The organism is Chloroflexota bacterium (genome assembly GCA_016875875.1).
In the GTDB taxonomy this organism is placed as follows: domain Bacteria; phylum Chloroflexota; class Dehalococcoidia; order GIF9; family UBA5629; genus 9FT-COMBO-48-23.
Window position 1 is genome coordinate 57672 of the sequence record VGOP01000008.1, and the last position, 57671, is coordinate 115342.

The 57671-nt window shown below is 48.6% G+C and carries 58 protein-coding genes (2 of these 58 cut by a window edge); 20 read left to right on the forward strand and 38 right to left on the reverse strand.

Annotated features, from left to right (window positions below; genetic code table 11):
- The 5 genes from FJ023_07035 to greA all read right to left on the reverse strand — a co-directional run.
- A protein-coding gene (locus tag FJ023_07035) for a redoxin domain-containing protein (protein ID MBM4447087.1) crosses the window boundary here: on the reverse strand, positions 1-993 show its 5' portion. It extends 654 nt beyond the left edge of the window; only the first 993 of its 1647 coding nucleotides appear in the window; it begins with the start codon at positions 991-993; its stop codon lies beyond the left edge, outside the window.
- A 181-nt stretch (positions 994-1174) separates the two neighbouring features.
- The gene (locus FJ023_07040) at positions 1175-1426 is read right to left on the reverse strand and encodes a hypothetical protein (GenBank protein MBM4447088.1); all 252 of its coding nucleotides are present in this window, start codon (positions 1424-1426) and stop codon (positions 1175-1177) included.
- Positions 1427-1530: 104 nt separating this feature from the next.
- Positions 1531-2796 (reverse strand): serine--tRNA ligase, encoded by a 1266-nt coding sequence (gene serS, locus FJ023_07045; protein ID MBM4447089.1) that lies wholly within the window; start codon positions 2794-2796, stop codon positions 1531-1533.
- A 6-nt stretch (positions 2797-2802) separates the two neighbouring features.
- A complete protein-coding gene (gene lysS, locus FJ023_07050) occupies positions 2803-4320 on the reverse strand; it encodes a lysine--tRNA ligase (GenBank protein MBM4447090.1) in 1518 nt (505 codons plus the stop codon).
- A gap of 49 nt (positions 4321-4369) precedes the next feature.
- On the reverse strand, positions 4370-4837 hold the full coding sequence (gene greA, locus FJ023_07055; protein ID MBM4447091.1) for a transcription elongation factor GreA: 468 nt from the start codon (positions 4835-4837) through the stop codon (positions 4370-4372).
- Positions 4838-4998: 161 nt separating this feature from the next.
- Here greA and FJ023_07060 point away from each other — a divergent pair, with 161 nt between their 5' ends.
- Entirely contained in the window at positions 4999-6057 is a 1059-nt protein-coding gene (locus FJ023_07060) for a phosphotransacetylase family protein (protein MBM4447092.1), read from the forward strand.
- Here FJ023_07060 and FJ023_07065 read toward each other — a convergent pair.
- The gene (locus FJ023_07065) at positions 6020-6292 is read right to left on the reverse strand and encodes a DUF2007 domain-containing protein (protein MBM4447093.1); all 273 of its coding nucleotides are present in this window, start codon (positions 6290-6292) and stop codon (positions 6020-6022) included. The two genes, FJ023_07060 and FJ023_07065, sit on opposite strands and share 38 nt — an antisense overlap.
- A 233-nt stretch (positions 6293-6525) precedes the next feature.
- Entirely contained in the window at positions 6526-7227 is a 702-nt protein-coding gene (locus FJ023_07070) for a hypothetical protein (GenBank protein MBM4447094.1), read from the reverse strand.
- Between the two features lie 211 nt (positions 7228-7438).
- On the opposite strand from FJ023_07070, the gene speD reads away from it, so the two are divergent.
- Both speD and speE read left to right on the forward strand, forming a co-directional pair.
- Positions 7439-7816 (forward strand): adenosylmethionine decarboxylase, encoded by a 378-nt coding sequence (gene speD, locus FJ023_07075; protein ID MBM4447095.1) that lies wholly within the window; start codon positions 7439-7441, stop codon positions 7814-7816.
- The gene (gene speE, locus FJ023_07080; protein MBM4447096.1) at positions 7813-8739 is read left to right on the forward strand and encodes a polyamine aminopropyltransferase; all 927 of its coding nucleotides are present in this window, start codon (positions 7813-7815) and stop codon (positions 8737-8739) included. The genes speD and speE overlap by 4 nt, the downstream gene beginning before the upstream one ends.
- A 26-nt stretch (positions 8740-8765) precedes the next feature.
- On the opposite strand, the gene FJ023_07085 is transcribed toward speE, so the two are convergent.
- The 5 genes from FJ023_07085 to FJ023_07105 all read right to left on the reverse strand — a co-directional run bounded on the left by FJ023_07085 (position 8766) and on the right by FJ023_07105 (position 13833).
- Positions 8766-9347, reverse strand: coding sequence for a GNAT family N-acetyltransferase (locus FJ023_07085; protein MBM4447097.1), 582 nt, complete (start codon positions 9345-9347; stop codon positions 8766-8768).
- Positions 9293-10225 (reverse strand): HEAT repeat domain-containing protein, encoded by a 933-nt coding sequence (locus FJ023_07090; GenBank protein MBM4447098.1) that lies wholly within the window; start codon positions 10223-10225, stop codon positions 9293-9295. Before FJ023_07090 ends, FJ023_07085 begins: the two co-directional genes overlap by 55 nt.
- Entirely contained in the window at positions 10226-11065 is an 840-nt protein-coding gene (locus FJ023_07095; protein ID MBM4447099.1) for a hypothetical protein, read from the reverse strand.
- Between the two features lie 104 nt (positions 11066-11169).
- The gene (locus FJ023_07100; GenBank protein MBM4447100.1) at positions 11170-12474 is read right to left on the reverse strand and encodes a TldD/PmbA family protein; all 1305 of its coding nucleotides are present in this window, start codon (positions 12472-12474) and stop codon (positions 11170-11172) included.
- The gene (locus FJ023_07105; protein MBM4447101.1) at positions 12475-13833 is read right to left on the reverse strand and encodes a TldD/PmbA family protein; all 1359 of its coding nucleotides are present in this window, start codon (positions 13831-13833) and stop codon (positions 12475-12477) included. It lies immediately after the preceding gene.
- Between the two features lie 237 nt (positions 13834-14070).
- Here FJ023_07105 and FJ023_07110 point away from each other — a divergent pair, with 237 nt between their 5' ends.
- Positions 14071-15411 carry a metallophosphoesterase gene (locus tag FJ023_07110; GenBank protein MBM4447102.1) on the forward strand — a complete coding sequence of 447 codons (1341 nt, stop codon included), beginning with the start codon at positions 14071-14073 and terminating at the stop codon, positions 15409-15411.
- A 549-nt stretch (positions 15412-15960) separates the two neighbouring features.
- Here FJ023_07110 and FJ023_07115 read toward each other — a convergent pair.
- The 5 genes from FJ023_07115 to FJ023_07135 all read right to left on the reverse strand — a co-directional run bounded on the left by FJ023_07115 (position 15961) and on the right by FJ023_07135 (position 18357).
- Entirely contained in the window at positions 15961-16161 is a 201-nt protein-coding gene (locus FJ023_07115) for a hypothetical protein (protein MBM4447103.1), read from the reverse strand.
- 72 nt (positions 16162-16233) lie between these two features.
- Positions 16234-17358, reverse strand: a complete 1125-nt coding sequence (locus FJ023_07120; GenBank protein MBM4447104.1) for an ATP-binding protein — start codon at positions 17356-17358, stop codon at positions 16234-16236.
- Positions 17337-17615, reverse strand: coding sequence for a hypothetical protein (locus FJ023_07125; GenBank protein MBM4447105.1), 279 nt, complete (start codon positions 17613-17615; stop codon positions 17337-17339). The genes FJ023_07120 and FJ023_07125 overlap by 22 nt, the downstream gene beginning before the upstream one ends.
- A 274-nt stretch (positions 17616-17889) precedes the next feature.
- Entirely contained in the window at positions 17890-18093 is a 204-nt protein-coding gene (locus FJ023_07130) for a hypothetical protein (GenBank protein MBM4447106.1), read from the reverse strand.
- 57 nt (positions 18094-18150) lie between these two features.
- Complete coding sequence (locus tag FJ023_07135) at positions 18151-18357, reverse strand: hypothetical protein (GenBank protein MBM4447107.1); 207 nt, start codon at positions 18355-18357, stop codon at positions 18151-18153.
- A gap of 162 nt (positions 18358-18519) precedes the next feature.
- Here FJ023_07135 and FJ023_07140 point away from each other — a divergent pair, with 162 nt between their 5' ends.
- The 7 genes from FJ023_07140 (at position 18520) to ispH (ending at position 26334) form a co-directional block, all read left to right on the forward strand.
- Positions 18520-19248 carry an FHA domain-containing protein gene (locus FJ023_07140; GenBank protein ID MBM4447108.1) on the forward strand — a complete coding sequence of 243 codons (729 nt, stop codon included), beginning with the start codon at positions 18520-18522 and terminating at the stop codon, positions 19246-19248.
- A gap of 87 nt (positions 19249-19335) precedes the next feature.
- The gene (locus tag FJ023_07145) at positions 19336-21675 is read left to right on the forward strand and encodes a tetratricopeptide repeat protein (protein MBM4447109.1); all 2340 of its coding nucleotides are present in this window, start codon (positions 19336-19338) and stop codon (positions 21673-21675) included.
- 400 nt (positions 21676-22075) lie between these two features.
- A complete protein-coding gene (locus FJ023_07150) occupies positions 22076-22513 on the forward strand; it encodes a transcriptional repressor (GenBank protein ID MBM4447110.1) in 438 nt (145 codons plus the stop codon).
- Between the two features lie 36 nt (positions 22514-22549).
- The gene (locus tag FJ023_07155; protein ID MBM4447111.1) at positions 22550-22801 is read left to right on the forward strand and encodes a ferrous iron transport protein A; all 252 of its coding nucleotides are present in this window, start codon (positions 22550-22552) and stop codon (positions 22799-22801) included.
- Positions 22802-22819: 18 nt separating this feature from the next.
- Positions 22820-24526 (forward strand): ferrous iron transporter B, encoded by a 1707-nt coding sequence (locus FJ023_07160; GenBank protein ID MBM4447112.1) that lies wholly within the window; start codon positions 22820-22822, stop codon positions 24524-24526.
- Positions 24527-24670: 144 nt separating this feature from the next.
- Positions 24671-25450 carry a 1-acyl-sn-glycerol-3-phosphate acyltransferase gene (locus tag FJ023_07165; protein MBM4447113.1) on the forward strand — a complete coding sequence of 260 codons (780 nt, stop codon included), beginning with the start codon at positions 24671-24673 and terminating at the stop codon, positions 25448-25450.
- A gap of 23 nt (positions 25451-25473) precedes the next feature.
- Entirely contained in the window at positions 25474-26334 is an 861-nt protein-coding gene (gene ispH, locus FJ023_07170; GenBank protein MBM4447114.1) for a 4-hydroxy-3-methylbut-2-enyl diphosphate reductase, read from the forward strand.
- A gap of 4 nt (positions 26335-26338) precedes the next feature.
- Here the strand turns inward: ispH and FJ023_07175 are convergent, their stop codons facing one another.
- The 3 genes from FJ023_07175 to FJ023_07185 are packed head-to-tail and all read right to left on the reverse strand — an operon-like array spanning position 26339 to position 28184.
- A complete protein-coding gene (locus FJ023_07175; GenBank protein MBM4447115.1) occupies positions 26339-26680 on the reverse strand; it encodes a histidine triad nucleotide-binding protein in 342 nt (113 codons plus the stop codon).
- Between the two features lie 15 nt (positions 26681-26695).
- Entirely contained in the window at positions 26696-26941 is a 246-nt protein-coding gene (locus tag FJ023_07180) for an Lrp/AsnC family transcriptional regulator (GenBank protein ID MBM4447116.1), read from the reverse strand.
- Positions 26942-26966: 25 nt separating this feature from the next.
- Entirely contained in the window at positions 26967-28184 is a 1218-nt protein-coding gene (locus FJ023_07185; GenBank protein ID MBM4447117.1) for a CoA transferase, read from the reverse strand.
- Positions 28185-28452: 268 nt separating this feature from the next.
- On the opposite strand from FJ023_07185, the gene FJ023_07190 reads away from it, so the two are divergent.
- From FJ023_07190 to FJ023_07200, 3 genes are read left to right on the forward strand one after another with little or no spacing between them, the layout of a single operon-like run.
- Entirely contained in the window at positions 28453-29454 is a 1002-nt protein-coding gene (locus FJ023_07190; GenBank protein ID MBM4447118.1) for a DUF128 domain-containing protein, read from the forward strand.
- A complete protein-coding gene (gene hisF, locus FJ023_07195) occupies positions 29451-30224 on the forward strand; it encodes an imidazole glycerol phosphate synthase subunit HisF (protein MBM4447119.1) in 774 nt (257 codons plus the stop codon). Before FJ023_07190 ends, hisF begins: the two co-directional genes overlap by 4 nt.
- 35 nt (positions 30225-30259) lie before the next feature.
- A complete protein-coding gene (locus FJ023_07200; protein MBM4447120.1) occupies positions 30260-31852 on the forward strand; it encodes an FMN-binding glutamate synthase family protein in 1593 nt (530 codons plus the stop codon).
- A gap of 207 nt (positions 31853-32059) precedes the next feature.
- Here FJ023_07200 and FJ023_07205 read toward each other — a convergent pair whose 3' ends face one another.
- Positions 32060-32347, reverse strand: coding sequence for an antibiotic biosynthesis monooxygenase (locus tag FJ023_07205; GenBank protein ID MBM4447121.1), 288 nt, complete (start codon positions 32345-32347; stop codon positions 32060-32062).
- 402 nt (positions 32348-32749) lie between these two features.
- On the opposite strand from FJ023_07205, the gene FJ023_07210 reads away from it, so the two are divergent.
- From FJ023_07210 to FJ023_07225, 4 genes are all read left to right on the forward strand, one after another.
- Complete coding sequence (locus FJ023_07210) at positions 32750-33343, forward strand: DUF1214 domain-containing protein (GenBank protein ID MBM4447122.1); 594 nt, start codon at positions 32750-32752, stop codon at positions 33341-33343.
- On the forward strand, positions 33343-34347 hold the full coding sequence (locus tag FJ023_07215) for a DUF1254 domain-containing protein (protein MBM4447123.1): 1005 nt from the start codon (positions 33343-33345) through the stop codon (positions 34345-34347). Before FJ023_07210 ends, FJ023_07215 begins: the two co-directional genes overlap by 1 nt.
- Before the next feature lie 148 nt (positions 34348-34495).
- Complete coding sequence (locus FJ023_07220; protein ID MBM4447124.1) at positions 34496-36511, forward strand: carboxylesterase family protein; 2016 nt, start codon at positions 34496-34498, stop codon at positions 36509-36511.
- Positions 36512-36889: 378 nt separating this feature from the next.
- Positions 36890-38308 (forward strand): MFS transporter, encoded by a 1419-nt coding sequence (locus FJ023_07225; GenBank protein MBM4447125.1) that lies wholly within the window; start codon positions 36890-36892, stop codon positions 38306-38308.
- A gap of 203 nt (positions 38309-38511) precedes the next feature.
- Here the strand turns inward: FJ023_07225 and FJ023_07230 are convergent, their stop codons facing one another.
- The 15 genes from FJ023_07230 to cobA form a co-directional block, all read right to left on the reverse strand.
- A complete protein-coding gene (locus FJ023_07230) occupies positions 38512-39816 on the reverse strand; it encodes a beta-lactamase family protein (protein MBM4447126.1) in 1305 nt (434 codons plus the stop codon).
- 171 nt (positions 39817-39987) lie between these two features.
- Entirely contained in the window at positions 39988-40995 is a 1008-nt protein-coding gene (locus tag FJ023_07235) for a nitrogen fixation protein NifH (GenBank protein ID MBM4447127.1), read from the reverse strand.
- An 18-nt stretch (positions 40996-41013) separates the two neighbouring features.
- On the reverse strand, positions 41014-41661 hold the full coding sequence (locus tag FJ023_07240) for a class I SAM-dependent methyltransferase (protein ID MBM4447128.1): 648 nt from the start codon (positions 41659-41661) through the stop codon (positions 41014-41016).
- Positions 41648-42127, reverse strand: coding sequence for a hypothetical protein (locus FJ023_07245; GenBank protein ID MBM4447129.1), 480 nt, complete (start codon positions 42125-42127; stop codon positions 41648-41650). The genes FJ023_07240 and FJ023_07245 overlap by 14 nt, the downstream gene beginning before the upstream one ends.
- 90 nt (positions 42128-42217) lie before the next feature.
- Positions 42218-42727, reverse strand: coding sequence for an N-acetyltransferase (locus FJ023_07250; GenBank protein MBM4447130.1), 510 nt, complete (start codon positions 42725-42727; stop codon positions 42218-42220).
- Positions 42728-42800: 73 nt separating this feature from the next.
- Positions 42801-44615, reverse strand: coding sequence for a DUF2207 domain-containing protein (locus FJ023_07255; protein MBM4447131.1), 1815 nt, complete (start codon positions 44613-44615; stop codon positions 42801-42803).
- A gap of 16 nt (positions 44616-44631) precedes the next feature.
- Complete coding sequence (locus FJ023_07260) at positions 44632-45807, reverse strand: acyl-CoA dehydrogenase (GenBank protein ID MBM4447132.1); 1176 nt, start codon at positions 45805-45807, stop codon at positions 44632-44634.
- 2 nt (positions 45808-45809) lie between these two features.
- Positions 45810-46496 (reverse strand): 3-oxoacid CoA-transferase subunit B, encoded by a 687-nt coding sequence (locus FJ023_07265; GenBank protein ID MBM4447133.1) that lies wholly within the window; start codon positions 46494-46496, stop codon positions 45810-45812.
- Complete coding sequence (locus tag FJ023_07270; protein MBM4447134.1) at positions 46493-47230, reverse strand: 3-oxoacid CoA-transferase subunit A; 738 nt, start codon at positions 47228-47230, stop codon at positions 46493-46495. The genes FJ023_07265 and FJ023_07270 overlap by 4 nt, the downstream gene beginning before the upstream one ends.
- Before the next feature lie 12 nt (positions 47231-47242).
- Entirely contained in the window at positions 47243-47704 is a 462-nt protein-coding gene (locus FJ023_07275) for a Zn-ribbon domain-containing OB-fold protein (GenBank protein MBM4447135.1), read from the reverse strand.
- A gap of 122 nt (positions 47705-47826) precedes the next feature.
- Complete coding sequence (locus tag FJ023_07280) at positions 47827-48462, reverse strand: hypothetical protein (protein MBM4447136.1); 636 nt, start codon at positions 48460-48462, stop codon at positions 47827-47829.
- Positions 48463-49500: 1038 nt separating this feature from the next.
- Positions 49501-50655 (reverse strand): thiolase family protein, encoded by a 1155-nt coding sequence (locus tag FJ023_07285; GenBank protein MBM4447137.1) that lies wholly within the window; start codon positions 50653-50655, stop codon positions 49501-49503.
- 221 nt (positions 50656-50876) lie between these two features.
- Positions 50877-52175, reverse strand: coding sequence for a glutamate-1-semialdehyde-2,1-aminomutase (gene hemL / locus FJ023_07290; GenBank protein ID MBM4447138.1), 1299 nt, complete (start codon positions 52173-52175; stop codon positions 50877-50879).
- Between the two features lie 244 nt (positions 52176-52419).
- Positions 52420-53391: a porphobilinogen synthase gene (gene hemB, locus FJ023_07295; protein ID MBM4447139.1), complete on the reverse strand. Its 972-nt coding sequence runs from the start codon at positions 53389-53391 to the stop codon at positions 52420-52422.
- The gene (gene cobA / locus FJ023_07300; GenBank protein ID MBM4447140.1) at positions 53388-54917 is read right to left on the reverse strand and encodes a uroporphyrinogen-III C-methyltransferase; all 1530 of its coding nucleotides are present in this window, start codon (positions 54915-54917) and stop codon (positions 53388-53390) included. The genes hemB and cobA overlap by 4 nt, the downstream gene beginning before the upstream one ends.
- Before the next feature lie 189 nt (positions 54918-55106).
- Here cobA and FJ023_07305 point away from each other — a divergent pair, with 189 nt between their 5' ends.
- Positions 55107-56324, forward strand: coding sequence for an MFS transporter (locus FJ023_07305; GenBank protein MBM4447141.1), 1218 nt, complete (start codon positions 55107-55109; stop codon positions 56322-56324).
- Positions 56324-56854 carry an epoxyqueuosine reductase QueH gene (locus FJ023_07310; GenBank protein MBM4447142.1) on the forward strand — a complete coding sequence of 177 codons (531 nt, stop codon included), beginning with the start codon at positions 56324-56326 and terminating at the stop codon, positions 56852-56854. Before FJ023_07305 ends, FJ023_07310 begins: the two co-directional genes overlap by 1 nt.
- A 51-nt stretch (positions 56855-56905) precedes the next feature.
- On the opposite strand, the gene FJ023_07315 is transcribed toward FJ023_07310, so the two are convergent.
- Together FJ023_07315 and FJ023_07320 are read right to left on the reverse strand one after the other, a co-directional pair.
- Positions 56906-57112 carry a hypothetical protein gene (locus FJ023_07315; GenBank protein ID MBM4447143.1) on the reverse strand — a complete coding sequence of 69 codons (207 nt, stop codon included), beginning with the start codon at positions 57110-57112 and terminating at the stop codon, positions 56906-56908.
- Positions 57113-57139: 27 nt separating this feature from the next.
- Positions 57140-57671 carry the final stretch of an acyl-CoA dehydrogenase gene (locus FJ023_07320; GenBank protein ID MBM4447144.1) on the reverse strand. Its footprint extends 629 nt past the window's final position, so the window shows 532 of its 1161 coding nt (coding positions 630-1161); the start codon falls outside the window, past its right edge — the gene reads right to left on this strand; the stop codon is at positions 57140-57142.

A 57671-nucleotide genomic window follows, 5' to 3' on the forward strand; every position in this document is an offset into this window, starting at 1 on the left:
ATCTCTTGTTTTCCCATACTCAACCTGACTTGTGGCAGTCTCCTCAGTTTCCCAGGCTATGGTGGCACTTACATCGGAGTAACTAACAACCTTGACTTCTAATATGGTTGGTGGTGTTGTATCTTTAAGCCGGAAATGTGCGGTGACGCTTTTATTCGAGTCCATGATAATGACGGCAGTCTCCGACGAGCCTGAAGCACCGTCCCAATAGCTGAATGTGTAGCAGTCGTCAGGGATAGCCATCAGTGTAATTTTGCTACCAGGCTCAAATGTGCCACTGCTAGATAAGGGAGATACTATCTTAATCTCACCGCCTGCTTCGGGAATCACATTTGTGCCCAGGGTATAGGTTTTAGATGAAGTTAGAGATAGATGGAGTGATTGAGTGCCAGGTTCAGCACTTTGGCTAAAGAATCGTGTGATGTGGATACCTCCCAAGACGAGACCACTAAGTACAATGCCAACTAGCAGACTTGCTAGAACTGGTCTTACAAAATGCCCCAGTTGGGGAAATTTCCACTCTCTTCGCTTGGCCTTTGCTATTTCTTTTAGAAGCGGACTTCGTGTTGGCGAAATGCCCTCCATCTTGGGTTGAAAGGATGGTGCTGCTGGTACAACAGGCCTCGCTGCTGTTGTTACGGCGCCTGTGGGCGCAGCACTTGTTGATCGATATTTAGCCCCAAGAAAGCCACAGCTTGGACAATCTTTATGAACAGCGTCGACGCTAGTACCACAATTAGGGCAGGTGTACTGGAGCTTGCCTTGAGGAGATTTATCTACCTTCTTAGCTGCAGAAGTTTGTTGCCGAGCTTTCTGTGCCTGTTGCCACAGCTGGTAATTAGGGTCCTCCCAACCACAGTAAGGGCAGATTTTGCCGTCAAAAATGTGAGCTTTAGGGCATAATCTTGCATTACAATTTGGGCATGAAAGCTCACCGAGGTTATCCTTCTTTACTCGAACGCGGCATTTAGGACACAGTATTATTCCCTGCACGTTGTCCTCGTTGCGCGTTTATTCATTGTCTACACTGATTACTTGATTTAGTGTTTTTGAGCGCTGCAAATAATACGCCTTCTTTAAATTATACACATAGAGAAGCTAAAATGAAATTATCTAAGGCTAGGAAGTCTGTCTGCTAAGCTGGTATCGAGAGTGGAAAGTTGTTTGGGGATTGTTATTCTGGTCTCGATTCGCTGATGACGCTGGCCCGCATAGGTCCAACATACCCACAACTGCGGTGATTTGGACAGCGTCCGTATGATTTGCTGGCCCTAGCATTGCAGCGGGGGCATATATATCGCGGCATTGTGCCTGAGGTTTTCGATTGCTTCTGCTTTGTAGTATCTTGCTGTACTGTTGGCGGGTCAACTACTACTGGTTTACCTGCAGCATTTGTCCCTTGAAGATAAATATCTTTGTGTTCCATAGGACCGATAAATCCACACTTCGGACATTTTCCAAACTGGACGTGAATTTTAGTTGCGCATCGGGGGCAAGCGTAGCGGGGCTTGGAATCGTGTTGCATCAATGTCAGCTCTTGTTAATTATCTCCGTACCCATATATGGTTTTAGTGCCTCAGGAATTTTTATGCTGCCATCAGCTTGCTGGTAGTTCTCCAGTAGTGCTATGAACACTCGGGGCAAAGCCAGCCCCGAGCCGTTAAGTGTATGGACAAAGCTTGGCTTAGCTTTGGACTCTGGACGATAGCGAATATTTGCACGTCTGGCTTGGAAATCACCGCAATTGCTGCATGAGCTTACCTCCAGCCATTCGCCGCAGCCGAGGGCCCACATTTCGATATCGAATGATTTAACTGCGGCAAATCCCAGGTCGCCAGTACACAGCTGTACTACACGATAGGGTATGCCCAAGCGGCGGCATACATCTTCAGCATTACTCACCAACTTCTCTAGTTCCTGATCAGAGGTTTCTGGCTCAGTGAACTTGTAAAGCTCGACCTTGTCAAATTGATGACCTCTTTTGATGCCTCTGGTATCCTTGCCTGCTGCCATCTTCTCCCGACGGAAACAGGCGGTATAAGCAACATAGTAAAGAGGCAAAGTGCCCGGCGGCAGTATTTCGTCGCGATGTAAATTGGTCAAAGGCACTTCAGCGGTGGGCACAAACCAGAAGTCATCCTCTTCATCGTGGTATAGATTATCGGCAAATTTAGGCATATTGCCTGAGCCAAACATGCATTCACGTTTCACCATGAAAGGCGGGTAAATTTCCGTGTAGCCATGTTCCTTCGTATGTAGATCAATCATGAAAGCGATGAGTGCTCTTTGTAGACGAGACCCTTGGCCTTTAAGGACATAAAAGCGACTGCCAGAAAGTTTGACACCGCGCTGGAAATCTATAATACCTAGTTTTTCCCCTAGTTCCCAATGGGGCAATGGTGTGAAGGAAAGGTCTGCTGGCTCACCCCAGGAGCGCACCACTATGTTATCCTGTGCACCTTTGCCAACAGGGACATCAGCCGCCGGGATGTTAGGTAATCGCAGGAGGAGGTCCTCCAGTTCGGATTCAACTTGACATATTTCTGCCTCTAGGCAAGTGATTCTTTCACCGAGTTCGCGCATATCGGCAATAAGCTGTGGTGGCTTATCTGCCATCTTGCCCAGCTGTTTGCTGACTTCATTACGCTGGGCTCGGAGTGTTTCCATCTCGTGTAGAAACTGGCGGCGTTGCTCGTCGAAGCTTAAGATTCGGTCAAGTGGAGCACTCTCACCTCGCTTGTCCATAGCCTGGCATACTAAGTCAGCATTATCGCGGATGAGTTTGATATCGATCATGATAAATCAGCTTTCCTGCTGTTTTGTCTTCAGCTGGGGGAAAAGGATAATTTCACGGATGGATTGTCTATCGGCAAACAGCATTACCAAACGGTCAATACCAGTTCCTAGACCGCCAGTAGGCGGCATTCCATATTCTAGGGCTAGGAGGAAATCATCATCAATAGCTTCAACTTCTGGCTCCTCACCGGGTGGTGCTGAAGCAATCAGTTCACCGGATTGTCTCTCTCTTTGCAGGCGGAAGCGTTCTCTTTGTTCCAGTGGGTCATTAAGTTCGGTAAAAGCATTAGCTATTTCCATGCCGCCGATAAAAGCCTCAAAGCGCTCCACTAAGCGATCATTATCTCGCTTTCTTTTGGCTAGAGGTGACATCTCTACCGGATAATCTACAAGAAAGGTGGGATGCATCAGGCTAGGTTCAACAAAGGTGGAGATAAGCTCATCTATTAGCCTGCCTCTGTCCTTATTAGGGTCAACTTCTAGCCCCAGTTGTTTCATCCTCAACCGCAGTGAATCAGCCTCGGCATAGTCCTCAAAGTCAATACCACAATGCTCTTTGATTGCTTCACGCAGGTAGATTCGACGCCACGGAGGTGTCAGGTTAATAAGTTCTTCACCGAACTTAATTTCAGTCTTGCCTACGACTTCCTTGGCAATATAGCATATGATATCTTCAACCATTTTCATCATATCATTATAATCAGCGTAGGCTTGATAGATTTCTACCATCGTAAATTCAGGATTGTGTTTGGTAGATATGCCTTCATTGCGAAATACACGACCGATCTCGTAAACCTTATCGAAGCCGCCTATTATTAGCCGCTTGAGATAAAGTTCCAGGGCAATGCGAAGGTATAAGTCCTGATCCAGAGCTTGGTGGTGGGTTTTAAAACGTCGAGCTAAAGCCCCACCTGCCACTGGCTGTAATACTGGTGTTTCCACCTCAATAAATCCTTGCTCGTTTAGGAAATGCCTCAGGGCTGAGATAATCTGGCTACGCAGTTTGAAAACAGGCTTAACTTCTTCGTTGGATATTAAGTCCAGGTAACGCTGCCGGTAACGCTTCTCAACATCAACTAATCCGTGCCACTTTTCGGGCAATGGTTGAAGTGATTTGGACAGTAGTGTGAAATCGGTTACTTCCAGGGTGATTTCATTGGTCTTAGTCCGAAAAAGCTTGCCCCTGGCACCGATGATGTCACCGATATCGATTTCGTGAAGAAACTCAAATCTTTCCTTACCAAGGAGTTCATGACTAAAATAAAGTTGAATTTTGCCTGAACTATCGCGGATATCGAAGAAGGCAATTTTCCCCATAAATCGTATGGCTGTAATTCGGCCAGCGAGGCTCAATTCTGTACTGGAGGTGGTCTGCGGGCTCGATTCTATTTGCCCATAAAGAGCCACTGCTTCCTGGTTAGTGTGGCTACGGTGATAGGAATGAGGATACGGATTTACTCCTTGCCCCCGAATTTTTTCTAGCTTTTCCAGGCGCTGTTGGGCAATGTGCTTTAATCTTGCCATAATACTTAGTATCCCATGAAAAATAAGGTCTTCTCATGGGGGCAAATAGTCAACTTACGTCCATTATCAGGAGCTTAAGTACTCCAGCCGGGGTTGTTACCTCAACTTCATCGCCGATTTTTCTACCCAGCAGAGCTTTTCCTACCGGTGATTCGTTGGAAATTTTACCTTCCACAGGATTAGCTTCAGCACTACCTACAATAACAAATTGCTCTATCTTGCCATCCTGGTTTTGGATGAGCACCTTATCACCCACTTCTACTACGCCTGGCAAGGCTGGCGACTCTATAACTGTAGCATTCTTGACGGTATTTTCCAGCATGAGTATTCTACCCTCGACAAAAGCCTGGTCATTCTTGGCATCTTCATACTCAGCGTTGTTCTCCGTGCCTCCCATTTCTCGGGCGCGCTTAATCTTGCTAGCTATCTCCTGTCTTCGCACTGAAAGCAGGTGCTCCAGCTCAGATTGGAGTTTAGCTAAGCCCTCTTTGGTGATAAGGATTTTCTTTTGACCCATATGATGTCTCCTGTATCAGAAGCTAGTAAAAAAACTGAGAGTTGGAAAACCCTCAGTTGACGTTGAAGTTTGACACATATTATAGGCTGCTTTGGCTTGGTTGTAAAGAGCGCCGCAAGGTAATATAATTGCAAAGTTCTTATTCAGGTTCAGGAGATAATGTGGTTGCTCTATATATAACGTCCATGGCAGCTGCCGGGAAAACAGCCTTGTGCGCTGGCATTGGTAAAAAGTTGCTTGACCGAGGGGTGAAGGTGGGCTTTCTTACGCCAGTCCAGATCTTTGAAACCAGCGGCACCGATGGTTGTGAAGATGCCATTTTCATCAAGGAAATCTTCGAGTTGACAGAATCTAGTGAGCTGCTTTGCCCTATTCGCTCGTCCCAGCGTGAATTGTTGCGAAGCTTGACCGATGAGGTAGCAGATTTCACGCAGAGGCTTAAGCAGGCATATCGTAAGATATCACGGGATAAAAATATAGTCATAATGGAGGGAGTTGGCAACTTGGGCATAGATAAAGTCTCTACTCTTGCGTGCTACACGATTGCTGAGACCTTAGAGGCTAGGGTGATTATTGTGCTCCGTTATTCCTCAACTTTAGATGTGTCGAAGATTGCGCAGATAGGTAAGAGGTTAGGGCAACGGTTGCTGGGGATTATTATTAACTTTGTGCCGAAGTCCAAAATGGAAACTGCGAGACAGAACTTGACAGCCTCGTTTCAGAAGGCTGGGATAAAGGTGTTGGGCATACTCCCTGAGGTTCGGAGCTTGCTTGGCGTAAGTATTGGAGAGTTGGTCAAAATTCTAGAAGGGGAGCTCTTGACTTTTCCGGAGAATAATGATGAGATAGTAGAAAATATACTGGTGGGGGCCATGACTCTTGACTCTGGGATAGACTATTTCAATCGTAAGCAAAACAAAGCTGCGGTGATTCGCGGCGAACGTTCTGATATGCAGCTGGCTGCTTTAGAAACATCAACCAAATGCCTCATTCTTACTAACAATCTAAAGCCTTCGCGCCCTGTTATCTCTCAGGCTGAGGAAAAGCATGTGCCGATAATTGTGGTGAAGCAGGATACCCCTGCTGCTATAGCCTGCATCGAGGAAGCTTTAACCAAAGCTAGCTTCCGCAGCCCTCGAAAACTAGATACGTTTGGTAATGTTTTAGATTGCTATTTTGATTTTAAAGCTCTTTATTCAGAGCTTGGCCTGGAAGCTTAATGTCCTCGTTTTCCACAACGGCCAAAATTTCTCTGGCGTGTTGAGCCAAAGAAGATGGTACCTGTATTTCTACCTGACCTAAGCCGTCAAAAGTGAGGCCATAAATAAGTCCAGCGGTCTCATAGCGAAGCATAGCTGGAACACCTTCGCTTTCAAGGCGCCCCTTTACAATTTCTGCCTCTAGTTTTCCACTAGCAATGTAGACTGTGGTGAGCCCAGTCTCTTTAGACAAAATCGTTCCTCTTGCCTACGGAAATAAACAACAGTGTGTCTCGGCTAAGGTTGGTGAAGCAGGGAAACCGCCAGGATTAGGATCGCAAAGTTAACTCCGCATGGAGTTGCAAAACATGTACCATGACACGGCACACGTATGCAACAGAAACCCTGACCGAGGATTAACCCTATCCTCGGCCAGGGATCCACTATCTAAAATTTTACTTCTCTGAAAGATACTTCTCTATAACAGTTTTAATTCGGTGCGCATTTGTCGCCGTACGGACGCGCGAAGCAGTTATCCTGCAGAGCCCATGTGAGTGCACAGCATTCAGTGTGCGGGGCGGCGGTAACTCCCCAGTCACCACCTTTGTTGCCACCATAGCATTCGCTGACTCCGAAGTGGTTGAGGTGTTCATTGTTTAACCTCGGATGAGTACCAATGTCAGCAGCACCCCAACTCTTGTTGGCGAAAGCCAAGCTAACCCCCCAACAGCAGCAGCAGGTCGGCAAGAAGTTCTCTATAACTGAGTCCTCAGGGCATGTAGGCTCTTTTTGAGGTGTTACTTTACAGGCGGTCCCCGACAGGGAGTCTTGACACGCGGCCGGGTCATCACAAGTTGCCGTGGCTCCTTGTTCTACCTGTCGGCAGGCAGGACAACCAGCAGTGGCTCCGCAGTCCTTGCCGGGACAGCTCGTAGGTGTACCAACTTCGGCGCACATGGCCTTAGTACCACATAGACCTCTCAACCGTGACATGGCTTGGATTGGAGTTCTGCCCCAGTTCATCAAATACAGGTAATACGAGGGTTCATTGTCGTACCACTTCGGTAGTGGCTCCTGTTTGCAGTTTTGCAGCCCCCCCAATTCATCACCATCTGCGGCCTGTACGACAGCTGGCACCAGCACCAAGGATACTGCCAACACAAAAGCAAACAAAATACTGACGATTCTCAAATTGTCACCTCCATTCTAAGTTTTGCGTTCAAAGGTTCGACCACCCTTTGCCAAACGATTTTACAGGGTCAAAACGCTTTTGTCAATAGGCTTACGGGGGTCTTGAAAATCATTTTTGCAAAATATACAATTACACCTTGCTGCAGTTGATTCTGCAGCAGATTGGAGGTGAGAACCTCATCAATTAAGAATCTAAAGGAGGGACGGTGATTTGAATGCTCTCGGAAGACACTTACTACTAGAACTGAAAGATTGCAACGTGGAGGTGCTTAATGACTTAGAGTTTCTTAAGCGTTGTCTCAATGATGCTGCTGAGCAAATTGGAGCTACCGTAGTTAATGAGTGTTTCCATGAATTTAGCCCTCACGGTATAAGCGGCGTGTTAGTCATCTCTGAATCTCATCTGTGCATTCATACTTGGCCGGAACACGGCTATGCCGCTGTAGACATTTTTACTTGTGGGGATTCTGTCAAGCCTGAGCTAGCTGTAAAGCCACTTGTGGAGAAGCTGAGCTCGAAGAATCCCTCTTTTATTGAGTTTAGAAGGGGCATCTTAAAAAATAATCGAGTTGGCTGTGAGCTGAAATGAACGACCCAGATAATCCTGATAAACGTAAATGGCTATATGACGAGGTCAGTCCTGACCTTGCCCAGCTCCATAGGATTAAAAAGGTAATATATTCAGGACGAACCGAATTTCAGTCTATAGAAATTGTTGATACTGAAAGCTTTGGCGTTTGCCTTGTGCTTGATGGTAAGATTCAATCCAGTGCGCGGGATGAATTCATCTATCATGAAGCACTGGTTCATCCGGCGATGATTAGCCATGCGTGCCCTGAGACGGTTTTTATTGCTGGAGGCGGTGAAGGAGCTACTCTACGCGAGGTGCTGGCTCATAAGACTGTAAAAAAAGTAGTTATGGTGGATATTGACAGGCAGGTTATAGACATCTGCCGTCGTTATCTATCTTTTTTTCATCAAGGCTCTTTTGATGATTCTCGTTTGGAGCTTTGCTTCGCAGATGCCAGAGGTTACTTACAGGAGACTAATAATAGGTTCGACGTTTTGATAATCGACTTGGTTGAGCCCCTGGAAGAGGGGCCAGCTTGTTTACTATATACTCAGGAGTTTTATCAGCTAGTTAAAGAAAGACTGAATCCAGATGGAATCGTGTCTATACAGTCCGGAGCTTCCGGATGGACTAACTTACAAAATTTCACCGCAATCGTTAACACTTTGAAAAGCGTTTTTGATATAGTCTGCCCGTATCAAGCTTATGTTCCTTCCTTCGTTGACCTGTGGGGATTCACTACAACGTCACAAAGTATCAACCCCACGGAATTATTACTTAAGGAGGTAGACCGTAGGATTGCGGCTCGCCTGTCGAGGAAGCCAAAATCATACGATGGTCTGACTCACCAATCTTTATTCATCCTGCCCAGGCACATCCGCCACCAGCTAGCCATTACAAAACAAATCATTACTGACAAGAAACCTGTTTTTGTCCATTGAGGTTGTGATAGACCGAGTCTTAAGTTCTATTTTCCTTTCAGTTTAGGTGGGCGATGGATTTCCATGAGGATAAAGGTGTAGTCCCCTTGGGTGAGCTGCCCGCAGGGGGAAAAACCGCATTTTCTAAAGGATTTCTGTGCCCGAATGTTCCAATTCAAGGTCTTGAGGTAGACCCTTTTTAGGTTAGTTTGCGAAAAAAAGTGATTAAGTGAGGTGAGCATGACATCAGCCCCATAGCCGCGGTTCCAATATGCCCGGTCACCAATCAAGATGCCCATCTCAGACTCCTTTTTGGTTTCATCTATATTAAAATAGCTGCAATTACCAATATGTTTGCCGTCCAGAGTTTCAATGGCGAAACGATAGCTTCTACTTGGGTGGTGTAATTCTTCAACGTAGTTTTCTAAGAATTCTTCAAAAGAACATAATATAGGAGTAGCAGCATCAAGACAGCAAAGCTCAGCATCTCGCCGCCAGCTATAGTCATTGACAGCATCCTGTAAGCGCTTTGGCCGTAGCTTAACTTTGCTGCCAGTTAACACTGGTGTCCCGGTTAAGGCTGGAAAGATAGAGGTTCTTCGCAAAGGCGTATCCCCCTCAAGGCTGATTTGGCTGCCTCACGGATTCTAGGTTGAGGGTTTTTCACTAACTTGTTCAAGGCTTGCTTAGATTGCTCGCTACCTATTTCACCTAATGCTTTTATGGCTGCCTCTTGAATCTGGTAATCTTCATCTTTGATCAACTTTAGGAGGTGAGGTACAGCCTCTTCAGCACCAAGTTCGCCGCAGGCATTAGCAGCTTCGTAACGTATCTCAGCTTCATCACTGTTCAACTCAGTCAGCAAAGTAATCAGCCATGCTGAATCACAATTGCGTCCCATTGCATATATAGCACTAGTTTTTAGCTTAATATCGGTAGCATGATAGGCTTTTTCTATAAGTTCTTTAACTCGAGGCAAATTAAATGGAGAAATGGCCTCTAAAGCTCGACGCTTTACTCCGGCGGATTCGGTCTTGTTGTCTAGAACCTCCAACAAAGCAGTATATACCTTGTCTCTGTAGTGGGTAGGAAGTCCCCCTAGTTCACCTAAAAGGACAAATTTGCCAAGGGCTACGGCCGCTGCCGCCCGTACTTCAGCAGAGCTATCTTCCTTCAAAGAGTGCAATAGCGGAGTGATAAGGCGGTAATTTTCTTCTCCGTCTAAACCAGCGATTGCTTGTGTTCTGACTGTTTCATCAGAGTCGTGGAGAAATAAGACAAAGACGCTACTGAAATCGAGCTTAAAGTCAATCTCACTAAGGTGCACAAGCTGAAAAATAACTTCATTTCGTCGTGATGCCTCCGCATTTGTCCAGATTTTTTCTAGGAATTTCAGCTCTTCACTATTGAGGTCGGACAAGTAGACCAGTTTAGAGCTGGACACAGGCTTGCTTGAATCGAATATTTCCGCTATGTGCTGCATCCGGGGGGATAATTCCGCTGCCATCTATTCGTTTTCCTCTTCATCTCCATTCTCATTGTCCTCTTCTTCCTCTTCTTCTACCTCTTCCATATCCTCTTCTGGTGGCCACACAGGTTTGGTATAACGGTCAATGAACTCCCCCATAGCTTCAGCAGCCAGTTTCTTCATCTCCTCGTCTGATTCTCTAGCCAGTTTGGCAAGTTCAGATAAATTGATGCCAATATCTAGTATCTTGGTAAGGATATCAAGCACCGCCAGAGAGGCTTTCGGATTGGGTATTCGAGTAGTGTACATAGGCACCTCGCCCAATAGACAGACACCTTCAAACCCCCTCTCTTTGGCTACTCCCAGGAATAAGCCATTGAGTCCAGCGATTTGAATGTCGCCGCGAAGAATGACGTCATATTTTCTTAACACCCCGAGAAGTTTTTGGTTTGTGGCGGCTCCCCAGACCCTTGGTTTTTCAGTGTGGTGAATTCGGGCAATAGCTGCAGCACAGGTATACACCCTTTTGACTTTGAGTTTTTGACTAACGTCTAGGACACAACTAGCCAGTTCGTAACCCTTGAAGCTAGGTTGCTCATCGCTGATAAACAGGATTAAATCTCTGTCGGAGTTGGGATTGTGCCAATAATAGAATTTACTTTCTGGGAATCGAGGAGCTTCTATTATGTTGCCTTTTACCATAATGCCGATAGGGTCAAAGAAATCGAAGGGCTCGATTTCTCCAATCTCCTCAGCGTTTAGCTTGTCTTTAACATACTTGGCGATTATAAGTGCTACGTTCCCGATTCCGGGCCAAGCCGCGATCAGGTCACATGCCTTAAGACGTGGTTCTTTATAAAGCTTAACTGCGCTTTTCACGGTTGCTTTACCTTTTCTCCTCTTAAGATTGTTCAGTTTTGATTTCCCACCAAGCCTTTAGTTTTGCAGTGATAGAGCTTCAGATCTGTCACTACATTTTTAAGTTACCTTCCCTTTGAGGCTACTGACAGGCTCGAACAGTAGAGGGAGGGGGTCAATAGAAATCCTTCGACCCACCTTGTGTCATTTCCTATTGCTTCAAGCTGTCTCAAAACCTGATACACATTGCCGGCGACCATGGTATCTTTTACCCTGCCTGTTATTTCCCCGCTTTCTATCTGATAGCCCAGCAAAACATTGCCGTTAAAGTCCCCGTTTAGTATGTTTCCCTGCTCAGCACCTATTAGTAACTCTATTACCAAACCCTTCTTTATATCTCTTACCATGTCCCAGAAAGAAGCATCACCTTTACCTACGACAAAGGAGCTTGGCGAAGGTGTCGGCATACCACCGTGGCGGCTGCCATTACCGGTGCTTTGTGCATTCGCCAGTGCTGCTGTCTGCAAGTCATAGATAAACTGTGACACCACCCCTTGGTCAATAAGCGGTGTTCGCTGGCTTGGCACACCCTCATCGTCGCAAGAATAGCTGCCTACCTGATATGGCAAGGTAGCATCATCCCACAAGGAGAAATTTTTGTCAAAAACTTGCTTTCCCAGTTTGTCCTTCAATGGTGAAGCTCCGTCAAAAACCAGTTTACCATTGAAAGCGGACGCTAAGGGGGCGATTATGGAGCTAGCCACGCCATGTGGTGTAAAAATCACCGGCATTGGTTTTGCTGATATACTGACATTCCTCTTGGCTAGCTCCAGCTGCTTTATTACCTTTTCAGCTATCGGCTTGGAATTAAGGATTGGGTGGCATGAACTCTGGCTATCACCAACGAAGAGCATATCTTCGTCTTTAATAAGGACACCTTCAAGGCTCAGGCTAAAAAAGCTCTTGTTATAGCTGGCTTCGCCACCTTTAGAGTTAATGATATGGACAGAAGCAATTCCTCTAGTTATCGACGCTTCACATAAAATGTCTGGGGTATGTTGTTTGATTTTGGCGATAAGTTGCTCTCCGAGCTCGACCATATCATCAATAGTTACCGCGTCTATCTGTGAATCAAAGGTATCTATCTTGGGGTAAACCTTCGGGTTGGGAAAGCTGAATTTAGCTGGCATGCCAAATTGACATGTCTCCGCTGCCATTTCAACCAGCGTACTTGACTCAATACGTCCACTAGCCTGAGCAAAACCGACTTTGTCGCCTTTGATGAGTCTTAGAGCAGTCCTAGTGCCTTCCTTGTCCTGAATTTGCTTTAACCGATTAGCTTCGAAATGAACAGGGGTTACTTTCGAGGAGATTTGAAAGACCTCAGCCTGTTCAGCTACTTTTTTGGCCTTTGACAGAATGTCTTCCACTTAATTACCTCCGACCAGGCAACGGCGGATTCTTATGTGCGGGCTGCCGTTAGAAACGGGTAAAGGTGACTGTTCGCGTTTGCCACAGCCACCACCCTGATTCATCTTTAGGTCATTGCCGATAGCATCTATATTGCCCAAGGTGACAAATACATTGCCGCTGAGCACTGCGGGGCGAAGTAATTCTGCTATCTTGCCGTTGCGAATCATGTAAGCTTCAGCGGCGGAGAAAGTAAACATCTCTAGGCTGGTTGTACCTCCGTACCAGTCCTTGGCATAGATACCTTCCTTGATGTCGCTGACAATATCTTCAAAAGATAATGTTCCGGGTTCAATATAGGTGTTGGTCATTCTGACTATAGGCGGGAAAAGGTAGCTAATTGACCGGGCATTGCCTGTAAGTTTTTCTCCCATCTTGGCAGCTGTTTCTCGAGAGTGGAGCCTGCTTTCAAGTACACCTTCTCGGAGGAGATATGTCTTGGTTGCGGGAACACCTTCGTCATCGTATTTATAGCTGCCCCGTAGTCCGGGAACAGCAGCGCCATCAACAATATTTAGGTGCTTGTCGCCAAATTTTCGGCCTAGTACCATGATTTCTTGCAGTCGTCTATTTTCGTAAACATGATCTGCCTCGGACAAATGTCCGAAGGCTTCGTGGGCAAATACGCCGGCCAAAACCGGATCTAGGACTACGGTATATTCACCACCCTTGGCCTGAGGTGCTGAAAGAAGCCTTACTGCTAGCTCCGCCGTTTGTCTTATCTGCTTTTTTAATCCTTCTATGGCCGAAAAATCGCCCGGGCTACCCAAACTTAACCCTGCCTGCTGGACCTGGCCATCTTTTGCAGCTATAGCTGTTAGACGCAGGCCCAGGTCTACCTTGGTTTGCTCTATATAAGTACCTTCAGAATTGACAAAGGTTATTTTCCTCTGGCTGTCATGATAGCCAACATTCGATGTTTGAATCTTAGGTGTGCTCAGGATAATGTCGTTATACTCATCAAGCAGTTGCTTTTTCAATGCCAGCGGAACAGTCGTTGGAGCCTTTTTAGTTTCGGCGGTTACCACGTCGCTTATTGGCTCCGTTTGACTGAACTTGCTGGGTTCCTTGCCGACAAGCCTCGCCTGCTTTACGGCTAGCTCTACCTTGTCTCGCAGCTTATTTGCATTATTGAAGCTGACAAAGCCCCAGCCACCTTTGACGAGAGCCCGCACGTTACCACCCATGCTGGATGTCCTGCCTATCTCCTCCAACCTATCGCTGCGGTAAATAATGCGGGTTATCTGACTTTCTTCAAACCGAATCTCGACATAATCGGCGTTATGTCCTTTTAAGGTTTTAACAAGTTCATCCTGCATTTTTCTTTTTGGCAAGTTTTTGTATTGTAGCTTGTGACTGAGGTTAAAGGCAAGGCAAAGCAGGATGGTTGACATTAGTTGTAAAGCTAGAACAAGCTGCTTCTCCTCAACGGTGATATTGGGAACTTTCCACTATCGCCCACCATTAATTGCAGTTATGGCCTGTACAGGTGTTCAAAAGGGGCCAAGTATGGTATAATTTTTACCTAAACGCGGTTAAATACAGGAGGGGATCAGATGAAAGCACTGTCAAGAATATTTCAAATAGCGCTCTGTGCAATCCTGATTATCGGCGTGATTGCATGTGCGCCCCGCCAGGAAGTCAAATTAGAAGAAGCGCCAGCCTACCCGGCAACAAGTTTCATCGTTTTTAGCGACCCGCACGTATATGATACCTCGCTGGGAACCGAGGGAAAGGCATTTGAAGACTATTTAGCTGATGACAGGAAACTTCTAAGGGAAAGCACCGAAATTCTGGAGGCAGCCATCGCAGCAATAAAAAATGAGAAGACCAGCTTCGTCTTGGTGCCAGGCGACCTGACGAAAGACGGCGAGCGCGTCTCGCATCAGCTGGCGGCAAGTTATTTGAGCCAGCTGGAGGCCAGCGGTAAAAAGGTATACGTGGTGCCAGGCAATCACGATGTGAAAAACGGCCACTCATTCAAATATGTCGGCGATAACACCGAACGCGTGCCTAACATAACACCTGAAGAGTTCGCCCAAATGTACAGTGAATTCGGCTACAAAGAAGCGCTCTACCGTGACCCTGTGTCGCTTAGTTACGTAGCTGAGCCGCAAGCCGGGCTATGGTTACTTGCCCTAGATGCATGCCACTACGCAGAAAACATAGAGGATGAGGAACCCATCACCGACGGCAAATTCAGCGCCGCTACTTTAGAATGGATTGAAGGGATGCTGGAGAAAGCGGCCAGAGAGAAGAAGGCGGTTATTGTAATGGTGCATCATGGCATCGTGGAGCATTATATCGGACAGGAGAAAAACTACGGCGAATACATATTAGATGATTTCCCCGTGGTCTCCCAATTGCTGGCAACATACAACGCACGCCTCGTTTTTACTGGCCACTACCACGCGCAGGATATAACCGTGCAACAGTGGCCGGAAACAAATAAATTCGTCTTCGATATTGAAACCGGCTCTCTGGTCACCTATCCTGCCCCTTATCGTATCGTGAACATAGATACCTCGCAGAAGGCCGCAGTGCTAACCAAACATATAGAATCAATACGCTCACATCCTGCCGATTTTCAGGATTATGCCAACGCGTATGTGCTGGAGGGCATAGGGGGCATCGCCACCCGTACTATAGAGGGCATTGGGGTTGACCGCGCTGAAGCGGAAAAACTGGCACAGCAGGTTGCCCTGGCATTTGTGGCGCATTATACCGGGGACGAGAACCTTCCACCAGGTCAAGAGGCTATCCAGACCACGGGACTGAGCCCACGTGGCGAGATTGTGGTCAAGTTGCGCGGGGACCTGGTTATCGGGCTGTGGAATGACCTTGAGCCACCTGACAATAGCATCATTATCGACTTGAAAACAGGCAGCTGGCAGTAAGAATGCCTTTGGCTTAACGGTTAGAGCGGCCCGCCTTAAACAGAGGAGGTCATTGGTTCAAGTCCACAATGGCCCACCAGTTAGGTAATATCATTACCTTACTTTAGCTTCGGATTCTTCAACTGTTTACATTAATCCAGATTCAATTTCTGGTAATAACATTACCCTAGATTTATCTGCTCGAATCTCTCCGGCTCGATTCACAGCATACGTCTAACATTCCTGACATTTGTTTGTTAAGTAAAATAAAAGGGGGGGAAGAAGATGCTTCCCCCCCTTTGAGTTGCTTACCAGCCTAGAAGCTTTAGAAGTTCAAGAAGGCTACGGGCAAACTCCGGTGTGCTCATGTATGGGGCAAGTGCAACGAGTATCTGGACGCACACCGCTAGCTCGATCAACCTTGTTATCATTTTTCATGACTACCTCCTGAAAAAACTCAAATATGGTAACCGGGTTAACCGGCCGCGACCTTTTCTATATAATCGCACATACTGGGCCTTTTGTCCAATTTTTTATTGTCCGCTTCTCTAAATTATTGTGAGTCAACATCTACCTTCCCCAGAGCCGCCTCCGTATTCCTGGGAAATCCCATACATCATTTGGGCTTTTGGTTGATGATCCTGTTCCCCAGAGAGTCTGCCTTATTTCCTTGAAGCGCCAAACATCTTGCCCTACTATGCCCGTGCTTTTCTTGGTGGGCACCTTGTCTGTCTGTGGTCCCAACTGAATAATGATTACTTGGTCACTCATCTCTATTAACTCCTTTTGTATTTTCTCCCAAGTTTAGGTTGCTATGCTGTTTGTAGTAGAATAAAAGTCTCACTACGATACTTGACCTCCTTTCCCTTTGTCCGCTTGGAACTCGACTCTAGAGTCGTAGATAGCATACTCGCCCGCCTTATCTACATTGTTACCAACTTTTCTGAATCCCATCTCCTTCTTTGAATCTGTCTTACATAGAATATTGTTCACCTCATCGAGGCCGAATCTGCAACAACTCAATTCACTACATATAAGGTCATGTTTGTGCTCGATTACTAAGCTGTAAGCCGCTTCCTGAATTTGAGCCGGGGTGTAACCTCCTGTTCTGCATGCCAGATAGTCCTGAACAGCCGGATCCATTGGGATCCTCCGGGAAAGCGATTTGACCAGCTCTTTTCTCTGCTCCAGTGATGGCGCTGTCAGCCGTATTATGCGGTCGAATCTCGAAGGCCGTTCAGCCAGAGCCTTATCTATGGTTTCGATGAAGTTGGTCGTGGCTACAGTAATCACTTCTTTGCATTCCTCGACCCCATCAAGGGCAGAGAGAAGGCAGGCTAGAGCTTCAGCCCTGGTATAACGTGATTCTCTCCTTTCCTCTGCAATTAAGTCTAAATCCTCAATAAAGACTATGCTTGGCCTTAGGTCTTGAGCTAGCTCATACAAGTAGGAAATATATAGGCTGCTGGTCAGGCAGCTTTCATCAGCCAAGATGCAGGTAATATCCGGGCTGTGGTTCATCAACACTTTGCATATTAGAGTTTTGCCGGTGCCTGGCTCACCTACCAGGATAATTCCCCTTCGCGGAGATATGCCATATTTAGCAAGTTCTGCCGTCTTATTAAGAAAACCGACCGTATTGGTTTCAATCTCGTCCTTCAGCGCCGGATCCAAGGTGAGGTCCTGCCAGCTCTTAGGCGGAAGCTCCAAGAATCGAATACGACCTGTGAATTTTAGCTTCTTGCCTTTATATGGGTTGTTCACTGTGACAAACTTATTAACACCTTCAGCAAAGTCGTCTCCCTCCTCTTTACCGTGGCTAACAACAATCAATGAAGGAGGCTGCCTTGAGCTGGTCTTTATAGAAACGACTATGCGGCTATCCTCTTTTTGAAGCAGTAGGTAGCCGTCGCACAGCATGTTTTCGTCTTTGCTGTAATCCGTGTTCACATCGGCATATCGTGGCATCCGCCCTCGGTGGCCAAGCACCTCAGCGACTTTCCAGCCCTCACTTTCGAGTAGCGTTGAAGAGCCCAGGCCAGCAGTTCACGATAGTATGCCGGAAAAGTAATCGGCACCAGTGCTTGTTTCTCTTTGCCCAGGAATCTGGCAATGGTGTCGATATTTCTCTTTTGGCCATTCTCCGAATTAAACCATGGCTCGTCGCTCATTTCCATATCTTCCAGGACTTCTTCTAATTCTTCGTCATCCATGTTGTATTCCATCGCCTCCTGAATTTTAAGTGTTTTCCTTATTGTAGGGTTCAACTTTTCGGGGTGGAGTGAAGCTCACCAACTCTCCACCCCACAAGGGAATTACTTGCTCTTCCGCTCTGGCCCCAGGTCCTCGAATATTGTTCTCGCTACTCCCGGGTACTCCTCATTAAAATGCACAAACACATGTGGCACAGGTTGGTCCCACTTCGTGAAGCAATCACCGAGCTCTTCCTGTATTCTTTTTTGGTTCTCACTCAGTGGCGGATATTTATTTTTATCCATCTTACTTCTCTCCGGTGCTTTTTATCTCGTAGAATTCTGTCTCCCAAGCTCCAGTAAAAATGTTCGGCTTTTCGACCTCAACATCCGGGTAATTGGGGTCATCTCTATGATCGATGATCCTGCCCCCAGCTCCCAATCTACTGATGGCGATTCTGTCCATTGCGATGTGCTCTCCCACTCGTCCAATCCAATTAGACCTATTCATTTTTCAAAACCTCCTTTTATTGTTTTCTGCAAAATCAATTTGTCCTCTGACATTACTTCACCATTTGAATGGGTTCGTCATGTCCCGGAGCAAATCCCAATCTGGACGAAGTCCTAGGTCTCTCAGACTTTCCAGATCAGGAGTTCCCGCTTCCCTCAACACGCTGAGGTCGCCTAGTGGATCCAGCCGCCCATGTCCTTCGTGGCTCTGTTGCTGTTCCTGTCGCCATGCGTACCCATCTGAATCAACAATGAAGATCTGCATATTTGCCTCCTTTCCTTAAGTCTGACCAAATCTGTTCACCCTTCGTGTCTAATCTAATAATGCCATATTTGCTAATCCACGACTCGGAAATTTAGTGGAAATAAGATGAAATATAGTGTAAAGTTTCTATAATGCCGCTGCATGACTGGCTGAGGTTCTGGAATGGGTCATAGAGAAAGCGCTTTCTTAAGAGTGGAGTATCTGGCCAAAGGTGTGACTCTCGATGGCTATCAGTTGGGTGACGAGATTAGCTTGGGCGCCCGGACTGTATTGCTTGGTCAACCAACAGCCGGTCAGTCTGCGCCAGACATCAAAATCAATGATTCTGAAAAACACATATCTGGAAGTCATGCCGAAATCCGTTACGACCCTGAAGAGTACAACTACAAGATTTGTGACTTTAGTCGAAATGGCACTTCGGTGGGACCCAGAAGGCTAACGAAGAACATCGAACAGTTACTTGAGCCTGGCGACCCGATCTGTCTGGCCATTATTGCAGGAGAACCGAGAGTTGAATTTAGCTTCAACACTTCACGTACAGCTGGGCCCATGCATTTGACGATCAAAGGACGGGAAGTTTATGTCGATAATGAACCATTAGAAGTCTCTGATATCGAGTATAAAGTGTTAAAGGCTCTCTATATTAGCTACCCGACGCCAAAGTTTTGCCATAAGGATGATCTTATCGTCGCCGTGTGGGGCAAAAAGGGATGGGAAGCGGCAGAGACCACAAAGGAAAAAGACGATTACCGAGATAGACTCGCTCATGCGATCAGCAGGCTCCGAAAGAAATTTATGAGGGCCAATCCTAACAGTCCAATACGCATTGAGTCTTCGGGACGGCAAGGTTTATATAGACTCAAGCTGCCCGAAAAGGAGAGGAATAAGTGATATGCCCTCTCACGAGCTCTAGTAGTAGAAATTGGCAACTGGGCGAACCAAGTTACAAGAATCAATTGGAAGATTAAGGCAACAACTATGAGTAGCTGGGGCATGGGCGATGGAATTGGTGAATTTGGCCCCATAATAGCTAAAAAGTATGGAAGTATGGGGATTGTGTATATTGTCCCAGATTGGGACTGGAAACGCATCTTTGCTGTTAAAACCTATAGGGACATACTTGGTGAGCGAGGCACAAGTAAATTCCTAGAAGAGGCATTGTGTTGGGTCAATCTGGAAAAACACACCAATATTGTCTTCGCCAACTTCGTCGAGACTGTAGAAGAAAAACTATGCATTTTCCTAGAATACATCGAGAATCTCAAACACCTGTCTTATTATATCGGCAAGCTGGATATCTCTCAGGCCTTGGACTATGCAATTCAATTCTGCACCGGCATGGTATATGCCTATAACAAGCGACGGATAGTTCACCGGGATATAAAGCCTGACAACATATTTGTTACACCCGATGGAGTACTCAAGATTTCCGATTTCGGTTTGGCCAAAGCAATTGAGAGACTAGAAAAAGGACAAAATCGCGGAAGTTATACGACGACAGGGTATAGTGTGGGAGCACTGCCCTATAAAGCCCCAGAACAGTATTCTGCATTGGTACGCAAGCGATACCAATTTCCTCATGGACAAATCACTACAAGGAGTGATATCTACTCCTTTGGAGTTACGTTCTACCAGCTCATGACAAAAAAGCTTCCACTAAAAGTCGAAGAGGTGTTCATCAAGAAGAAACCGATTAATCCGTGTAAATTGAATAAGGAAATCCCCGAGCAACTTGGTGCACTACTTATGAAATGCCTTGAATACAACCCTGCGGACAGATATGGTAGCTTCACGGAAGTGAGGCGAGCACTAATAGATGTATATAGTTCGCTCCCTGAGGAGCAAAAGGCTTTTGGTGCTACATATTCTGTCAGAGGGAGAAAGTTACCCTTGACCGCTGTTGATTGGGTCAGTAAAGGTTTTTCCTTGACGCGCCTTGGCAGACATAATGACGCCATAAATTGTTTCAGGAAGGCTCAAAAGCGAAACCCAAAACTAGTAGAAGCTTGGCTAAACGAAGGTGCTTGTCTGATGGAACTAGGAAAGCACGAAGAGGCAATAGCCCTATTTGACAAGGCCTTGGGATTGTACCAATTCTCAACTCAAGCTTGGGCCTTGAAGGTACAGGCTTTAGCATCCCTGGGAAGAGTCAAGGAAGCTATCTGCTGTTTCAGTGAAGCCCTCCGGAAAATCGCGTTGTATTCTCCAGAACCGCTCGATACTGTAGAGTATTTCATGCGGCAGGGGAACTATGAACAAGCTCTTAGTTATTGTAACAAGGCCTTAGGGGCAGACCCGGCGGATCGGGCGACTTTGGTCAAAAGGGCTGCTTGTCTAAAAGCCATGGGCAAGAATGACGAGGCGATCGAGAGCCTTGATGTGGCAATGAAGATGAATTCAGACAATCGTGAATATGAGTATTTTCGTGCGTTGGCTTGGAACGCCTCGGCTCTATTAGATTTGGGAAGAGACGAAGAAATCTTTAGATGGGTGAAAGAGGAGTTGGAAATGGAGACAGAACGAAGGATGCTTTTGCCATTGAGATGGGAGAAGGAAGAAGTGCCATCACGGTCTGCGTTGCTGGATAATATAGCATTTTGTGACAAGGTATTGAAAATTAACCGCGCAAGCTATACTGATGCTCTGTGGCATAAGGCAATGAGTTTAATATCACTGCGGCGATATCAGCAAGCTGTCTACTGCCTTGACGAGGCTCTAAAGATAGGGCAGGAGAATCACTGGATGTGGACAGACAATGGTTTGGCCCTGGAAATGCTAGGCAGATATGAAGATGCAATCCACTGCTTTGAGCAGGCTCTCAGGACAGATCCAGGTCAGTATGTGGCCTCAACTGGCAAGGCACGTCTTCTAGCCAAGTTGGCAAGACGTGAGGAGATGATAGAGTTTCTGCTTGAATTGAGGAGATCAGCCCCAAAAGTGTTGGATGAGTGGGTTGAGCAAGGTGAGATTCTTTTAATTTGGAAGGGAGAACACGAGAAAGCAATCGAGTTATTTGATATGGCTCTTACTGCTGATGGCAGGATGGCCCGTGCCTGGGGTGGTAAAGGTTCTGCCTTGATGTTATTGCAGAGATATGTAGATGCAATCCACTGCTTTGACAAACTTCTCGAAATCAACCCGAGGTCTAGTGATGGCTGGTACCGCAAGGGTGTTTGCCTTACATATTTGGATAGCCATGATGAAGCAAAAGACTGCTTTTTGAACTTTATCAAGCTTGCACCGCCTGAAAAGGCGGACTTAATCAAAACCGCGAAAGATTACCTTAGCCAACTTGGGCAAAAAGATGGGGGAAGGTAATCCGACAACCTTAGAACCAGGTTACTCAACTTAGTATCCACAAATTGTCCAGAATGTTTTTCGTTACAAAATTGCCTGGAGGTTTACAGCGAAACAAGGAGCTGTTGCAAGGCCGGAATAAGATGTTTCTTCTCAAACACGAGTTCGGGAACTGTCCAGACTGGCCCACCAAGTCTATTTTCACCCTTTGGGTGACCCGCTGACGCACCAAGTCAGGAGATCACACCAACTGTCTAATACGAGAACACTCTTACCCTGACTAAAGGCGCCCCTTTGTTCAAGCGGTTTGACATCTGGAACCTAAGTGCTGTAAAATGATTTGCAAATGATTTGCATTAGCATCAAGAGCTGCGAGAAGTTAAAAAAGGTTCAGGATTAACAACAAGACTGGCGCTGGAATATGGCTAATCTAATCAAACAGAAGGCTGGGGCTAGCCAGGCACTAAGTAGTTCAAGCCGGCGGGTAACGGCTCAGCGTACTCTGCTACTGGAACTGCTTCGCCAGAGCGGCGGACATGTCGATGCCGATGAATTGTATCGCCGGGCACGAAGGAAGAACTCTCGGATTAGCCTGTCCACAGTCTACCGAAACTTGCAGCTTTTTAAGAAGTTGGGGCTGATAGAAGAGCATCACTTCGACGAGGAGCATCATCATTATGAGGCGAAGTCAGGGGCAGAACATCAGCATCTTTTGTGTATTAGTTGCGGCAAAGTCGTTGAATTTGCCTGTCCCGTGAGCCAGAAGTTTAGAGAGAATATCGGCAAAAAATATGACTTCGACATCGGTGATGTCGAAGTCCACATGACAGGCTTGTGCTCAAGCTGCCGCAGCAAGTAAAGTGAAACAGTGCCAGATAGGAGTTAACGTACGTTCATGTCTCAGAATATACAACTGACTTTAGGTCAGATGGAAGCCGGGCAGACCGGTACGGTAATTCAAATTTTAGGTGGTCGAGGCTTGACCCGGCGCCTTGAGGCTCTGGGTATCAGGCCAGGGAAAAAGGTGACTAAAATAAACTCCGCACTTTTCCGCGGGCCGGTCACTCTCAGGGCAGACTATACCCAGGTGGCCATTGGTTTCGGCATGGCCAATAAAATACTGGTTGAAATCGATACCTCCACTTAAAGCTCTTCTCAGGCAACAATGAAGATCCTACTCATGGGCAACCCCAACGTGGGTAAGAGCGTTCTCTTTTCCAGACTTACCGGCACGCGCACTATCGCTTCAAATTATCCCGGCACCACTGTCGAGTTCATTAAAGGCGCTCTGAAACTTGGCCAGGAGCAGGCTGAGATTATTGATGTCCCCGGCACTTACACTCTCGAACCCACCAGCAAAGCAGAAGAGGTAGCTGCCGAAATGCTGAAGGAAGGGGATTTAATAATCGATGTGGTTGACGCCACCAATTTAGAGAGAAATCTCAACCTCACCTTGCAATTACTGGAAAGACAGGTGCCGGTAATAGTTGCACTTAACATGTGGGATGACGCTCATCACCGAGGGATAAATATAGATGTTGCCCGCCTAGAAGAGCTACTCGGCGTGCCGGTCGTCCCTACGGTAGGAGTAACCGGGCAAGGAATTAGAGAATTGGTCAGCCGTCTTCCCGAGGCAGCAACACCTCAGATGGTCTACTCTAGCAGCGATGAAAGGTGGGCAAAAATCGGCGATATCGTGAGCCAGGTACAATCGTTGAGCCATCGCCACCACACCTGGCGTGAGGTTTTGGAGGATGCCAGCAGCCATCCGGTAGGTGGGGCTGCTATCGCCCTGCTGGTTCTCGTTGCTACCTTCTTGGTCATCCGCTTTATCGGCGAAGGCATCATCAATTATGTGACTGACCCATTCTTTAACTGGCTCTGGACACCGTTGCTGATGAAGCTGAGTCTCGCTTTTGGGTCAGGGGGTTTCTGGCACGATATCCTGGTAGGCAGGCTAATCAATGGGCAGATTGACTATCTTCAGTCCCTCGGTCTGTTCAGCACGGGGCTTTATATCGAGTTCGGAGTGGTGATACCGTACATCGTCTCTTTCTATCTCGTACTGGGCATACTGGAGGATGTCGGATACCTGCCACGCCTGGCAGTATTAATGGACACATTGATGCACCGATTAGGGTTACACGGTTACGCCATAATCCCTACTATACTCGGCTTCGGATGTAACGTACCAGCGGTTATGGCAACCCGAATACTGGAGAGTCGGAGGGAGCGGTTCATTGCCGCTACCCTGATTTCCATCGGTGTACCCTGTGCGGCATTGCAGGCTATGATAATAGGATTGGTGGGGCAGCAAGGCATCCAGTATGTGGCTATTGTTTACGGCAGCCTGTTTGTATCTTGGATCATCATAGGGCTTATCCTCAATTATACTGTCAAAGGGTTCAGCCCGGAACTTATAATGGAGATTCCACCCTACCGTTTCCCACCGTGGCGAGTTATCGGAGAGAAACTCTGGCTAAGGGTCTATAGCTTTATAAAAGAAGCCCTGCCCATAGTGCTTGGAGCTGTACTGGTGGTAAACATCCTTTACATGATAGGAGTTTTCGACTTTATAGCTAACATCGCCGCTCCGGTCTTGACTGGGTTATTCGGGCTGCCCAAAGAGACAGTTGTTGCCCTAGCTATCGGCTTTTTGCGTAAGGATGTAGCCGTGGGCATGCTCGCTCCCCTGGGGCTAACCGCCAAGCAACTGGTCATAAGTACTACCGTTATGGCTATGTCCTTCCCCTGTGTGGCTACCTTTGTGGTGCTGGCTCGAGAGCTGGGAGCTAAGGACATGCTTAAAGCCACAGGTATAATGATTGCGGCAGCGCTAATAGTAGGCGGCCTGCTAAATCTGATTCTGTAAAGACAGAAACAGCCTTGTTTCATCCAAGATGGTGTTCTACTGCTCATAACTACTGCATTCTTGCCAGTCAGTCCATCAATAATGGCTTGACAAAGGGCTTATAATTTATAATATTAACCGTACCGACGAGGAAAGGAGGGGGTTATGATTGCGGACTGGTTCAAGACTCGCAGATATTTCGGCACCACCAAGCAAAAACAGACTCATGCCTCTGTCTATGAATTCCCAATCAAAGGCGGAATAGTCAAACGAATATTAAGAAGGCCAACTTCCAAGATAACTTTTAAGATAGCCAGAGCATTAGTCGAAGGTGTACTTAGAGTTTTTGTCCGCTTAGAGATAAAAGATAAGGAAAACCTGCCGGCAAACGGACCTATCATCGCTGTCTTCAATCACCTCAACTTGATAGACCCGCCTCTACATATAATCAGCATTTTGCCTCGAGATAGCATCATTATGGCCAAGGAGGAGCTGTTTTACTACTGGCCCATGCCTATCTTCCGCATATTAATGGATGCCGCGGAAGCCTATCCTGTGCGCCGCCGTGGAACTCCTGAGGAAAGACAGCTGGCGACGAAATACGCAGAAGACGTATTGGCAAAAGGTCTTGTCTTCGGTATATATCCTGAAGGCACACGGAGCAAGGCCGGCTGCCTAAAAGAAGCGTATCATGGTTGTGCACTCATAGCCTTGAGTACCAGCGCTCCCCTTATACCTGTTTCAATCCTCGGAACGGAGAAACTTAGGGGGATCGGCTGGCTGACTCGCCCAAAAGTAACCATCACTTTCGGCAAACCTTTCACGCTTCCAACTGTCCAAGGTAAGCCATCTGAAGCGCGGCTAAAAGAGCTTACCGAATACATAATGGGGAAGGTCGCTGCCATCCTGCCTCCAGAATACCGGGGTATTTATAAACCCTGCTGAGCTGTCTGCTGGAACCGCAATATATGGCCAAGGTAGAAGTCAAAAAAGCTCGCGAGTTCGGCTTATGCTTCGGTGTCAGGCGAGCTATTAAAATAATCGATAAGGCGGCCAAAGAGAACCAGGAAATAGCAACACTGGGACCGATAGTGCATAATCGGCTAGTGGTAGCTAATCTGGCTGATGCTGGAGTTAAGGTCATAAATGAGCTAGACCAGGTTGAAGACAGGGTCATCGCTATTACCTCACACGGTGCCCCACCACAATTGCTGGCGCAGATTCAAGCTCGAAAGCTTAGTATAATCGACACTACCTGTCCCATAGTCCGCAGCGCCCAGAAAGCAGCTAAAAAACTGGCTCAGGCTGGCTTCCGTGTTATTATTTTCGGCGAAGCTACCCATCCTGAAGTTAAAGGGTTGCTGGGATGGGCAGGTAATGATGCTGTTGCCACTCTGAATGGAGAGGAGGTAGCTCAACTGAAACTGCCTCGTCGGCTGGGCATCATTTCGCAGACCACACAGAGCCACGCCAAGTTTGTCGAGTTTATTAATGAGGTCATCAGGGCCGTTTTCCCTGATGTCCAAGAATTGCGCATCATAAATACTCTTTGTCAGGAAACACGAAAACGGCAAGAAGCTGCTATAGAATTAGCTGAAAAAAGTGACCTGATGATAGTTGTTGGCGGACACAATAGTGCCAACACACAGCGTCTAGCTGAGATATGCTCACCTATTGTCGAAACTCATCTGATAGAAACCGCCGCCGAAATAGAAAGGGGCTGGCTTTCGGGAAAGCGGCATGTTGGTGTAACCGCCGGTGCCTCTACACCTGATGAAGCTATTGAAGAGGTGGTGTTAAAGCTGAAATCACTCGCCGGCGATGATTAGAATCTTAACCCAGCATATCATCCAATTTTCGACCGCCAAGAAGGTGGAAGTGGAGATGAGGCACAAGCTGGCCACCATCAGCACCAGTACTTTCCGACAATCGATAACCGCTGGCAGAAATGCCTTCTTTCTCAGCAAGTTTTTTAGCCAGCAAGATGAGACGTCCCATTAACGCTTGCTGTTTGCTGGTGAGCTCTGTCATTGAGGCGATATGGGATTTGGGTATGATGAGAATATGCGTAGGTGCCTGGGGATGGATATCCCGAAAAGCTAGAAGCTCTTTGTCCTGGTAAACAATGTCAGCAGGTATTTCTCCGGCAACAATCCGGCAAAAAATACATTCCATGATTTAAGACGGCTGCTAGGACACGCGGATTGATAAGCAGGTAACCGTTCTCTTTATACCTGGTATAGGGTGGATCTTCTCGGTGACCAAGGCGCCAACGGCATTAAAGTCATCATGTTCAACCACAGCGATAACATCGTAAGGGCCAGTTACCAGGTCAACCGACTTTATCTCCTTAACCTTTTGACCATGAAGGGCTGTCACCACATCTTTGGTCCTGCCTACCTCCGTCTCGATTAGCACAAAGGCCTTGGCTGGCATATTTTCACCCCCTCTAACTAGAATTTTAGCCTATTATGTTAGATTGACGCAACTCGTTAATTTGCGACTTATTATAGCCTAAATCACGCAATATCGCTTCGGTATGCTCGCCGAAGACAGGTGCCAGGCTCCTCACCTTGCCCGGAGTCTCGGATAGCTTGACCGCGATGCCGGGGTGTTTCACCTTACCCAAGGTCGGATGGTCTATCTCTAAAACCATCTGACGGTGGAGCACTTGAGGGTCGCTGAAAACTTCATCCAAAGTATAGACTTTTCCCACCGGCACGTCCTTCTGGGATAAAAAATCAAACCACTCATCCCTGGTCTTGGTCAGGAAGACCTGCCTCAGATTGGAAGAGATTTCCTCCCATTTCTCACCCTCGGGTTTGTGAAGAAAATGTTCTGGCGAAACGCAATAAGGTATATATTCCTCCCTGCCTAGAGCACGACACAGGTTCTCCCAGAACCATGGCTCAACACAACCGATGCTGACATATTTGCCATCCTTAGCCTCATATACACCGTAATAAGGATAAGCGCCATGAAGCCAGGTTTCACCTCTATTGAACATAACACCTCTGGAAAAGTAATTACTAATGAACCACGTCAGAAGGGTGATTACCCCATCTGCATAGGCGATATCCACGTTTTGTCCTCTACCTGTTTTGTCTCTGGCTACCAAAGCTGCCATGATGCCGATAACCCCATGCAAGGAAGCTCCAGCAAAATCTGCTAATAGATTTAACGGGACAACTGGTGGTCGGTCGGGAGTGCCAATGAGATTAAGGGCACCAGCTATTGATATATAGTTTACGTCGTGTCCTGAGAATTTGCTGTACGGGCCATCCTGCCCGTAGCCACTGAGGGAGCAATAGATAATCCCGGGGTTAATCTCCTTTATCTTTTCGTAGTCCACACCCAAGCGCTTAACCACGCCTGGCCTGAAACCCTCAACAATAACATCAGCCGTCTGTGCCAGCTGGTAGAATATGTCACGGCCTTTGTCAGATCTGAGATTTAGCCCGATACTCCTTTTATTGCGATTCATAGCGTCATAAGCTGCTTGTTTTCCATCTTCGTCTCCTGCCAATAGCATGCCCAATCCGGCACCCCGACCACCAACACCAAGCGGTGCCCCCACCTTAATTACATCAGCACCCAAGTCGCCCAAAATCATAGTGCACAAAGCACCGGGAACCAGATGGGTAAGGTCCAAAATCCTGATACCATCCAGAGCTAACATATTACCTCCATCCGAATTGATTAGGCCGGCCAGGTTTCACTAATATTACTTTTTGACGTAGTTACAGTCAAGAGAGGGGAGGAATTGTAGGGATACACACTAAACATGTAGCCCCGAGGCTTTAGCCTCGGTAGTCCCGACCCTAAAGGGTCGGGACTACATTTTCGGGTAACTTCTGTCCCCAGGGGGCTTGACAAGATTTCCTGCTTCTATTATAATAGGCAAACGGTTTCCTACGACCTAAAGTATCAACTTCAGGAACAATATCGTGATAGGCGTTGAAACACAAGAGGTTGAGAGAAAAGAGCTCTCCATCCTAAAAATCCTGAGTGAATCTCAGGAACCTTTGGGGGCCAGGGTCCTTGCTCGACGACTGAAAGACTACGGGGTTTACCTGGGCGAAAGAGCAGTGAGATACCACCTCAAATTGATGGATGAACGAGGATTAACCAGGCTCGTCAGCCGGGATGGCCGGCTGATCACCGAATTGGGTGCAGAAGAGCTGGGCAATGCCCTAGTCAGAGACAAGGTCGGTTTTGCCATAGCCAGAATCGAACTGCTCGCCTTTCGTACCGATTTCGATTGGGAGAAACGCACCGGCACCATACCGGTTAACATCTCTTTCTTCCCCAAGGCGAAATTCGCTAGAGCACTTCAGGCAATGAAACCGGTTTTCGATGCAGGGATTTGCGTGAGCGACCTGGTGGCTGTAGCTCAAGGGGGAGAACAACTGGGTGAGCTAACTGTTCCTGAAAATAGCATAGGGTTGGCAACTGTGTGCAGCATCGTGATAAACGGCACTTTACTCAAGGCCGGCGTTCCCACGGATTCTCGATTCGGCGGCATACTGCAGATTCGAAACCACCAGCCGCTCCGTTTCGTGGAACTCATTAATTATGCCGGCTCTTCCCTCGACCCCTCCGAGGTATTCATCAGGGCCAGGATGACCTCAGTCAGAGACGCAGCCAAGGCAGGCAACGGTAAAATACTGGCTAATTTCCGTGAAATACCAGCCCTGTGCCGACCAATAGCTGAGAAGGTCGTGACTGAACTGAAGGATGCAGGTCTGGGAGGTCTGATGGTGATGGGTAATACCAGTGAGCCAGTGTGTGAAATCCCAGTGGAACTCAACAGGATAGGAATGGTTCTAATCGGAGGCCTGAATCCAGTGGCTGCCGTTGAGGAGGCAGGTATAGAAGCAGAAAACTATGCCATGAGCACTATCATGGAATATCAGAAATTAAAGAAATTTGAGGAGGTTACAAGTTGAAAGAGATAAAAGTTATACCGTGTCTGGATGTAAAGGAGGGGAGGGTAGTTAAGGGGGTAAAGTTCGTCAACATGAGGGATGCGCGCGACCCGGTAGAGGCTGCAGAAGCTTACTGCCGAGAAGGGGCGGATGAGCTGGTCTTCCTCGACATTATGGCTAGTGCCGAAGACAGGGGAACAAGACTGGAATGGGTCAAGAGGGTAGCAGAGAAAGTCACCATTCCCTTCGCTGTAGGCGGTGGCATCAGAGACACCAAAGACATGAAAGATTTATTTGACCTGGGCGTAAGCAAGGTCTCCATCAATACTGCTGCCGTCAGAAATCCAGACCTGATAAAGGAAGCATCAAAAAAGTTCGGCAAGCAAAGGCTTGTTGTTGCCATTGACGGCATTAAAAATCCGCCGAATAGCGGCCGTCCCAGATTAGAGGTGGTGGTTAAGAGCGGCATGGAGTCAACGGGATTGGACATCGTCGAGTGGGCAAAAAAGGTGGAGAAATTGGGTGCCGGAGAGATTTTGCTTACCAGCAAGGATGCCGATGGCACCAAGGAAGGATATGATTTGGAGATGACCAAGGCCGTAGCTGAAGCTGTAAGCATACCGGTTACAGCTTCGGGCGGTGCCGGTAAATTAGAGCACCTTTACGAAGCCGTAGCCATTGCCAAAGCTTCAGCAGTCCTGGCGGCGTCAATATTTCACTTTGGAGAAATATCCATACCCGAAGCCAAAAAATACCTTAAGGAAAAAGGAATACCGGTAAGAATAAGTTAAAGACTAAAATCAAAATTAAGAAGGAGTAAGGAAAAATGAATTTACAACGACCAAACGCAAACGATGCCACCAGAAGCGCCAATCGCTCCAGAAGCGTAGTCCCGGGCAGTGGTCTCTGCTCCCGCTGCCTTGACGGCTGCACCGGTAACTGTGAAGTTTTCAAAGCCACCTTCCGCGGCCGGGAATTAATCTATCCCGGCCCCTTTGGTGAAATAACCGCTGGCGGCGACAAGGAATACCCCGTTGATTATTCTCATTTGAACATTCAAGGTTATGCACTAGGAGCCAGAGGAATGCCTAAGGGTGTTGTCGGCGACCCGGATACCGCCCTTTTCCCGGCGGTGAACACCGAGACTGATTATGGCTGGGACATAAAGGTCAAGATGAAGGTTCCCATTTTCACCGGCGCTCTAGGGTCTACCGAGATAGCGCGAAAAAACTGGGAACATTTTGCTGTCGGCGCTGCCATCAGCGGGGTTACCCTGGTCTGTGGTGAAAATGTGTGCGGTATTGACCCGCGACTGGAGCGTGATGCCAAGGGCAAAGTTACTTCAGCCCCCGATATGGACCGCCGCATCGAGGTATACCGGCGTTATCATCAGGGATTTGGCGAAATATTGGTGCAGATGAACGTTGAAGACACCAGATTGGGTGTTGCTGAGTATATCCTTAAAAAGCACGGTATAGAGACCATTGAATTGAAATGGGGACAGGGCGCCAAATGCATCGGCGGTGAGATAAAGGTCAACTCTCTGGAGCGGGCTCTGGAGCTCCAGAAGCGCGGTTATATCATTACCCCCGATCCGTCAGACCCCATTAATCAGGCCGCTTTTAAGGAAGGCGCGCTTAAAGAATTTGAAAGGCACAGCCGCCTAGGTTTTATCGATGAGGAAGGTTTTTATGCCGAAGTTAAGCGTCTGAGAAATCTGGGATTCAAGCGCGTTACCTTAAAGACCGGAGCCTACAGCCTGCGTGAGCTGGCCATGGCTATAAAATGGGGCTCGAAAGCCAAAATCGACCTACTCACCATAGACGGCGCCTCTGGTGGCACTGGCATGAGCCCATGGCGGATGATGGAAGAGTGGGGCGTACCCAGCCTCCATCTCCACGCCGCAGCTTATGAGTTCGCCAAGATGCTGGCTGATAAAGGCCAGCGACCGCCTGATTTGGCCTTTGCCGGCGGCTTCAGCAGCGAAGACGGCGTGTTCAAGGCACTTGCCTTAGGTGCACCTTTCACCAAGGCGGTATGCATGGGCCGAGCTTTGATGATTCCTGGTATGGTGGGCAAGAACATCGCCGAATGGATCAAGGATGGCAAGCTGCCGAATACCGTCAGTCAATTCGGCTCGACGCCTGAGGAAATCTTTGTCTGCTACGAACAGGTAAAGAACATCGTCGGTGCCAATGAAATGAAGAACATACCTCTGGGTGCTATTGGTATCTACAGCTACTCTGATAAAATCAAGGTAGGCTTACAGCAGTTGATGGCCGGTGCCAGGTGCTTCAGCGTGCCCGCAATCAGCCGCAATGATCTGATGTCCTTGACTGAAGATTGTGCCAAGGTCACCGGCATACCCTATCTCATGGATGCCTACAGAAAAGAAGCAGTCAAGATCCTCACCAGCTAAATGTTGCGTTTCGGTCAAATGAACAGGCTCCGACAACCTCGGAGCCTGTTTTTTTATCCCCAATAAATCATGCGTTCACGCGGAGTGCCACCAAACCAAACCTTGAATTTTACGTTCGCCAGCCTGTCCCTCCACCAAGGGAGAGGTGAGCAATTCTAATCTAAGAGGTGGTACAATTGCGGTGGCAGGTCACAATTCGAAGGCGCTTCAGGCAAGCTCGTTGTATACCCCAAACTCAGGGCGTCCATCCAGCAGAGAGGCGATAGCCTTGGAAAACTCCTTGAAGTGCTCTGTCGAGCCATGGAGCTTTAAAGCTTCCCCGCTCTCATATTTCTCATACACAAAGAACTCATTCGGGGCATCCACTTTGCGGTGAACGACATAGCTTATAGTGCCCGGGTCCTGAAGGACTTTGGGTGCAAGCTTCCGGAATTCCTGCTCGAGTTCATCTCCTTTGCCTTCTACTGCCTTTAGTTTCGCAGCCACAACTATCATGCTAATTAACCTCCTTGAACGACGTTTCTCCCCAATTCCCTGCCTCAAATAGATTAATCTCGTTACTTGGCTTGTAGCTTAAAGAGCCTCTAAATTATGGTACAGATTAGTGTTGAATGCAATACTCCCTACTTCAACAATGCCCAATAAATCATTTATTCAGCCGGGCTGCAAAGAGGTCAAGAGCGGGAATCATACACCAGGGAGCGCATCCCACACCATTGAAGTACTAACAATTTTCAAATTAAACAAACTCGATTTGTTGGGCCATATTACGATGAAAAGGAGCTATGGGTGTATGTGCTGCGAAATATGTTGACTTTTTTGGGGGATAGATTAAAATAGTCGTATATTAGGCTGGCCAGTTTAAGTCTTATCTCTGAAAAAACGAAGGAGGGGTAGATGAAAAAACCATTCAAGTTTATCATAGCAGCTCTAGTCGCCTTGGTCGTAGGTGGCGCAATCGGATACTTCACTGTTGATCCCATGCTTAATCTCATCACAAACATTAGCGGGGTTCAGAACGGACCGTGGGGTACCAGCCTTGCCGTTGGCAGCACCTCGGCTAACCCATATCTTAGAGGCTGGGTTGCCAAACATGGACTTCTGGCGCTTGCCAAATCCGAGACAATCTATTTACACGCCTACGTAGACGACAATGGGGAGCCACTTCTGGGAAATTGCGACTATAGGATAGAAGGCAAGGCGCCTGACACCCGGTGGTGGTCCATCACTGCATATGCTGAGGATGATTTCCTGATACCCAATGAACAGGGACGCTACTCGTGGAGTTGTACCGAGATGAAGTTTGAGCCGGATGGGAGTTTCAAAATCTACTTGTCCAAGACACCGAGGGAAGGAAATTGGCTGCCTACAGGTGACGCCAAAAAGCTGTCTCTTTCGCTCCGCCTGTATAATCCCGGGAGTGCCTATTATGATTATGAGACCCTAAAGACAGTCGAGCTACCAAGCGTTATCAAGGAGGGCTGCAAATAATGAAGAAGTGGATAGGATGGACGGTATTAGCCATCTTTGTTGTGGCTATCATTGTAAATCTTGTCATGGTAATCAGGATACCCAATGACATAATGGAGATTACACTGACGCAGAGGTTCAATTATCCACCTAACCAGTGGGTTTTTGCCCCGCCGGCGACAGCAGAACGCAGAACGATAGTTAGGCCATCGCCTGACCTTCTCTATTCACTCTGCTGCTATGACATAAGCCAGTACCCTCTTCGTTTAACTGCGGCTATACCTGATAATTATTGGTCTATCTCAGGTTTTGCCATGAATACGGACAATTTCTTTGCCATCAATGACAAGCAGGCGAAGTCGAACCCAATCGAGGTAGTTTTGATCCGGAAGGATATGACGTATCAGGATACAACGGGGAAAGCACATGTCATAGTCGCACCCACCGACAGGGGCATAATCTTAATTCGGACAGTCATCACCAGTAAGGCTGATTTGCCAGGTCACACGGAGATTCAAAAGAAAGCCACCATTGAGTTGGTAGGAGCTCCAGCCGAAGAGGAGGTAGTGAAACCGCCAACCGCAGGCGGACTCTCATTTGAGGCAGCTGAATATGTGAATACCGAGCACAGCTTCTCTATTAAATACCCGGCCGCTTGGGTAAAGGGACAGCCTGTGGGAGCACAGGTCTTTACTGCTGCGGCAACCGCCAGGGTTCCAGTGATAACCGTCAGCATTAGGGAGGCTGCTACCTTTACCGGTGCACTCAAGGCTGGCCTGGAAGAGTCTGGCGGTTCGAATATAAATATTGGGCCCGAGAAACAGACGAAGCTGGCTGATGGCACCGAGGCTACCACAGCCAAGGCTGATTGGACGGTTAAGTCGGGCTACCCAGGCGAGACCTTTGCCCTAGGAGTGCAGAAGGGCAGCAAGTGGATCGTGGTTACAATAACCACTGTAGCTATGCTTGTCCCTTACGATGAAGCAAAGTTCTCTGAAATAGCCCATACCCTACAATCCAAATAGCAAGCGGGAAAAGTCAGCCTTGTTCTATATCAGCACAATTCACCCGAAACAATGGCTTAAGGTCAGCAGGAGTTCCTGTTCACAATTCTCGGTCTGTTTGAGAAATCCGAGAGAGAAATAATTGAAATAATTGAGGAGGTTGTATTTGATGAAAAACGTCAGACAATGGTTAGTCAGTGCCCTTAGCATCAGCATTGTATTAACAATTTGCCTCGGCTTGGCGTGTGTTTCAGCGCCGGCCATTGACATGGCGGTTGACAGCAAAGCCGTCGGTATCGGTGCCTTAGATGCGCTGTCAGATCTGGAGAGTCAGATATCTGCGTTGCCAGACTCTGCTTTTACAGATCCGAACCATCGTAACACGCTGCTAAATAATCTTGATGACGCAATAAACCAGGTTGAAAATGGTGGCTACAAGGGCGCACTTAATAAGCTTGACAAGGATGTTAAAAATAATATCAAGGAGTGGATAGTCGCTGCTCAACAACCCGCAGTACTGGACAGTGTGGACGTTGCCATCGTTTGCACCACTAATGCATCGCTTACCACAGTAAAGACCGTATACGGCAAAGTTGCAGGGACAAACGCAGGCAATGACAGCTGGGTCTGGAAGGGAATTCCCTATGCTAAGCCACCGGTAGGGGCACTAAGATGGAAGGCACCGCAGGACCCCGATTCATGGCAGATAGTTCGCCACTCTACGGATACATTCACGCCGGCCACTCAACCGGTAATGTCACTGCAGTGGATGCCCGCAAACCAGATTACCGGTTCGGAGGATTGCCTATATTTGAACATATTCCGGCCTAAGATAGGCGCCAAGAACCTGCCAGTCTACATCTGGATCCACGGCGGAGCTAACTTTTTCGGTGGTGCCCATAGGTACGATGCGTCTCTCATGGCCAGTAAATGTAATATGGTCGTGGTTGTGATTCAGTACAGGCTCGGCCCATTCGGTTGGTTCATCCATCCAGCACTTAATGCCGGAGGTTCCAGTGAGGACAGGTCCGGCAACTACGGCACCCTAGACACAATCCAGGTTCTCAAATGGGTGCGCAATAACATTGCAGCATTCGGTGGCAACCCGGATAACGTGGCAGTAGCTGGTCAATCAGCCGGCGGATTTAACACGATGAACCTCATTATTTCACCTTTGGCGAAGGGCCTTTTCCACAAGGCAATTTCGCAAAGCGCTGGAGGTGGCCTCATCCCGGTTGAAACCGGTGTTGCACGGGCCAATGCCATTATAGATAAGCTCCTTGTAGCTGATAAGACCTGCCCCGACTTGGCGGCGGCAACAGCTTACCGCACAGCCATGACAAATGAAAAAATAGAAGCCTACCTTAAGGGCAAGACGACTCATGAAATAATGCGGGCCGCGATGAACGACAGGGGTGCCATTGACAATGTTTCACCCTTTATAGATGGTGCGGTGATACCCGGCAAGGCTGCTGATATCATCGCATCTGGGAATTACAACCATGTCCCGATTATCCTGGGAAGCACGGAGGATGAATTGAAGCCCTTCATGCCCCTCTATGGCGCGGCCGTTCCAACTTCTACTGGTCAAACCTGGTTCGCTGCATTCAAGATTATATCCGGTGAGCTGCCCCTAGATACAGTATTTGCAACGTCGGATAAGCTCATTTACGATGCCTGTGGCAAATATCCTTCACTCAACTGGAAAGCAGGCGCAGTGGATTCCGTCGCCAGGCTTTTAACAGACAAACAGGATAATGTCTACTGCTACTTCTTTAAGTGGGGTGGCTCGGGTTCCGGCCCGGCACCGTTAGATTTCCTCTATGGGGCTGGCCATTCTTTGGATATCTCGTTCTTCTTCGGATGGGACAGTGACACTTATGGAATTTACTTCTTCAACTCAACCAACGAGCCTGGCAGGGTAGCGCTTCAACAGGCCATGATGTCCTACCTGGCGAACTTTGCTCGCACAGGAGACCCCAATGGTTCCGGCTTACCCGTATGGGCAAAATGGTCTAACGTCCCAGGCGAACCTAAATCCATTACGTTCAATGCAAGCAATACCGAGGCCGACATCGTGATGGAGAACTGGGAAATAACCAGAGCAGATGCACTGGCACAGATAGATGCTTTGCCGTTGCCGTCGGAAGCCAAATCTTTGATCAAAAGATTTTTAATCTACTAAGCTAGGATCTCTTTGAAGGATAGATGACTATCGGGGCTGGCGACAAAGCTACATTAGAAGGTTTGCCGCCGCTGGTGATGACTAACATATGCGATGGTATAACAAGACAAGGGAGCCCACCTTGGGCTCCCTTCTTATCGGTTTAATAACGGGGCTATCTTCCGCTTCGGGGTGCCCCACTACATCGACAAAGCCGGTGCAAAGTGAACACATTAGGGCGGTTTGTTCAACAGGACCGCCAGTTCATTTTGCTAACATACTTTTCAGCACCACCCACCGCACACGATTTGCTATGTAGAAGCATCTGATGGCATAATTGGAGCTTGATTCGTAACCTTTCTAAATTAATTCCGTTTCCGGATTAAAAAGGGGGAGAATATGGAAACCATTAGCGAAAAGAAGACAGGCACCGAACAAAAGAAGATACAAAGGCTCCCTTTCGGGATAAAGTTGAGCTACGGCATCGGTGACATCTCCAATAACATTTTCATCGTCGCCACGGGGATGTATCTCCTATTCTTTATGACGAATGTGGTCGGCATCAATCCCGCGCTGGCGGGGATCATGCTCCTGTTTCCCAAGATCTGGGATGTCATCGAAGACCCAATCATGGGGGCCATCTCGGATATCACCCGCTCCCGGTTCGGTCGGAGGCGCATCTATCTCCTCTACGGCGCGATCCCCTTCGGCGTCACCTTTTTCGTCCTCTTTATCGCCCCTGGCTATCGGAGCGAGTTCGCCAACGCGCTCCAAATATCGCTCCTCTTCGCGCTGGGCTGCACTGTCTTTACGGTCGTCAACGTTCCGTATGCCAGCATGGTGCCGGAGATGTCGGACGATTATAACGAGCGGTTGTCGATCACATCTTTTCGCATGTTCCTTGCCTCCGTCGGCGCACTACTGGCTGGGGCGCTGGCCCTGCCTCTGGTGCAGGCCGGTGGGGGAGGCGCCGCCGGTTTTCAATTGATGGGGATCGTCTTCGGCGTGGGTATCATTATCTCGTGTCTTATCTGCTTTTTTGGCACGAGAAAGGCGCCAAGCCTGCCGCCGAAAAAGGAGATGCCTCCCATGAAAGAGCAGGTCAGGATCGCGGTTAAGAATTATCCCTTTGTCATGTTGATGACCAGCTATTTCTTACAGGCGCTGGCCATCGGCGTCATGATGGCGGGGTTCGTCTACTATGTGAAATACGCGATGAACCTGCCCGAGACCGCGATGAACGTCGCCTTTCCCATCTTTCTAATCACCGGCATCCTGTTTATCCCGGTATGGCTCGCGGTGGGAAAGAGACTCGGCAAGATAAAGTCGTACTATATCGGGCTCGCCATATTTACCGTCATGATGGGGTCCCTCTTCTTTACGAGCTCTTCTCTGCCGTGGCTCTTCTATGTACAGGTATTCCTGGCGGGGATCGGTTTCTCGAGTTTTCAGCTCTTCCCATTCTCGATGCTACCCGACACGATCGAGTATGATCAGATGCAGTCCGGCTTGCGGCGCGAGGGGGTCTTTTCTGGCATGTGGTCAGCGGGCCAAAAGATCGCCTACTCCGTGGGACCTCCTATCGTAGGCTTTGCCCTCGCCCTTTCGGGATTCGTGATGGAAGGCCCCCAGCCTGAGAGCCTTAACGTCGGGGTTCGCGCAATTTTCTGCCTGTTTCCAGCGGCCATGATCCTGTTGAGTTTCCTGCCGTTTCGCAAGTACAATCTCACCGAAGAGGAATTCGAACGGGTAAAGGCGCACATCTCCCGGACCGCGGAGAGCCAGATAGGCAAACAAAACAGGCCTCGTTCTAAGTAGAGTCTTTAGAGTGAAAATAGGAAATGGCACCCAATCATACTATTTGGAGTAGTGCCTTTGTTGGCTCTCTGGGCTAAGTTTGGGAGGTCAGGCACTGGCAATAAGTTTGAATCCTACCCACGCCTGACCTCATGTTTTCTTCGCGGGTCTATGATAAAGCAGCGAATGGCCGAATCAGCTTGGCTTTGCTTGAAATCCTCAGACTAGTCGACGACGGCCTTGTAAATCATACTCTGTATTAAATTCCGGTAATACTCCCGGAGGCTTGGAGTGCTCACCATAAAAACAGCAACCAGGTCTTCCTTGGGATCAACCCAGTACACGGTCCCGGCAGCACCACCCTTACAGAATTCGCCGACATTTGCCGGAAAGTCTGCACTTGCAGTATCAACGCGAACGTAAAAATCGAAGCCTACACCATATCCATGTCCGGGTATGTACAGGGCATCGTCGCGGTTGCCCAGTGGGCCCAATTGATCCGAAGTTATGAAGGCCACGGTTGTCGGTTTCAGCAGACGCTTACCTTCAAGTTCGCCGCCATTTAGGAGCATCTGGGCAAAGCGCGCCCAATCCATGGCCGTCGATACTGAACCCCCACCTCCACTCCAATATTTCCTATTGGGGTCAGTTACATCAATGCAGAGAGGCCATGCGGGGTCCAAGTAAACCAAACGGTCTATGTCCTCTCCTGTAATCTGGAATCCGGAATCTTTCATTTCCAATGGTTTGTAAATGCGTTCTGCAAAGAATTTGTCCAGCGTCATGCCGGAGACAACCTCTATCACCCGACCAAGGACATCATACGACACGCCGTATCGATATATGGTTCCCGGATTTTCAACCAGCGGCATCTTGGCCACCTTTTCACACACTTCGGCATTTGTTAATCCTTCAAGTTTATTCATGCCAGCTTGTAAGTACATGGCTTGAATGACTGTTGGAGGAAAAAACCAATAACTTAATCCTGAAGTGTGTGTGGCAAGGTTCTGAATCGTCATAACGTTGCTGGGTTGCGCCATGGTGACCACATCTTTGCCTGTCTCGTCTTTCGAGACTTCCCCCACTTTAATATCTTTAAAAGCCGGTATGTATTTTTCGACCGGGTCTGTAAGCGCCAATTTCCCCTCATCCATCAACATAGCGACCGCCAAGGCGGTGATGGATTTAGTCATGGAGTAGACGCGGAATATCGAGTCCTTTTCCATCAGTAACTTTTTCTCATTGTCCCGGTAGCCGAAACTCTTGAAGTAGGCGATTTTCCCATCTCGAGCCACTAAGAGAACAGCGCCGTTTATTTTGTTTGCTGCTACGTCGTCATTTAATACAGTGTCAATCTGATTTAGTCGTTCCGACGAAAGACCGACATCCTCTGGCTTAACCGTTTCACTGGAGAAGACTGCAGGCTGGGCGCAAGCTGCAAAAACAGAAGAGATTAACAGGACCGATAGCAATAGGATTGAGCAAACCAGCCAAATCTTGTTTTGATATACCTTCTCTATTTTGATGATACGCCTCCTTTTTGGATTCTAGATAAGTGCTGTAACTTCGAAATGGCAGTGAAGCCCATAATACCTAACCAAGATGTGTAATATTCACCTCCTTTCAATGAGATTTATGTTTATAATCATTAGTTTCTTGCTACGGAGTAAGAATAATTCAATCACTGAACAATTACGTGTTTATGCCACTGCTTTCAATACGCACAATGCGCGCAGCGTTACCCACTTGTTAGGTTGTTTCTTAGCACCAAAGTCTATCCACGTCTTGCCTGTGTAGTCGTATTCCAGCAACCAACGCCCCTGAGCATCTTGCTTGTCATAAATTATGGCCAAAGCATTTGTCAGCCTAGGGTCATTACCGTAGCCTAATCCAATCAGCGCCTCAACGTTCTGCAGCAAATCGGTAACATAAAACACTGGAAAGCCGAATTTCCACCAATTTCGGCTCGGTTTATTGCTGTACCCGCAGGGATAATCTGCCTTGGCTGGGTCTTTGCTGAACAGGAAATCAACTCCTACGTTAATCGCGTTATCTATCAGTACCGTCCTTTTTCCCTTCGGCAATTTACTGAAAGCCAGCATTACTTTCACTGCTCCCCAGGCACAGGGCAATTTATTATTTGAGCCACAGGCAAAGTTCGGTCCACGTTTCGCAGAGTAGTAACGCACCGGGGCCGACTTATCTTCCATCGGAGCTACACCTTCCCCTGTGACACTCCTCGCCATCCACTCAAACGCTTTATCTAAGCGTGGGTCTTCACATCCCAGGTCAAGTAATGCGGCGCAAAGGTCTCCTTGCAAACAATCTGCTGTTCCCGAGGGAAGCCCATTCACTGTGAAATGCCCACCTTTTGTCAGCGTATGCTCCAATAAATAGGAACAGGCGGTGGCTATGCGCTCATCCATTTCAATAGAAGCGCCAAGCTGAGACAACAAGATAATCGACCACACAGTTCCGGTGTATTTCGGGTAATACCCGGCTCCGGGTTGCTCCCAGTATCCTTCTTTTTCCATCTTTTCTAACACGTGAGCAATAGGGCCTTCAGCGTGTGCCCTTTTCTTTACCGCCATCAATTCATCTGCATCGGTTTCCATTAGGTCACGCATGGCAAGGTATTTCACGCCAATATCGCTCAGCTCCAGTAACCACTGTAATTGATTTTCCTTTATCTTAATGTCCATTGCCATTAGAGTCCTCCATCTGGCTCAGTTTACACCCAAAAGTATCCATAAAATGTGATGGTGAGTCTCCCCATTAGAACGAGGTTCATAATGCTCGTGCTCAAATATTTCCTTAACAGTTAAGAAACTGAAATCTCCTTCCAGCTCTTCCCGTGTACAAAAATGGAGGAACCTCTCGTCTTCAAATGAGTTATCCTCGTTCTCGATGCGTTTACCTCTGCCAAAGTGCTCTGGGTCACCCGTGGAAAACGTGCTGAGGAAAAGCATGCCACCAGGCTTCAGCTTCTTTTCAATTATATCCCTGAGGGCGTTTCTTTCTTCCATTTTTAGCAACTGATAAAGGTTAGAGGCGAATATAATTTCGAATTTGCCGTCATCCATCTGCCTGAAGTCACAACATTCAAATCTGACACGCGATTCTAAATCATCAGCCAGCGCCTTCCGTGCCATTTCAATCGCTTCCCTGGAATTGTCAATGCCGAAAACATCGCATTTAATGTTTCGTGCCAAATATATGGCATCACGCCCATAGCCACATCCTAGGTCTAATATGTCGATAGCCTTGTAAGAGGGTTTGATTCCTTGAAGATAGTTGCAGGCAAAGGTAGCTAATTCGCTGGGTCTGTCACCCCAGACATGCTGATTAGTCCGATAAGTATTATCCCACGCCATCGGTTTCGTGTTTCTTTCTTCGGGTAATAAGAACGATGCTGCCCACTGTTCCCACTAGGTAGGCAAGCGGGCAAACGAAAATTGCCGTCATAAAGAAAAATGGCTCATCGCCTATTCCGGTTCTCTCCCAGAAGTCCTCACCAAACCACAGAGCAAATGCCGCGCCAACAAGATTGTGCAGGAGCATGCTGGCAAAAATTCCCACAGCGGAAGCGCCGGCCAGTATGAGGAACTTCTTAAGGGTTCTGTCAATGTCCGCTTTCACTGCCAGAATCAGCAGTGCCAGTCCTAACAGAAAGAAAAGTGAGCCGGAAACGAAGAAAAGCGTCGGAGCGAAATTAACGCCTAGAATATCGTTGAGCAATTGCCTCAGTGGCGGTCCCAGAAGCAACTGCATTACGATTGCAAGCAGGATGAAAACACCAAACAGTGCCCAGAATACCGGCAGAAGAAATTTGTTCGCCATTTTCCCCTCCATATAACTCGTAAGTTGCAAACAATACTAATCCTCCATCAATAGCTTGTCAATGAGCCAGATGGACAGATAGGGTCGTGGCTAGGCATCTTGAAACTCGGGTTGGTACTTTACCGTTCCGCTTATGTTTGCCAGTGCGCCTTTGCTGAGCTCCAGGGCCATAAATGCCTCCTCAGGGACTGGATATTCACATTTGAGGTTAAAGGTTCTGGCTGGAACAAAACCGAAGCGCGGGTAGTAATCCGGATGGCCCAGAACAACCACCGCTTTGTGACCAGCTTGATGGCATTTCTCAAGACCAGCGCTGACAAGGCTTGCCCCTATTCCCCTGCTCTGATGCGATGGCAAAACGGCCAATGGCCCAAGCCCGACGGCAGTCAGGCTCGATGATTCTGATTGGATTGTGACAGGGGTGAATAGGATATGACCTACGACCTGGTCTGAATCAATAGCCACGAGCGACAGTATGAATGCTTGCCTGATGCGAAGCTTCTCAACTATGTCTGCTTCAGCCGTGCCACCAAATGCCTGCTCATTAACATAGCCAATAGCAGCTATATCTTCAGGTGTTTCCTGACGTATAATTAACACGAAAAGCTCAATTCTTAAGTTTGATGTCTTGTGCCTGGGGATTGGCGCATGGGCAATGATTGCCTTCAGGGTGTCAGCCAGCGCCACCTCCACCACCACCGCCACCTCCACCACCACTGCCGCTGCCACCGGAAAAGCCTCCCTGGACCATGTTTACCATGCCACTGAAGGCATCGCTTATCGAGCCTAGCGATGGTGCCGATGAGATGGCGGGGGTTATCCCGTCTCCTGTATCACCGGCGGCGTAAAACCAGACCGGTGTTGGAGCCTCAAGCTCGCTGAACTGCTTTACCCAGCCCTGGGTCAAGCCAAAAACTACCGCATAGGCGAAATAGGTATCCCAGTAGCTCAGATTGTCGGTAGCTAGCTGCTTGTCTTTAACCATTTTCTTGAGATACTTGCCAAAAGCCTTCCACTGCGCAGATTCTTTTGTGCCTGTCTCCGTTCGCTTGGGTAGTTTCCGTGATAACATGACCGCTGCTATGCCAACGGGAATTAGCATCACAAAAGGAACGAATGTCATCTCAGCATATTGGCCCAGAAGCACAAAGAGCAGTATGCCAAGAAACATGGCAAAAACGATGAGAAGTAATGCGGGAGTAAGCAGGCGTTGGGCTGACCGCGATGGCTCCTCTTCAAAAAGTCCCTGCTTTACGGCATCCCGTTCCACCTTCTGGGTAAATTCCCGCAATAGCTGCGGATGCCGTCCTTTCTGCCCTGAAAGCAGTTTGCCGTCGCGACTTGCCATAGTCTGCGTTACCAGTTTCTCGAAAGAGAATTTCTCACCATCCTTGGCTTTTATTATCAGGATGTCTTTTTGTGTGCCGAACCAACGTCGTCTTTCTGTTTGCACTATCTCCAGGATGCCTTTGTTGGCCAGGTCGAAGAGGGTGGCAGTAAGTTCCGCCGGACCCACTCTGGCACGGGTTACTAGTGCCACCAGTGCTGGAGGTAGGTCACTCGGGGGTGAGTACTGTGACTGCGGCACCGGCCCAATTTCAGGCAAGCGGCCTCTTCTGCTGAAGGCACGACGTATCCAGAGAGCCCCAAGTAGCGGTACAACCAATAAGCCAAATAGCGTCAGGAGCAGGTTTATTACCGGCTTAACTTCATTGTTGTAGGCCTCTTGCTTTTCTAGCTTTATCTGCCACGTTGGCGGAGTGCCTTCGATAAGGCCGTGGGGGAAATAGACTCTGATCTCAAGTTCTTCAGCAGCCGGTACTCTACCGGCGAGGAACTCTATGGTCTGGTCATCCACTATACGCCTGATAGTAGGTACACCATAGCTATAAATGGAAAGCTGCTGTGGCGGCACCGGCTGAGGCAGGTGAACTACTACTTTGCTTGACTCCACATAGCTGTCGCGGTCTCCGAAAACGGCTTTCCAGTATAGCTGGTCAGCAGGGCTGTTGATGTGCACACAACCGTGTACCGTGTACCTCAGCTCTATGCTCCGACGGCTGTTAATTGTCTCCGGAAACCACCAGCCAATCCAGAACTTGTCTTTCTCCATCCATGTAGCATAGGCATAAGTCTCACCACCGGGTGACTCACCAGTCCTCTTCCGAACATCTATCCATTCTTTCACCGAAGGGTTCAGTGAGTATCGCCGGTCACCTTCCCAAACCTCTACATTGTCGATTGACTCAAGCCTGTCGGTGGGCATCCATCTGAATGCATAGTGGAAATCGCCTGAGGTGAAAACGAATGTCTGTGTCTCGCTGATTTGTATATCCGAATTGGCTAGAATGCTGATATCGACATTTATGGACTCGTAATGATACACTCGGTCGGCTGCGGCAATAGCCCCAAAGCTGCCTAATAGCAGGGCCAGAGCCAAAAAAACAACCAGAATAGAAAGCAGCCCCTTGTCGATCCTGCTAAACATCTGCCCTGACTTTCTCCTATTCCTTTGCCTTGGGGATGATGGAGCGGGCGATGATTTCTTTCTGGATTTCGTCTGTCCCGCCGCCTATTCGGGAGAGGCGGCAGTCCCGCCAATAGCGTTGAGCAGGACTGTCCATCAATAGACCATGACCGCCATGAATTTGCAGAGCCTCATCGGCTACGCTGTTGGCTACCTGAGACGACATCAATTTTGCCATGGATATTTCTTTAACCGGATAAACTCCGTTTTCGAATAGCCAGGCCACATAATACACGAATTGCCTGGTGACTTCTATCTCTGTCGCCATATCTGCGAGCTTATGTTGAATGACTTGGAAATGAGCCAGCGGGTGACCAAATTGCTCCCTCTGTTGAGCATACTTAAGGGCGGCTTCAAAAGCTACCTGAGCCCGACCCACCGCATTAGCTGCCCCAGCTATCCTCTCTCCCTGGAGTTCCCACATAATGTGGTAGAAGCCCTTCCCCTCATCACCAATCATGTTTTCGGCTGGAACCTGACAGTTATCAAAATGAAGATGAGCAGCATCAGAGCAGACAGTCGTCACTTTGTGCAGCTTTCGCCTGGTGAATCCGGGAGCGTTTGATTCCACAAGAAACAGGGATATACCCTTATACCCTTTCTGCTCGCTGGTTCTGGCCACTACAAGGATAAAATCGGCACGGTAGCCATTGGTGATGAATATCTTCTCTCCGTTGATGACCCAGGAGTTGCCGTCCTTCCTGGCATTTGTCTGGATGGCAGCTACATCAGAGCCAGCCTTAGGCTCGGTTACCCCTAGAGCCCCGATCTTCAGGCCACGGTTCATCGCCACCAGAAATCGTTGTCTCTGTTGTTCAGTGCCGAATTTAAAGACAGGCGGTGCGACCATTTCATTCTGAACGGATACTGCTGTGGTTACTCCACCCATGGTTGAGTGAGCTAACTCCTCAGAAAAGATTATCGAATACATGAAGTCCAGATTTTGCCCGGCGTACTTCTTGGGGAAACGCAAGCCCAGAAACCCGAGTTCGGCAAGACGCGGGAAAATGGAGGAGGGGAATTCCTCTTTTTCTTCCCATTCATCAGCGTGAGGCGCCAGCTCTTTCTCGGCGAATTCCCTTACCTTCTTGCCGAATTGTAAGTGCTTTTCTGTGATAATTGGATGTAGTGTTTTGGGGCTTTTCTCTTCCATAACTAGAACTCCATTACTTTCAAGTCCTTGCTTATTATGAGCTTTGGTTTGGTAAACTGCTGGATGTAGTCAACGCTTATCCCGGGGGCGAGCTCTTTCAGTTCCAGCCCGGCCTCTATAATATCAAGCACACATAGACTGGTGATGATTCTGTTTACCACGCCCTTTGCTGTCAAGGGCAAAGTGCATCGCTTTACAATCCGCGGCTTCCCGTTTCGGTCGGTATGTTCACAGATGACGATGATGCGTCTGGCTCCGTAAGCCAGGTCCATGGAGCCGCCTATGGCTCCCAAGGCCTCTCCTTCAGTTCGCCAGTTGGCTAAATCACCGGTCTCGGACACCTGGTAAGCGCCAAGGATGGCGACATCGAGGTGACGACCGCGCATCATGACAAAAGAATCTGCAGAATGGAAGAAGGAGATGCCCGGGAGCATTGTTATCGGTTGAGCCCCGGCATTGACTAATTCCCAGTCCATTTCATCATCGCTGGCTATCGGTCCGAAGTTCAGTACACCGTTTTGTGAATGAAGGATGACTCCTTCAGGAGCAAAATTGGCTACTAGAGTCGGCAACCCGATGCCCAGGTTTGCATACATCCCCGGCTTCAGTTCTTTGGCTGCTCTTAGGCATATAAGGTCTTTGGCTAAACCTGCTGCTGGTGGTTGTTCAGAGCTACTTTCTTGGGTCAAGTCTTACGCCCTTTTGTTTTGACGGTACCTTTGTATACCCAGTCCAGTGGCGGCTTCTCGGCCTTGACCACTTTGTGGACGAAGATGCCCGGTGTAACAATAGCCTCGGGGTCGAGCTCGCCCGCCTCTACCATTTTGTCCACTTCGGCAATGGTAACCCTGGCAGCTATCGCCATGACGGGATTATGGCACCTTGCTGTCATTCGATAGACCAAATTACCCAATCTGTCACCCTTGTGTCCTTTGATGAGGGCAAAGTCGAGGGGGAGAGCGTGTTCCAGGATACACTCTCGGGTTCCGAATGTCTTTTTCTCCTTGCCTTCTTCTACTATTGTGCCCACGCCGACCGGACAGTAAAAAGCGGGTATGCCAGCGGCGGCAGCACGCAGCCTCTCTATCAGATTCCCTAAGGGTAATATCTCTACCTCGAATTCACCCTTTAAGTATGGCTCGAGTAGAGGATTGGGAGCAGATGGATCAGCGTATCTGGCGAATGGTGTGATGGCTTTTTGGACGCTGCCGGATTGAATCAAGAATTCGAATTGTCTCGGGCTGGTAGCCACCACGGTGAGACCTTTGACCTTTCGCTCGGCTAAAGCGAGGACGAGTCTGTACGGAGTACCGGCAGCGCCGAAACCACCAATACCAATAACAGCGCCATCAAATATATCGGCCACTGCTTCAGAAGGGCTGGCTACAATTTTGCTAACTACCGGCGATTTACCTGTACTCAAGCTATACTCGCACTACAACGGCTTGAAATATTTGATATCAAGGATATTGCCCTCGCATTTGTCTTTAAATACCGCCTCTACACGCATCCCTATTGTGATTTTATCAAGGGCTGTCTCTCCCAGGAGATGACACATTCCGGTATCTGCTCCATCTAGTTGAATTATCCCGCAGGCGTAGGGAACATCTGTGGGCTGGTAGCTTGGAGAATAAGTATATTGGATAACGGTGTAAGTCTGGACAGTACCTCTGGGCAAAACCTCAACTAATTCGCTCAGATTGCTAAAACACACGGCGCAGACAGATCGGGGTGGCACGTACACCTTTTGGCAAGTAGGGCACTTCACACCCATTATCTTTTTATTATCTCTGAGCTGCCGGTAGAACTCGCTGGCAAGAGCCCCGTAGTAGTTGAAATAAGGGACGTAGAGCCGCCCTGGAACCGTGAACGGTGCAGTCGCTTCCTCTTTAGCCATCCTGTCAATCCCTTTTTACTGAGAGTATTTGTTTGTCATTGCGACGGGCGTAAGCCACAAAGCAACCCCGGAGATTGCCACGCTTCCCTCTCAATTACAGAGAGGAGTTGCTCGCAATTCTTCTAGCCTTTCACTAACCTGAAATAGAGAATATCTGTTACTAACCCCTTGCGTTCCTGCTTTGGCTTCAATACCATCTCAACCCTCGCCCCTTCCTTCAGTTTTGTCTCATCTTGCTCTTCGAGATAATGCTGAAAGGTTATTCCCTCATCAAGTAAGATATTCCCGTGAATGTAAGGCTCCGGCTCTATTTTCCCGGTGCTCGGGTTCATCTGTGGTGCAACTACCTTCTCCCACTCTATCAGCTCTCCCTTACCGGAAAGCTCTACCCAATCAGGCCATTCTGACGCTCTCACGTGGCATATTCCACAGATAATCCTGGGTGGTAATAGGAGACGCTGACATTTGGGGCAGCGACTAGCCCAGAGCTTGCCATTGTCTCGTAGCTCGACTAGCCACTTGCCCAAGTAGGGACCGGCACTCCAATTGAAAGGCAGGTTCATCAAATTTGAAGTGCCGAGGTATTCTGGCGACTCTTTTTTGTCCAAACTATTCCTCACTTTAATCCAGAGCTTTACTGAGCAAGTGTGCCACCGTCCAGCTGCTGCCGCCCCAGGCTGTGGTGAATGTTCTTTTAACTTCACGGTTGACCTGGCGTGCCCCGGCATCACCGCGGATTTGCAGGGCAGCTTCAGCAACCCGTATCATCCCGGTAGCTCCAATAGGGTTAGTGGCGATGACGCCCCCTGATGGATTGACCGGAAACTCGCCATCACGGTTGGTGACACCTCTCTCGACGAGCTTGTAAGCCTCTCCCTTTTCACAGAAGTGGAACGCCTCAGACCAGACCAACTCCGCCCATGTAGATGGCTCATATATTTCAGCCATGGAGATATCTCGGCGCGGGTTAGTTATGCCATTCCGCTTGTATATTGTTAGTGCTGCCTTTTCCAGGTTATCCAGGGAAACAGGGTCGCCTCGATTGTAGCGAGTCTCGTTGTGGACCTCGACCCAATCTTTGACCCAAACCGGCTTTCGGCTCAGTTTTTTCGCCTTTTCCTCAGAGGCGACTATTATGGCACAGGCGCCTTCCGAAGCCGGGCACATGTCGAGCCTTCTCAGTGGTGGTACCAGCATCTCAGATTTAAGCACATCTTCGACTGTTTTCAGATTTAGTCTTAGATGGGCATGGGGGTTCAGGCATGCGTTTCTATCTGCCTTTAAGCGGACCAGAGCGGCATGTTCCTCAGTGGCGCCCGATGTTTTCATGTACCAACTACCCAATCGGGCGAAGGTGCCTATAGCTCCCGTGGATATCCAGCGATCCCATAGCGGGTCAGCGACGGTTTTTAGGCCAGCTCTGCTATCTCCCTCGCTTTGTTTTTCAAAAGTGACCGCCATGACAACATCGTAAAGCCCTGAAGCAGCACAGAAGAAGGCAGTGCAGGCCAGGGTGCCGCCGGTGGTGCCACCTGTGGTTACTCTGAACCCGGGCTTGTGATAGCAGCCTACATAGTCCACCTGCCACAGGTCCTGATGGTATCTTCCCTCGAAGAGCTCCATGTTCCCCGTTACTACTGCATCGACATCTTTTATCGTTAATTTGGCATCCTCCAAAGCAGCTCTTACCGCTTCGTTGCATAACTCAGGTATGCATACATCGGGACGTTTGCTTGTATGGTATGTCTGGCCTATGCCGATTATTGCAACTCTATTAGCCATCTTTTCTTTCCGTTTCAGGTTTTTAGGATGAGCACTGCATGATGCTGCCCGCATGGGCCATAAGTGCCGTGGGCAAGACCGGTCTTAGCTTTGGGGATTTGGTGGCCGTCTGCCTTCCCCATAAGCTGAAGAGCTACTTCAGCCACCCTGGCGATTCCAGCTACCAGCGTGGGATTCCCAGATAACACCCCACCGGATGGATTCACCGGCAGTTTGCCTCCCATCTCGGTGAGGCCTTTTTCAATTAGCTTTCCTCCGTTGCCTTTTTCACAGAATCCCAGGCCTTCGCTCCAGAGCAACTCTTGATAGGAGTAGTATTCTGATATTTCAGCCAGGTCGCTCTCACGCAATGGGTCGGTTATCCCAGCCTGACGATAGGCGTCCCTTGCCGCTGAAGATAGAGCATCGCATTCGGCCAGGTCTCGGTCTCCCAGATAATGGCTTTCGTAGCATTGTCCCATGCCGGCTATCCAGACCGGTGTCTTAGCAAGTTTCTTAGCTTTCTCTTCTACAGCCAGGATTAGGCCGCAAGCTCCGTCTGAAACTGGTTTGACTTCCAGTGACTTTATAGGAGAGGCCAGTACGGGCGAATTAAGCACCTCTTTAATTGATACCGGTTTTCTCAGCTGAGCAAAGGGGTTATTTTTAGCATTGCCTCGATTCTTGACTACTACACGAGCCCGCTGCTCTGGAGTAATCCCATATTTGTGAATATAGCGGTTTGCCTGGAGAGCGGCAGCAGCTAGGAAATCAAGGCCGACTTTCTGCTGATAAACTGGGTCGAAGGCAAAGTTCTCTATGATGTAACCCACCGTCTGCGATTCTTTACAGGTAGCCACCACTAAGACGACGTCGTAGTGTCCAGAGAGTATTTGGAGGTAAGCGTAGATGACGGCGTTAATCCCGTCTGAGCTTATTTTCTCCTCAGCTCGCAAATGGGCGCCGGCTACTTCACCATGGGCTATGTCAGACAGGGTTCTGCCATCCCAATGGTCAGAACTACAGGTAACAGTAGCATCGATGCCAGTGCCATCCCCGGAAAAGCTAAGCCCGGTCTCTTTCAAAAGCCTCTCTACTACCTGATAGGTAATCTCGACTTCGCGCCAGGCTGGCTTTGCCTCTTCATATTTGGTCTGGGCAACAACTACAATGCCAACTTTTCGACTCATTTTTTATCCCTGGGGTTACCGATAGTTGCGATTTAAGAGTCGCCAATCGCAAATTATACCTTCAGACTGCCAGGTTGTAAACATCGCATCGAGGGTGTCGAGCATCTTCTCGCTGCCATTGCGCCTCCTTTTGCCCATCTTTGCGAACTTCTTTTACCCGGTCATTGCGAGGCACCGAGTGCCGTGGCAATCTCAGGCAATACATCAGCCTCTGTCCGCTTCTACATCCCATACGGCAGTGAACGGAAGGCTTTATTGATTGTGCCAACAGTTGTCCGAGTGTCCTCGTCGGTGTGAGCCAGTGAGACAAAGGCGGCTTCGAACTGGGATGGCGGCAAATATATGCCTTGAAGCAACATCTGATGGAAGAATTTGGCGTAGACCTTGATGTCCGATTTGGTGGCAGTTTCATGGTCCGTGACCGGGTCTTTGGCGAAAAAGACGGTGAACATTGAGCCTAGCCGGTTCAGTTGTATGTATATTCTGGCTTTATTTGCCGCTTCGTTAATGCCTTTCGCCAGAAACGATGACTTTCGCTCAAGTGCGTCGTAAGCTTTAGATTCCTTTAATATGGTGAGTGTTTCAATACCGGCGGTCATAGCCACTGGATTTCCGGAAAGTGTCCCGGCCTGGTACACCGGCCCTGAAGGTGCCACCATTTCCATAATGTCTTTTCGGCCGCCGTAGGCTCCTATGGGGAAGCCGCCGCCTATAATCTTTCCCAAACAGGTCAAGTCCGGAGATATATTATAAAGGCTCTGGGCGCCACCGTAAGCCACTCGAAAGCCAGTTATGACTTCATCGAAGATGAGCAGCACTCCGGATTGGCAGGTCAAGCCTCGGAGATGTTCCAGGAAGCCAGGCTTTGGCAATACAACCCCTGTATTGCCAGCTATTGGTTCAACTATCACAGCAGCGATGTCAGAAGCGAAGTCTTTGAAAATTCGTTCTACTGCCTTTAGATTGTTATAGGGGGCGACCAGGGTATCGGAGGTCAATGAGGCGGGCACGCCGGGAGAGCTAGGTATGCCCAGGGTTGCCATTCCCGACCCTGCTTTAGCCAGTAGTCCATCTGAATGGCCGTGGTAGCAGCCGGCGAATTTCACCACCTTGTTTCTGCCGGTGAAGGCTCGAGCCAGCCGGATGGCGCTCATGGTGGCTTCTGTGCCTGAGTTAACGAATCGCACCATCTCGATTGAAGGCATAGCTCCGCAGACCAGCTTTGCCAGCGTTGTTTCCAGTTCAGTTGGAGCGCCAAAGCTTGAGCCATGTTCTACTGCCTTCTTGACTGCTTTTACTATTCGAGGATGGGAATGTCCCAGTATGAGCGGCCCCCAGGAGCAGACGTAATCTATGAATTCATTACCATCTTCGTCGTACAGTCTAGAGCCCCGACCCCACTTGATGAAAAACGGCGTACCTCCAACCGCCTTGAAGGCACGCACCGGACTATCCACGCCTCCGGGCAGATAGCGCTGGGCTTCTTCAAAAAGCTGTTTGGAGCGATTAGTATTTTTCATAACTTTATGTCAGACACGCATGCAACTATTTGATTTTGACCCTCACCCTAACCCTCTCCCATCAAGGGAGAGTGATTGAGATTGCCACGTCCTTCAGCGGAAGGACTCGCAATGACAGCAAAATTTACAGAGATGTAGGGACTGGTCTTTAGACCTGTCCGAAGCGGACAGACCTGAAGGTCTGTCCCTACGTGAGATTCTTCGATGGGCCCAGAATGACAGGTAATGAATGGTGACAAATAATTCACAGCCAGTGGGCTGCCTCCTTGGCGTAGTAAGTTATGATTATATCAGCCCCGGCTCTTTTGATGGCGGTGAGTATTTCCAGGACTATTCCTCTCTCATCCAGCCAGCCTTGCTGCGCCGCTGCTTTCACCATGGCGTACTCGCCGCTAACGCTGTAAGCAGCCAATGGGTGATTGAAGATATCACGCACCTTGCGTATTACATCCAGACAAGGCAAGGCTGGCTTGACCATGACGATGTCCGCACCCTCGGCTATGTCCTGCTCTATCTCTCTCAAAGCCTCCCGCCAGTTGGGCGGGTCCGTCTGGTAAGAGCGGCGGTCGCCGAACTGCGGCGCCGACTCAGCAGCTTCACGGAAAGGCCCATAAAAGGCAGAGGCATATTTAGCGGCATAAGCCAGAATTGGGATATTGTGAAAGCCGTTTCTGTCTAACGCCTGCCGAATCGCCTTTACCCTGCCATCCATCATATCTGAAGGAGCTACCATATCAGCGCCGGCTTCAGCATGAGATAAAGCTGTTTTGGCAAGTAGTTTCAAAGTTTTATCGTTGTCGACATAGCCATCCACGACAACACCGCAGTGGCCATGACTTGTATATTCACATAGGCAGACATCGGTTATCACCAGTAACTCAGGGCTCGTCTTTTTGATAGCTCGTATTGCCTGCTGGATCACTCCCTTTGGGTGATAGGCTGAGGAGCCGATTTCATCTTTCTTTCGGGGTATGCCGAAAAGTGTTATTGCTGGAATGCCAAGCTTAGCGATTTCCTCGGCTTCCTTAGGCAGCAGGTCATTGGAAAGGCGGTATAGGCCGGGCATTGAGCTTATCGCTTGCTTTATCTTATCGCCTTCTACAACAAAAAGAGGATATATCAGGTCGCCGACCTCAACCTTTGTCTCTCGAACCAGTGCCCGCAGGGCTTCACTGCGTCGGAGCCGTCGCAAACGCAGTTGTGGGAAACTACTCATCTTCCTTCCCCCTTTCCTTGGAAGTAATGTTCTATGGCTGCTACCAACCCGGGTATGGTGTGCTCCGTAGCTATTATGTCAGCCTTCAATCCCTTTTCAACCATGGCTGCAGTTGTGCTCGGTCCGATGCAAGCTAGCTTGGCTTGTTTTATAACCTCCCATCTTTGCCCCAGTATAGCCAACAGGCTGTTTACTGTCGAGGCACTGGTGAAGGTAATAACGTCAATCTCTCCTTTCAACAGCATCTCTTTTCCCTGTGAGGTTCCTTTGGTTGAGGTAGCAGTTTTATAGGCGTTTACCTGGTGGACTTTAGCTCCAAGTTTGGCAAGTCCGTCAGTCAATTCATTACCAGCGATGTCGGCACGAGGCAGAAGAACCTTGCATTCGGTGACATCCTTCTTGCTAAGGCCGGCTAGGAAGCCCTGACTCGTGTATATCTCCGGCAGATAATCAGGACATATGCCTTTTTTCTCAATGACTCTAGCTGTAGCCGGGCCTATAACCCCGATTCTAATGCCGGCAAAGTGACGCGCGTCCAAACTAAGGGCATATAGCCTTTTCCAAAACATCTCCACGGCATTGACGCTGGTAAGGATTATCCAGTCGTAGTTTTTCAGGTTCAGGATAGCCCGGTCAAGCTCCTTCCAGGTTTGTGGCGGGCTAATCCTTATAACCGGCATTTGGGTAGGAACAGCCCCACGTTCCCAAAGTAGCTGGCTCAATTCACTGGCCTGGTGTTCGGCTCTTGTCACCAGGACTCGTTTGCCGAAAAGAGGGAGGTTATCAAACCAGCGCAGCTGTTTGCGGAGCTTGACCACTTCGCCAACTACTATCACCGCTGGTGGCTCGAAGTTCTCTTGTTTGGCTTTACTGACGATATCTTCCAGCGTGCCGACCACAATCCGCTGCCTTGGGCTGGTGCCCTGGCTTATCACCGCCACCGGAGTAGCGGATGGCCTGCCGTTCTGTATCAATTGGTTGACTATCTGTGCCAGATTCGCCATTCCCATAAGGAAGACCAATGTATCGCTACCGGTGCTTATCTTATCCCAGGCAATGCTTGATTTACCTTTTTCGGGGTCTTCATGACCGGTGATGACAGTAAATGAGGAAGCCAGACGACGATGGGTCACCGGTATGCCGGCATAGGCCGGGACAGCATAGGCCGATGATATCCCGGGCACCACCTCGAAAGGAATTTGGTTGGCAGCCAGGACTTCAGTTTCTTCGCCCCCCCGCCCGAGGACAAAAGGGTCGCCGCCTTTGAGTCTAACCACTGTCTCGCCTTCTCGGGCTTTGCCAACCATTAGCAGGTTTATCTCCTTCTGCTCCATGGCATGGCAGCCACGTCCCTTGCCCACATATATCTTCTCAGCATCAGGAGATGCTTCTTCAAGCAGGCTATCATTGATAAGCCGGTCGTAAATGATGACATCGGCTTTTCTGAGGCATTTCAGCCCCTTTACAGTGATAAGGGCTGGGTCACCCGGCCCAGCACCCACCAGGTATACTTTGCCACGTTTCACGTTAGCTCAACCTTTACTATAAATTCTAGTATCTTGATTTTAAGCATTTCAAATATCTTTTACCTATGTTAGGCTATTCTACCACACCATCCTTTGTCCTCGCAGAGCCATGATTGAATATCATCCAGAATCTAATCCAGTACCATTAACATTAAAGTAGTATAGACCTTTTAAGGCCTATACAAGGTTTTGTCATGCCTAGCTTTTGTGGTAAAGTTTATAGATACTTTGCAAATACGAGAATCGAGATTGAAGAACTCCTTTACCCTTATAACGCTGTACATAGTAGCCTTTGTCGGATTTGCCGGTTTCAGCTTTTTGTTTCCGGTGATACCGCTCTATGCGGCTGAGTTGGGTGCTACGGTGGCAGAAGTCGGGCTGATAGTAGCTACCATCTCTTACGTTACGGCTTTCTTTCTGATTCCATTTGGCATGCTTTCTGATAAATTTGGCCGGCACGAACTTCTGGTCGGTGGTTTAGCCGTCTTTACCTTGGCCCCCTTACTCTATCCTCTGGCTAACAATCCTGAGCAGCTTATTTGGGTCAGGGCAATCCATGGCCTGGCAGCAGCGGCTTTTCTGCCGACCGCCATTGCCCTGGTAGTTGATCTAACCCCCGAGACAAAGCGAGGCGAAGCCATAGGCTGGTATACAGCTTCACTCCAACTGGGCTTGATGGCCGGCCCAATAACCGGTGGTTTCCTGACAAGCCACTTTGGTTTCGATGCTGCCTTTTATGGCTGTAGCGCTATCTCTCTGATAGGCCTAGTTCTGGCTTTTTCCCGACTCCGTGCTATTTCCCACCGACCAACGGCCATTCCAGGCAAAGCCAGCTCATCATGGCATTGGCTAGGACAACCGCTGGCGATTGCCGTCTTGTTGGCCCCCCTGCTAGTTGCTGTTGGCTCAGGCACGATTGGCAGCTACATCCCACTTTACGGCAGGGGTTTCGGCATGACTGAGGCTGATGCCGGGGCAATCATTACTGCCCTTTATGCCAGCTCAGCTTTGTTGCGAGCTCCAGCCGGGAGATTATCGGACAGTGTTGATAGAAAGCTTTTGCTTATCGTTGGTGTGGGGCTAAGTGCTATAGCTGTGTCTCTTTTTCCCTTCTTTCATAGCCTATCACAGTTTATCATCATAGGCATCATATTTGGCATCGGTATGGGAATAGCCATGCCGGCAAGTCTAGCTATGGCGGCCGATTTTTCTCCGGTGGGGGGAAGGGGTCTGTCTATGTCCATACCTACTTGTTTCTTTCAAGTCGGCTTGGCGGTCGGGCCTACAGCCATGGGATATGTAGCTGGGATAAGTAGTTTTGAGACTATGTTCCTGGCCTGTGCTGCAAGCCTGGTCTTCGGTTTGCTCATCATGCTCGGCTTAATGCGCGTCCAAAAGGTACAGTGATGAAGGTTGTGTTACATATATGCTGCGGAGTCTGCGCTGCAGGTGCGGTGGAAGCACTGGTCACAGAGGAGCACGAGGTTCTCGGCTTTTTTTACAATCCAAACATTCACCCGGCAGAGGAATACCAAAAAAGACTAGAGGCAGCCTGCAAGGTAGCTAAAGAGTTAGATTTCCCGTTACAGGCCGGGCCCTATACTCCCGAAGAATGGTTCGACCGGACTAGCTCCTTAAAGGATGAACCTGAAGGTGGTAAGCGATGCCAGGTATGCTACAGACTACGGCTGGAAAAGACCTATGATTACATGGCGGCTTGTGGGGCGGATGCCTTTGCCACTACTTTGACAATTAGCCCTCGCAAGTCGGCACAGGCAATCAATAATATAGGACAGGAAATTGGTGGGGACAAGTTTCTAATGAGAGATTTTAAGAAAAAGGATGGCTTTAAGCGGGCTGTGCAGTCAGCCAAGAGATTGGAGCTTTACCGACAGAACTATTGTGGCTGCATATATAGCATAAGGCAAGGGACATGACAACATCCCCCCTCCTTCTAGCTCCCTCCCGCCAGGGGAGGGAGAAAATGGTCACCGACCCCTCTTGCGGTGGGTCTCGATAAATCTCTCGATGGAGCGGTCGTAAGTCCTCTCGATATCAGCCGAGAAGAAACAGGCTGGCAGCTCACCTGACCTTTGATGATAAGTGAGACATTCGCAGCAAATACCTTTTCTGGCGCATGGTTCGTAGGTGCAGTTGCACCTGGTTTTGTTTTCCTCAATTTTGCATTCTCTCATCGCAGCTCCTCCATAAAATCTATGCCCCTATCTTCTCTGGTCGAATCTCCGGCCTAGGAGTAGTGAAGCTATGGTGATTTTTTGAATCTCGATGGTTCCACCGGCAACCCCCCAGCCCCAGCCATCGCGCATCATGCGCTCCACAGGATATTCTTTTGAGTAACCATAGCCGCCGTGTATTTGCAAGGCCATCCCGGTAACTTCTCTCACCATCTGGTTGGCAAAACACTTAGCCAGGTTAGCCTCAAGTGGGACGGGCAATCCTGTGGCTGCGTTGACTGTTGCCCTGTAGATGAGAAGGCGGGCGGCTTCAACCTTCATGGTCATCTCTGCCAGCATGAACTGTATTGCCTGGAATTCACATATCTCTTTGCCCCACTGCTTCCTTTGCTGCGAATAGGCCATAGCCTCTTCCAGAGCTCCTTGAGCTATCCCCAAGCACATGGTGGCATTGCCGCATCGCTCAAGGTCGAAAGCCATCATTAGCTTTCTAAACTCGCCCTCCTTGACCACCAGATTATCCGTGGGGACGCGGCAATCCTCAAAAATCAGGTCGCAA

Coding starts and splice junctions, on each gene's coding strand:
- FJ023_07040 (MBM4447088.1), bottom strand. CDS start 1,426: ATGGAACACAAAGATATTTATCTTCAAGGGACAAATGCTGCAGGTAAA.
- serS (MBM4447089.1), bottom strand. CDS start 2,796: ATGATCGATATCAAACTCATCCGCGATAATGCTGACTTAGTATGCCAG.
- lysS (MBM4447090.1), bottom strand. CDS start 4,320: ATGGCAAGATTAAAGCACATTGCCCAACAGCGCCTGGAAAAGCTAGAA.
- greA (MBM4447091.1), bottom strand. CDS start 4,837: ATGGGTCAAAAGAAAATCCTTATCACCAAAGAGGGCTTAGCTAAACTC.
- speE (MBM4447096.1), top strand. CDS start 7,813: ATGAACGACCCAGATAATCCTGATAAACGTAAATGGCTATATGACGAG.
- FJ023_07090 (MBM4447098.1), bottom strand. CDS start 10,225: ATGGCAGCGGAATTATCCCCCCGGATGCAGCACATAGCGGAAATATTC.
- FJ023_07105 (MBM4447101.1), bottom strand. CDS start 13,833: ATGCAGGATGAACTTGTTAAAACCTTAAAAGGACATAACGCCGATTAT.
- FJ023_07110 (MBM4447102.1), top strand. CDS start 14,071: ATGAAAGCACTGTCAAGAATATTTCAAATAGCGCTCTGTGCAATCCTG.
- FJ023_07115 (MBM4447103.1), bottom strand. CDS start 16,161: ATGAGTGACCAAGTAATCATTATTCAGTTGGGACCACAGACAGACAAG.
- FJ023_07120 (MBM4447104.1), bottom strand. CDS start 17,358: ATGCCACGATATGCCGATGTGAACACGGATTACAGCAAAGACGAAAAC.
- FJ023_07125 (MBM4447105.1), bottom strand. CDS start 17,615: ATGGAATACAACATGGATGACGAAGAATTAGAAGAAGTCCTGGAAGAT.
- FJ023_07130 (MBM4447106.1), bottom strand. CDS start 18,093: ATGAATAGGTCTAATTGGATTGGACGAGTGGGAGAGCACATCGCAATG.
- FJ023_07135 (MBM4447107.1), bottom strand. CDS start 18,357: ATGCAGATCTTCATTGTTGATTCAGATGGGTACGCATGGCGACAGGAA.
- FJ023_07140 (MBM4447108.1), top strand. CDS start 18,520: ATGGGTCATAGAGAAAGCGCTTTCTTAAGAGTGGAGTATCTGGCCAAA.
- FJ023_07145 (MBM4447109.1), top strand. CDS start 19,336: ATGAGTAGCTGGGGCATGGGCGATGGAATTGGTGAATTTGGCCCCATA.
- FJ023_07150 (MBM4447110.1), top strand. CDS start 22,076: ATGGCTAATCTAATCAAACAGAAGGCTGGGGCTAGCCAGGCACTAAGT.
- FJ023_07155 (MBM4447111.1), top strand. CDS start 22,550: ATGTCTCAGAATATACAACTGACTTTAGGTCAGATGGAAGCCGGGCAG.
- FJ023_07160 (MBM4447112.1), top strand. CDS start 22,820: ATGAAGATCCTACTCATGGGCAACCCCAACGTGGGTAAGAGCGTTCTC.
- FJ023_07165 (MBM4447113.1), top strand. CDS start 24,671: ATGATTGCGGACTGGTTCAAGACTCGCAGATATTTCGGCACCACCAAG.
- ispH (MBM4447114.1), top strand. CDS start 25,474: ATGGCCAAGGTAGAAGTCAAAAAAGCTCGCGAGTTCGGCTTATGCTTC.
- FJ023_07175 (MBM4447115.1), bottom strand. CDS start 26,680: ATGGAATGTATTTTTTGCCGGATTGTTGCCGGAGAAATACCTGCTGAC.
- FJ023_07180 (MBM4447116.1), bottom strand. CDS start 26,941: ATGCCAGCCAAGGCCTTTGTGCTAATCGAGACGGAGGTAGGCAGGACC.
- FJ023_07185 (MBM4447117.1), bottom strand. CDS start 28,184: ATGTTAGCTCTGGATGGTATCAGGATTTTGGACCTTACCCATCTGGTT.
- FJ023_07200 (MBM4447120.1), top strand. CDS start 30,260: ATGAATTTACAACGACCAAACGCAAACGATGCCACCAGAAGCGCCAAT.
- FJ023_07205 (MBM4447121.1), bottom strand. CDS start 32,347: ATGATAGTTGTGGCTGCGAAACTAAAGGCAGTAGAAGGCAAAGGAGAT.
- FJ023_07210 (MBM4447122.1), top strand. CDS start 32,750: ATGAAAAAACCATTCAAGTTTATCATAGCAGCTCTAGTCGCCTTGGTC.
- FJ023_07215 (MBM4447123.1), top strand. CDS start 33,343: ATGAAGAAGTGGATAGGATGGACGGTATTAGCCATCTTTGTTGTGGCT.
- FJ023_07220 (MBM4447124.1), top strand. CDS start 34,496: ATGAAAAACGTCAGACAATGGTTAGTCAGTGCCCTTAGCATCAGCATT.
- FJ023_07225 (MBM4447125.1), top strand. CDS start 36,890: ATGGAAACCATTAGCGAAAAGAAGACAGGCACCGAACAAAAGAAGATA.
- FJ023_07235 (MBM4447127.1), bottom strand. CDS start 40,995: ATGGCAATGGACATTAAGATAAAGGAAAATCAATTACAGTGGTTACTG.
- FJ023_07240 (MBM4447128.1), bottom strand. CDS start 41,661: ATGGCGTGGGATAATACTTATCGGACTAATCAGCATGTCTGGGGTGAC.
- FJ023_07245 (MBM4447129.1), bottom strand. CDS start 42,127: ATGGCGAACAAATTTCTTCTGCCGGTATTCTGGGCACTGTTTGGTGTT.
- FJ023_07255 (MBM4447131.1), bottom strand. CDS start 44,615: ATGTTTAGCAGGATCGACAAGGGGCTGCTTTCTATTCTGGTTGTTTTT.
- FJ023_07260 (MBM4447132.1), bottom strand. CDS start 45,807: ATGGAAGAGAAAAGCCCCAAAACACTACATCCAATTATCACAGAAAAG.
- FJ023_07275 (MBM4447135.1), bottom strand. CDS start 47,704: ATGGCTAAAGAGGAAGCGACTGCACCGTTCACGGTTCCAGGGCGGCTC.
- FJ023_07285 (MBM4447137.1), bottom strand. CDS start 50,655: ATGAGTCGAAAAGTTGGCATTGTAGTTGTTGCCCAGACCAAATATGAA.
- hemL (MBM4447138.1), bottom strand. CDS start 52,175: ATGAAAAATACTAATCGCTCCAAACAGCTTTTTGAAGAAGCCCAGCGC.
- hemB (MBM4447139.1), bottom strand. CDS start 53,391: ATGAGTAGTTTCCCACAACTGCGTTTGCGACGGCTCCGACGCAGTGAA.
- FJ023_07310 (MBM4447142.1), top strand. CDS start 56,324: ATGAAGGTTGTGTTACATATATGCTGCGGAGTCTGCGCTGCAGGTGCG.
- FJ023_07315 (MBM4447143.1), bottom strand. CDS start 57,112: ATGAGAGAATGCAAAATTGAGGAAAACAAAACCAGGTGCAACTGCACC.